The sequence below is a fragment of the Candidatus Bathyarchaeia archaeon genome, assembly GCA_035283685.1.
Taxonomy (GTDB): Archaea; Thermoproteota; Bathyarchaeia; order Bathyarchaeales; family Bathyarchaeaceae; genus DATETJ01.
This window is the reverse complement of the sequence record DATETJ010000009.1, coordinates 342,500-400,170: the sequence shown is the minus strand read 5'-3', so window position 1 is coordinate 400,170 and position 57,671 is coordinate 342,500. Positions and strand designations below refer to the sequence as shown.

Here is a 57,671-nt window from a genome sequence, read left to right as displayed (position 1 = left end):
TGTTCAAAAGTTTGCTGTCTCAGGCTCCCTTGTAACCTTTCTAACCAAGTGGGGCAGTTATGGTTCTGGCGACGGCTTTTTCTCAGCGCCTCGCGGCATCGCTGTTGATGGTTCAGGAGATGTGTACGTGGCAGATTATTTCAATCACCGTGTCCAGAAGTTCACTGGTTCTGGCTCTTTCATAACCAAGTGGGGTGGTTTGGGCTCTGGCGACGGCCAATTCAGGTACCCTGCAGGTGTTGCAGTTGATGGTTCAGGAAACGTGTACGTGGCAGACACTTCCAACCATCGTGTTCAGAAATTTGGACAAGGATACACCTTGACTATTACCACGACTACAGGTGGAACCACCAACCCGTCGCCGGGAAGTCACACGTATATTGTTGGAGCCACGGTAAGTGTGACAGCTACGCCAAACGTTGGCTACTACTTTGATCACTGGGAACTGCCTCCAGGCGCCAATATTGGGTCGTTCAATCCCATCAGCCTCACAATGACCAAGGACTACAGTCTGCACGCAGTGTTCGCTTCTGCACCTCCAAGTGTACCGGAGTTTCCAAGCGCCAACCTCTCCCTATTTGCTTCCACACTCGCCTTCATGGTCGTCTTCTATTTCACACTCAAGAAGAAAAAGAAAATACACTCAAAGCAATTGTAACATGCTCTACACATCAAAAGCAAGAAAAGAAGGGGTGTTGCGGGAGACATCGCCAGCTCCCGGTGGTCCAAGTCCCCCCGGCACCATTGAAGGTTTCTACCTATTAGTATGAGTGTGTGAAAATTTCTTGAGGCTGGGCTGAGCCTGTTCTGTTTGTGTTTTGAGTTCAGTTTTGTTTGTGACAGTTGTTTCCGGCTCTGTTTTCGTGAGTTTGGGGCGCTTCAATGTTGGTGAAAGCCACTTTCAATGTTGTCAAGCTCGATTTCACGATTCCAGAACTTTTTTGACTCAGCCTCAACCGTGTCGACTCTTCTTTCCTTTCAGAGGAACGAAAAATCAAGGTGCGAGAATTCTTCACTAAAGAGTATCAACATCTACTAGCTGACCGTTACAGGGTCAACTGGATCAACGTATCAAGAAATTGACATTGACCCGTCAACGGAATAAGTTCCAATGCTTGTTTGAATTATCGGAGTTACGACACAATTTTGAACAAACCTGCTACTTTGACATCAAAAGATTGCTGTTAGTTGTTCATCTAAATTTCAGGGCATAAAGTATTTTATGCCACGAGCAGGGCAATTAAATATATAAAAATCATAAAAATCCCGAGAATATAAAAATCTGGCTTTAAGGGAGTCTTCAGTTGATCGAGAATATAGATTAGGACGAGAAGGAGGTGGAACTTGAGATGAAAGACGACGCGGAAGACAATGCTGGAGTGATAGCGTTTCCTCCATTAATCGGCTTTGGACCTCTGGTGGTGGGGCTGCTTCTAAATTGGGCTTTTCCTTTAGGCTTCTCGCCTAACGGGTTGCAGCTACGTGTCAGCTTGCCAGTCATTTTTATAGGTGTAAGTCCGTGGATCCTAACCGTCTCGTTATTGCAACTGGTTTTCAGCTTGTCCATCATCGTGTTGGGTATCCTTCTGATGATGTGGGCTGGTCGAACGCTTCGACTCAATGGCACGACTGTGGCTGTCTCTAAGCCCACTCGGGTAATCGTAGACGGAGGACCATATCGATTCTCGCGGAACCCAATTTACCTATCAGGGGCATTAATTTATGTGGGAATTGCTGTTTTCTTCAATGCGCTCTGGGCTATGCTGCTGTTACCTGTGGCGTTTCTGGGTTTACAGTTCGGGGTTATAGCTCGGGAGGAGCGATACCTCGAGAGGAAGTTTGGTGAGGAATACTTGCGGTACAAGAGAAAGGTCCGTCAGTGGCTCTAGGTGTGGCGTTCTGCCAGATTGAAATTCAAGATTATCTTTCCCTTAGGAACGGACCAAGATGAAAACACCATCAGCTCAGCTTACGATAAAATCGCAAAACGAAGAGAAGACTACGAGGCTGCAGACGCTTTCATTGAAGGATAAAAACATCCATCGCTCAACCAACCATGACAGAGTTTTTGCGGGTTCACGTCCGACTCACCCGCACACCTATGGAATCTCCAACAGCATACGTTAGGAATATTGCTTGGAAATGAGAAGACAAAGTTTAAGACAGAAGCTGAGCTTCAGCTCGGTAACAAGAGTGTATCTTAGTAGGTGTTCTTGGATGAGTGACGAATCAGAAAAGTTCATTAGACCAATCAGAAATGCATCAGCGCCTGGAACATTGGCTGCTCTGAGCTTGGCAGCGCTGCGACTTGGAATAGACTACACTATAACCCTTAAACTTGGCCTTACACTCGCCGCGATAATGTTCCTCATTTCAGCGCTTTTCATTTTCTTCTACAGCTTATATCCAACATGGAGGAAACTGTGGACAGGCACCGCAATATCCTTTCTATTGGGCCTTCTCTCTCTGGTCATATCAACTGTGGCCTTGCTAATCGCTATCTAGAAACCAACATGCCTGCTCAGAACCGTTCAAGATGATTACATCAGTGCTCGGCAACAGGAGAACAATGTACTGATTGCGTAATGTGCAACTCCCTCTAGTGGTGTGCGAAAGTTTTTCATACGTGAAAGCATATTCAACAAGGATAAACGATGTCTTCAGACATTGTTGAAGCTGCAGGAACAAGAGCTAAAGAAAAAGAAAAAAGCAACAATTGGCTTGAAGCAGCTAAATTCTATGAACAAGCACTGGCTTCTAGATCGAAAGACATATCGTTTGCCGCGGAAACATGGGAGAACATAGGCTTCTGTTACCTTCGTGCTTCCACCCAGGCTGAAGACACAGAGGAATTCAAGAAAATAAGGCAACAAGCAGTTGAGGCTTATAGAAACGCTGCAAAACTTTTCGAAAAAGAAGACAACTTACAGAATCAAGGCAAAAGCGCCCAGTGTTACGCCAGCGCTGAATACGCGAGTTCTTGGCTGGCGTCTGACTCTTTAGAAAAAAAGAGAATCAACCACCAATGCTGTTTGCTTGGAAGAAAAAGTTTAGAAGCATACGAGAAAGTTGGAGACCAATTCAACTACGGAAAAATGTGTAACGATCTTCTGCAATGTCTGATTGAGAGTTTACATGTTGCATCCGACTGGCGAGAAATGAAAAATATTGTGCAAGAAGGAATCGACTGCGGCGATAAAGCCATTGAGATCTGGTCAAAACTTGAGAACAAAAGTGAACTGCTTCGCGCCTATGCTACAGCCAGTCTTCAAAGCTGGCATGCTTACATTGGAGAGGAAGAAGAAAAAAGAAAGGAACTCGTGGGGAGAAGCTTAAGCTATTCAGAGAAAGCGTTGGAGCTCTCCCGAGAAGTAGATAACACCTATTATGCGGCTATGTCCAACTGGGCTGCCGCCCTCGCCACATTGATATTCACAGACAAAACTGAAAAGGCACGTGAGTACGCCCAAGAAATGCTAAAGCAAGCCGCAATTCTGCGAGATAACTACCTCATCGGTGTTGCATCATACATCCTTGCATTTGTTACCAATTGGATTCTTCTGAAAGAGGAAGACCCTGACAAAAAGAAGGAAGGGTACGAAAAAATCGTCAAACATTCTCAAGAGGCCATACATCGCCTCCGGGCATCATCCCACGATTTCTACATAGCAGAAACCTATTTGTTCTATGCTGAAAGCTACTCCTCACTGGCGCGGGACTTTGAAGTCAGTTCAGGAAAAAAACGCGCCACATCGGAAAACGCAGTTCAAATAGGCCGTAAAGGACTGGAACACGCGATCCGTTCAGGCTCGCCAGATGCAACCGGTTCCACCCTCCATGCTCTGAGCAAGGCGCTTCACTTCTTGTCCAGTCTGAAGACCGAAAGAGAAGAGAAGACAAGACTCTTAGAGGAAGCGCTGAACCACAGAAAAGAATACATAAAGATTGTTGAAAAAGCATTTCCCTTCAACGATTGGATTCGCGGTGTCGGCAAAAATTATGAGGGACTAATCAAAGCGGAACTGTCTAGAGTAGAGACTGATAGAGACAAAAAGACAGACCTTCTGAAAAGCGCCGCCTCTGACATGGAAGAAGGCACGTCTCAATGTAGAAAATGGATATTGTCGCGGCACGTACCAACTCTGATATCTGCTGTTGGAAGATTCGAAGACTGGTTAGGAGGAATACTCAATGAGCTTTACATACTTACCGAAGACAAAGAAATGTTAGCACGAGCAATAGAAGTATACGGTGATGCAGCTAAGAAATTCAAAGAAATCAACTTGTCAAGTCGAGTTGCCGAGTGCTACTGGAAAACTGCGAGGAACCACGATCGACTCGGCAGTTATCACAAAGCTGCAGAGATTTTTGAAAATGCATTCGCAGAGTATAAGACCGCATCCCAAAAAATCCTTCTTTTCGCCGATTTCTACTTAGACTATGCCACTTACATGAAGGCATGGCATGAAATCGAGCAAGGCAAACTTGCCCACAAAAACGAAGAATACTCGGTTGCAGCGAAACATTATGAAAATACGGCAAATCTCCTCAAATCATCAAAATTATGGGGCTATCTGGCGCCAAACTTCCTTGCACTGTCGTTTTTGGAACAGGCGGAAGACTTGAGTAGAAAAGAAAAAAGCATCGAGTCAACAGATGCTTTCAAGAGAGCTGCAGAACTCTTCAATGAAGCCCAAGAAGCCTTTGAAAACGAGATCACCAAAATCACCGTCTCCGATGAAAGGGAAAATGCAATTGAACTTGAAAAAGCCTGTCTGCGCAGAAAAGACTACTGCCTAGCTAGAGCTGACGTGGAACAAGCACGAATGGACGATCTCAAAGGAGATTACGCCAAAAGCGCTGAAAAGTACGATTCGGCGGCTACAACATTCGAGAAAATTCTGAAAACCCTCAAGGATGAAACAGTGGAACGAAAGGAGATCGAATCGATCATTCACATGTGTCGAGCATGGCAAAAAATGAAAATAGCTGATGGAAGGGATTTGCCAGAATTCTATCATGAAGCCTCTGAACTATTTATGAAAGCAAGAGAACACAGTGCAAATGACCGGACAAGTCTGCTTGCGTTAGGTAACAACGCTCTCTGCAAGGCGTTGGAATTTGGCACCAGATTCGAGGAGAGCCGAGTCAAGGAGAGCCTTTCCAAAGCAAAACAGTTTCTTGGAAGCGCATCCAAATACTATCTGAAAGCTGGTTTTGAAAACGCTTCTCTATGGACTAGCGCCACTGAGACTGTGTTTGATGCATATAGTTACATTAGTGATGCTGAGGCGGAGACGGACCCAAGGAAGAAGATGAATGCGTATCTCGTTGCAGAGAAATGCCTTGAGCAGTCAGCTGGGCTATATGAAAAAGCTGGATACATTGGAAAAAGAGACGAGGTATTGAGAGCCTTAAAGAAAATAAAAGAAAAGCGTGAATTTGCGCTATCCTTAGGGGAATTATTGGCCGCACCTGCTGACGCATCAAGCACCACCATGATTTCAACTCCACGTTTTTCCGTAGAAGAGCCCGTTGGCTTTTCAAAATTTGATGGCGCATTTGTTCAGGCAAATGTGGTAGCCAGTTCCAAAGAGATCCTATTCGGCGAAAGTTTCCCAATAGAGGTTCACATCGCAAACCTTGGAAAAGACGCAGCTTTTTTGGTTAAGATAGAAAACATCATTCCCGAAGGATGCGATCTCATTGACAAACCCCAAAAAGGCGTGATCGAAGACGGATTTCTTAATCTTAAGGGAAAAAAGCTGGGCCCCCTTGAAGCAGAGGACATGAAGCTGAGAATAAAGCCTAGAAAGAAAGGAGAGTTCATTTTCACGCCAAAGATTCGGTACATGAACGAGGCTGGAGAATACAGACATTGCGAGCTTGAACAGGTGACAATCAGAGTGAAGCAACTTGGGATTCGTGGTTGGCTGCAGGGCCCAAGCTAGGAAGCTTTCCCTCCTTCTAGAGAGAAACCGAAAAAAAGTGAAAGTTGAAAGGAATTCCCTAAGAACTGTCTAAGTTAACTTTCTTTGTTACCCCAATAATGGAGAAGTACACTGTGGCGCTAAAGGTGTATTCGAAATCGTTGCACATCTGAACCTGTTCCCATGTCAGAGAAGAGCTTATCTGAAAATCGATGTGCACAGTTGCAAAGACTTCCCCGGTATCTGGCATGATTCCCTCAATCGCGACGTGTTTTCCGTCAGGAGTTGGATTTATGCTGAATAGGTTGGTTATGTCGCTTGACCATTCTGGGACCCATTCGCCAAGACTAAGTTGGCGTGCAGCGTAGACGTGTATATCGACTACTGGTGAACTGCCTATGTCTGTATGGTGCAGTATGAAGTTAGGTGAATCGAACTGTGCATTCTCTTGATCGGCGGGTAGTCCAACCTCTATTCTGACATTTTTGCCTCCTTCTCCAAACTTAACCACATTGTAGTAGAAGGAACCCGGATTGGTTGACGACAACTTGTACAGTCCTGAACCGTCGTTAGAAGGCGTGAACACACCATGGACCGATGACAATTCGTGTCTGTAGTCGCTGGTGTCGGTTATTCGAAGCATTTTGTAGTTGTAAAAGTCAAAGGTCCAATCACCGTTCTCCGCAGTAAACTCATAGTAAGTGGGACCGTGCGGCGCCCAACCTTCGTCGGTTTTGTTAACCTCGGAGACTCTTAGGTTGCCCGTGCCCATCACGATGAACTCGTAGTAACCGTTTGCATCGGTTTGAGTTTCAGCAATTTTCGCGTTGTCTCGGTAAAGCTCTATGGTCCAGCCTTCCAGCCCTGAACTGTCCAGATAGTTGTATTTGTGACCATTAACTATGAAGAGAGTTTCTTTGTTCACCATCCCTGCTTGATTGATAAGTTCTGGTCCATTGATGCTTGATTCCCATGTGAATGTATTCAGAATAGAGAATCTCCAATAGATGTAGGTGTATAGGGCGAACGTTGTTTCGTAGCGGAAGACATCATATCCATTCTCGGTTCGATGGTAGACCAGTCGTCCTGTGATCCACGGTAGAACTGGATCAAACGTGCTTGCATTTCCGTCACCGTCACGTGTGTAGTTGACGTAGAATTCCACAGTTGGAGGTGCACCTATCGCTGCAGTCATCCAAAGCTCAAAGTATTTTGGAACCTCATCAAGCTTCACTTTGAAGTTGTCGGTCTTAGACAATGAGTGAATGAAGCCGAAGGTTCCTTGATCTGGTGTGTAAGAATCAACGTTGGTCACCCAGACTTTGTATACGCCTCCTCTGTTAGGCGTATATGTGAATGGCCACAGCTGAACTACAATGCCGTAGCCACGTGTCCGGTCTGGATTGTAGTTATGTGTTCCACCGTCGATGCCGTAGATGTATCCATACCTAACTTCGAACTTTCTCTTGGAAATTGCATCTGTGCTCAGAAGTGTCTTGCCTGCAGGATCAGTAACTTGAAAATAGTAGACGCCGTCTGGAAGCCCCGCAGCTCCCCTCTTGTGTGGTCCGCCAGATAGGTAAACGTTTCTTGGGTTTGTGTAGAGGTTCCCGTTAACGCGTTCTCCAAAGGGATCCGTTGTCCAGATTGCTCCTGTCACTGGTTCTGTTGCTAAGACTGAGGCTGGAGCCAAAAATGTAAAGCTTGACAAAGAAAGCAATAGAACAAGCAGGATTATGCTAAAAGAGCGAGCGTATGGTTTAGCTGAATGACTAGTATTCATGCTTTTTTCTCCTTTCTCCCATACTTTTAGTTAAATTCGCTGCATCCTAGTTTGTGGAGTTCGCAATATAAGTGCTATGAAAGTTTATTCTATAGGGAACATAGCTAACATGAACGAGTCTTTAACTTGTGTCATCTTATTGCCATGGTAGACGTGACCTGAGCAAACGTGAGGCTTGGCTGCATGAGGGCATTGTGCTTTGCTTATCTTGTTCTTCTTCCTCTTTCGGCAACCAAGTTTCCATTCTTGAAGACTCTATCTGCCAGATTTATGCCATAGTGATAAGGAAAGTATCCATGGTTTGGCGCATCGAAAATCACGATGTCCGCCTGCTTGCCAATTTCAAGGCTTCCTATTCTATGAGCTCTCTCAATAGCATGAGCTGCATTAAATGTTGAAGCTACGAGAGCTTCCGCCGACGTCATCTTCATTTGAAGAACTGCGATCGTCATCATCATCTGCATGGATTCGCACATGTCTGCAGCGCTCAAGTCGGTTGCTAATGCAATAGGCAATCCGCTGCCGATGATTTCCCGGGCTTTCGCATAAGTACCGAGATAGCAGAACGGCGTGGTTGGCAAGAACGTCCCAATTGTGCCTCTCTTTATCAAGGCTTGAATCTCTTCCTTTGGCGTGAAGATCAGGTGATCAGCCGAGACCACGCCTAACTCCGCGCCTAACTTCGCTCCTCCACTGTGGGCAAGCCAATCAGCGTGTATCCTCAACTTCATCCCATATTTTTTTCCTGTTTCAAGAATCCTACGAGACTGTGCCACATTGAAGTATCCTTTTTCACAAAACACGTCACAGTATTCAGCCAGCTTTCGCTTGGCAACCTCTGGAATCCATTTCTCAACGATTTCATCTGTAAGCTCATCCACTCTGTTCTCGTATTCGAAGGGAATTCCTTGAGCCATAAAAGTCGGAACTAACTCAATCGGATGCGACTGGTTCAGCGTCTTTATTATTTCAAGTTGCCTGATTTCACCCTGAAACGTCATTTCATAACCGCTTTTCGCCTCAATCGTTGTCGTGCCATGGATAAGCATGGTATCAAGTATCTTCGTGGTTCGTTCAAGAAGTTCTCCCGTTGATGTCTCACCGGTTTTCTTGAGAGTTGTAGGCATGCCTCCGCCTTTGGCTTTAATCTCTAAGTATGGAACGCCCTTCACTGCCATCAACTCGAGTTCTTCTTCCCTTGAACCAGCAAAAACCAAGTGAACATGAGAATCGATAAGCCCGGGAGTCACTAGCTTACCCGTTGCATCTGTGACTTCAAAACCTTTGTCTAGGCGCCTTAGCACTTCCTTTGTGCGTCCAACTGCCACTATTTTTACGCCCTTGACTGCAACGGCTCCATCTTGGATGATTCCAAGATCCTGCATTTCCTCTTTGATTCTAGGTCTGTTGTTCGACCCCTTTAAAGTGACAAGCTCATTAGCATTGGTGATGGCGAAGTCAGCTTCTATACCCATAATTTACCACTTTTCCCTGCAAACTAAACGTCCAGGTATTTTCTTCGTTCCCACTCGTGCACAGTGACGTTAAAGTCTCTCCACTCAGCGGTTTTGAGTTCCATGAATTTCTTGCAGAATGGGCGGCCTAGACACTGCTGGAGGTATTCGTCTTTAGACATTTCGTTAAGAGCTTCTCCTAAGTTTTCTGGAAGAGTCTCTATGCCTCTTTTCCGTCTTGTGTCTGCGCTCATTTCATATATGTCCTCATCCACTGGCTCTGGCGGCTCAATTTTTCTCTTTACACCGTCCAACCCAGCGGCAAGTAAGCCTGCGTATGCGAGGTAGAAGTTGCATGATCCGTCTGTTGGCCTGTACTCCAGCCTAGTCCTCAAGTCTTTTCCAGGAGGAACCCTGACAAGCACAGACCGATTATATCTAGCCCACGATATGTAAACCGGGGCTTCCCAGCCAGGCACCAGTCTTTTATAAGAGTTGACTGTGGGGTTGGTTAGAGCGGCTAGGGCTTTTGCATGTTTCAGAATGCCTGCAATGAAGTGCAAGCCTGTTTTGCTCAGAAGATGACTTCCCTTTGAGTCATAGAATACGTTTCGAGTTTTCGCGTCGTCTATGAGGCTGATGTGAGTGTGTAGTCCACATCCGTACTGACCGTGAAATGGCTTTGGCATGAAGGAAGCAATTAAGCCTCGCTTGGCGGCTGTTAGTTTAACGATCGACTTCACCAAATAAATGGTGTCTGCCATCTTCAGCGCGTTGGAGTACTCGAGATTCAGCTCGGATTTTCCAGGCGGCACTTCGTGGTGGTGCTTTTCGACTAGAATACCCATGTTTCTGCAGTTCTCTACGATTTCAAGTCTTGTGTCAACTCCGAGGTCTGCAGGAGGAGTTGCCAAGTAACCACCCTCATCAATCAGGTGCAAGCAGCCATCGTCATCTCTCCTCAGCAAGAAATATTCAATTTCGCTGGACGCATAATAGTTCACAGAGGCCCCAAGCAGTTTTCTGGCGTCGTTTATCACTTTCTGGAGGACAGACCTTGGATCAAGCTGAAACGGTGTTTCCGAATCTGGCTCATATATGTCACAGACTACTCTTGCGACTTTTTGCGGGAAAATGCCCTGAGGAAGTATCGTAAACGTGTCTAGGACAGGCTTTAACTTTAGATCGCTTCTGCTTATGTCCACCATTCCTACAGATGAGCCGTCCATGTGAATGCCTTCCGTGGATATCTTTTGGAAAAGCTTGGAGGGCACCCACAGAGAATGCAGAACTCCATTAATGTCTGTAAACTGCAGTGCAATCTCCTTCACGTTTTCTTGCTGAATCTTCTTCATGGCTTCCGACATGTTTTCGGTCCTCTCATGGCAAATCGTTCTATTCTATTATATGATTTTCGAAGTTCTTGCCCTATCTCAAACGGTTCTCTTGGCTACCACCTGTTCCATCCAACGAGTTGAATAGCTTGCGACATCAAACTTATATGATGAAAGAATCAGAACTCCCAAAGTAACGGAGATCCCCAAATAGTGTTCAAGGTTCACGGTGTTCCAATCGAAGACACTTTCTGTGAAACTTTCAACGTACGCATTGCAAGGATACTGATAACTTCAGTGAACAGAAAATGGGCTTTAGAATCAGCAATGGAGACTAAAGGACTCGGCAGGTCAGCTGCGATTCCCCCGTGCGAAGCCTCTCTAGAGGCAGAAGCTAAGCCTCAGTTGACGCCTGACTCAAGACCGGGTTTCATCATACAGCTTCTTGACCGAAAAATGGAATCATTGCGAGAATGGCTTATAATCCGAATAAGAAAAGGAGTGATGCCATACCCTAAGACCAACGTGTTTGACGCCTTACCAAGAAAAATGGCGGACGATTTTGTGGACATTAAGGGTACAATGATACAGACTTTCGGAGACGGATACGAAAAGGAAACTGAAGCCTTTGGGAGACGTGTCTACAAGATACCTAGAATGGACGGCGAGTTCTACGTTGAAAGAACGTTCGGAATTGCGAAAGGCGTAGCCGGCGGCATGTTCCTAATTCTGGCGAAATCAGATGAATCAGCACTCGAAGCCGCTGAACTGGCACTTGAAGGCATAAAGACTGTCCCATACGTGGTTGGAAAGTTCGCTGCTTCCGGAACTAAAGTGGGAGGCAAAAGGTACAAGGACGCCATAGCTACAACTAATGATGCCTACTGCCCCTCACTTGTTGGGCATCGAGGAAACAAGATTCCCATAGGCGTGAAATGTGTCTATGAAGTCATTGTCAGCGGGCTTAGGCTGGAAGACGTGGAGCGCGCAATGAAGATCGGAATTGAGAATGCAGTAAGCGTGAACGGAGTGTCAAAGATTACTGCAACAAACTACGGCGGAACTCTCGGAAAGGGAAAGATCTCTCTGCACAGTCTATTCAACGCTGGGCTAGCTAAGTCGAAAGACTAAGTTCAACCACTCTTCACGCTGCGACTTCACGGGCAACTCGATACAAGTCGTGAACTGCTTTAGCAGCGCCCTTTAACCCTTTTCTTTCTGCAAGAGTAAGTGCTTGCTCAATTGTAGGTCCGATGCTCATTCCAAGTTTCGAAGGAACGCTAATATACACTGGCTCAGGTATATCCACAGTTTTGTAAGGCGCTGCTACCGAAATCAAACTGTGAGTGTTCAAAGCCATTGCTCGCACTATCTCTCGAAAGGCTGTGGCAGGACCGAACGTGGTGCCGCCGAGCACCGCCAATATGTCTTCAGTGTTGTCATGGACAAGAGCAATGATACGATTCTTCCTGATTTTCAGTTTTCTTCTTTTCAAGTGTTCGTCAAAAGGTTCCCCGTTTATTTTGACGGTTGACCACAAGTAGACATCGTTATGACCGTGCTCTCCCCCTACATATCCTTCAACGTAGCGTATGGGCACCTTGACCTGTTTAGCCACTTCAGCTCTCAATCTAAGACTATCAAGGTGGCACCCACTGCCAATGACGTAGTTTGCTTCACTTGCTTCCTTGAATAAAGTAGCCATTGCGTCCACGGGATTTGTCACAATAAGGTATCTCGCACTTGGGTTTCGAGCCGCCACAGTTTCAGCTAGATTTTTGATAGTTTTCGCGTTTGCCTCCACTAGGCCTCTTCTACCCGCTCTCGGCGCCGCGGGTTTGCCTGCAGTGACAATTATGATATCCGCGTTAGAGATATCTTCAACTTTTTCAAACGCGTTGACATCTAATGATGCATGCATACCTGCGCTTGCATGGCGCATTTCTTCTGCAACGGCCCAAGCGAGTCTTGGAGCAACATCAACCAATGTTAACTCGTTTATGTATTGCTCGTGTGCCAAAGCAAAGGCCGTCGCCTGACCAACTCGGCCGATACCTATCAGGGCAATATGCAACACAATTCCCTCATACAGGCAGCGATACGCTAAGCCTTCTTTATCACGGTTACGATTCCTTTATTCGCATCCACCTTAACAAAATCGCCCGTGTCAATGACCCCAAACGGATCTTTCTCGAGTCTGTCTACTAGGGGCACGTTCGCGATAAACGCGCTAACAATCAGCACTGTCTCGATGTCTCTCACAATCATTGCCTTGGGCGCGACATTGTTTGACGCCAGCTTGAAGAGACCATCAATCTGAACTACTGAGCTGGCTTTCCCCGAAGAGAAAACAAGCACCTTCCTGGCAATGTTCTTTCCTTCAAGCTCATGTCCTCTTTCTCGCACCTTGCCAGTCTTTGGATCAGTGAGATAGAAGCACACAGGCTCCTTGGATACTAACGCTTCGCCCTCTCCGTAGCCACCCATTATCTTATGGCATTTAAGAACGATTTCTGGTTTCTTCAATGCCATTCACCTTCAACTGCAGCTTTGACGCAATCTGGCAGCCTTGCAACTATTACATCTTTGAATCTTCTGTAGTAGGCGCATTTGGGCGAGTCGGTCATGCCAACCTTGTCTTTGAACCCGTTCCAGCAAACCATATCTATGCATGTGTCTGCTACGACGTATCCCGCGGCTTTCTCTATTGCATCAACATACCCCATTCTTTCAGCTAGAAACAAAGCGGTTGCCGATGTGCAAATCCAAAACGATACGCCGCGATGGATCCTCTTTCCCTGAAGCAAACGTGCAACATCCACTACCTGCTTAAGCGTGTAATGCGGGCACCCAAGCTGGACGATGTCGACCTTGCCGCTTGCCGTCTGAAGATCCTCTTGAGTTTCCTTGAGTTCACGCCCAGTCACAGTGATTTCCTGTTTTGGGGTATTGCCTCCAAAGGCTTCCTTGAGGGTTGGAGCCTCAACTGTTATTCCGGGTATGTGAAACATGGGTATGGCGCCTGACGTGTTCAGCATGGCGCATAGGTTTATCATTTCCTCAGTTGAAGGACGGCGCGATATACCCGTGAATACAGGGATTCCATAGCCGATCTGCTTGCCAACATACTGACCCAGAAGCGAGTAATCAAACTCGTCACGAAGAGTGGCGTTCACTTTGACTACTGCTGTACCCCTTCGATTCTCCTCGAAGTACAATCCGTACTCAGGAGTTTTGCCAACTACTCCCGCCGCTAACGCGCTTTGAGCCGCCTCCCGATTCGTTCTTGCGCCAATCACCGTGTTTACGAATGGCGTAGCGCTGGATTCGGAAAACGAGACATTTTCACCATACATTGGAATGTTCTCTGTTATGTACGGTGTGCAGCACCAACTCAAAATGGCGCCGATCTGCTTGTAGCCCTTCATCACTCTGCGAGCCACATCAGAATCTTCCTTCGGAATTCTGAACATTTTATCGAAACATTCCATGTCATAGACTGGGTTTGTGCTAGTGGGAACCTTACATGTGGCGCCTCCTTTAGCCAAGAGTTCAACAAAGTAAAGATCACCTTCTTGACCGCTTGATGCGGCGTGCGCTCGACTTACTTCGATCAGTCTTGGAGCATCGTAAGCATCTCCAATTGCCACAAGTAGCTCCATGGCTTTTCGTGTTCCTTCTCCAGACTCACCTTTGAGGATTCGTTCCTCTTCTCTAGTCAAATGCATGTGGATCGTCCTCAGTGTTCAAGAATGTGATAGTCTCATCTTCTCTCTTTTATGGATTACAGTCTCAATTCCCTCTGCAATCTTACGCTCAAAATAGAACACGTCGAGAATCTTGCTGACAGTGATTTAGAAAGGCTGACTTTGTTGGGTCCGTGGTTAAACCTAAGCATATTGCGGCAACGCAACGTCTGACATGTAGATTCGAAGTTCTTCTGGAGCAAACGATTAGCTTCGAATCATTATTTGGAGTTAGCAAGAGATAGATAGTTTGTTCACCTTGAGGAACTCTTAAGGTGTTTAGAGTTGTCGATGTTAGAAAACAGGGAACTCATTGTTGACCAAAGACTGCTGTCGGTAAGGAACACTTATGTAGTTAAGGACAAGTTTGGTCAGCAGTTAGGCTTCATAAAACAGGAGTTTGTTAGTTTTGGACCAAAATTCTGGCTCGAAGACAACGCTGGCTTTCGTTTAGGTGAAATTGACGGAAAAGTAGTCACTGTGCATCACGAGTACGAGATAAAAGACAACACTGGGCAAGTTAGAGCGAGGGTCAAGAAGAAAATTCTAAAGCTTTTCGGAAGCGAATGGTGGATGGAAGACCCAGACGGAAACGAATTAGCAAGAATAAACGGCAACATCGTCCATCACACGTATGACGTCGTCGCGCCAGATAAAACAGTGATCGCAAAGGTTCACCTTAACTGGGTAACAATCCGAGACGAATACTGCATAGAAATCGTTAAACAAGACTTCAATCCGCTTCTGGTTATTGGATATGCTATAGCCATGGATCACGTTGAACATCAAAACAGGAGTTCAGTGGGAAGGGGAGCCAAAGTTATAACAAAACTCCTTGGTCATTAAGGAAAGGTAACGGACAGTCCTACAAGAACGAACAGCCTCAGGAAACACTGCCCAAACCTTGCCGTAGAAGACTGCTGCATCGGCGAACCCTTTGTTCATTTTTGCTCTATTTTCGGATAAGGCTTAGGAAAATAATCAGAGCCGCGAGTTCAAAAATCTCTGACACAAGGTGGATGACTATATCAAGGGACGCTGAAGCAATTATCTGGATGAGCATGGCAAGAGAGAAAATGACAAGTCCAAGGTTGAATCTTGACTTTATCTCTCTGTAAGTCCTGATGAAGACGAAAATTACTACTAATGTTATCAAGATGGAAGTGGCGTGCAAAGACAAATGTGCCGTTTCTTCTAAAGACAGTTAAACACCACCTCCTTTAACATCTGTTGTCGTATTGTCGTTTTCTTTTGTGATTTTTTCCCATATTTCTTGCAGGACGTGAAAGTTCGACTCAAGTTTGGATGTGAGAAAATACATCGATCCGTAATCGCCTCCAGTAGACTCCACGAGTTTGTTATCTTTCAAAAGCTTAAGGTGATAACGTATCGTTTTGTAATCCATCTTCAAGTAATCAGCTAATTGGTTTGCATTCATGGGTCTCTCTTTTAGTCTTAGCACAATCTTGGCTCGTGTTTTCCCTCCTTCAGTTCCAGCCACAATCCACCAGAGTGTCGCTCTGAAGGCTCTCGACACATTCATTAACCTCATTCAGACAGTGCATTCTAAATAAGCTCACGTATTTATAAAATCACTCTGCGCCAAAGGGCTTCGCAAAGTAAGTTTACATCACTTCCATGGAAGGAAAATTCCTAAATCCTGTGCAAGGGCAAACAAACTCGACTAAAATGTGAACGTTGTTTCTCTTTTTGTTCGAAAAACTGAGCAGAAACCCTTAATTATGATGAGCTCTAAGGTTAAATATGGGAAGAATCTGGGAGAAAAATGGTAATAAACAAAACCGAACTCCTAGCTTTCGGATTAGTATTCATCGCTCTGGTGCCCGTGCCATTAGGCATATTCTACCTAGATCAAAATGTTTTCGGCGAACAACGCGAGATCCGCATTGCAACTAGACAATGGGAATTCATACCTAACGAGATAATTGTAAAGAAAGATGACATGATTACGCTTTTTGTCACGAGCGAAGACGTTATCCACGGCTTTCAGATGATGGACTATGGGATAAGAGCGGAAATAAAACCAGGTGAACCACAAAGGTTCAGTTTCGTCGCCGACAAAGCAGGAGAGTTCTTCTACAGATGCTTCATACCCTGCGGTGTCGGACACAGCACCATCGCCCACTCAGGCAAATTCAAAGTTGAGGATAAATCACCTCCAGGAAGCCTACGAGTCTACGTGACAAGTGTTGATGGAATCTTCCTAGAAGGGGCATCGGTCACAATCACAGGACCAAAGAAAGCAGAAGGAATCACCAACACAGACGGTCAGTACGTATTCAGTGACCTTACAGCTGGAGACTACTCGGTTAAAGCCGTGGCATCCGGATATGGAACGAACTCAACCACCGCTATGGTGCGCGGCGAGGCAGCAACAACTGTTACAGTTGTTCTCACTGCAGCTGCCGTAAAAGTGTTTAACATCGAGGCTTGGACTCAAGAAAAGGGCGGCTTTAAGGTTGCAGAAAGTGAAGATGGTAAAACTATAATCGTCAACCAAGGCGACATTGTCAGGCTGATCGTGAAATCAATGGACGTGGCCCACAGCTTAGCTTTGCACGATTTCGATGTGGACACCGACTACATAGAAAAAGGAGAAACCATCACACTCGAGTTCACGGCTATTGTGGCTGGGACCTTCACTTACGATTGCATGGTGTACTGTAGTCCCCAACATTCAAACATGAAAGGAACTCTCGTTGTCAACTCAGCTTGAGGTTCTAGAGGTTCGTGCCTTAAAAGGGCGGAGAAATACGAGAACAACACATTCGCTGAGGAATCGAGTCATTTCAAAAGCAACAGCTTTTCAAATCACAGCTGTAACATTGATTGCTCTAGCCCTCATTGGGTTGACTTCCTCTCTTAGCAGAGCTCAGACTCCAACTCGCAGAGAAATAGACATCAAAGCGTTCATGTTTGGCTACGATCCGTCCGAAATCGTCGTTAATCAAGGCGACACAGTCCTTATTCGTTTCTCTTCGTTAGATGTGTCGCATGGATTCTACATCGACGGATACGAAATCAAAACGGAGATCATCCAAAACGATGGAGCCGAGAGCAATGAGACTAGAGAGTTGATGTTTGTAGCCGATAAAGCAGGAGTCTTCAGATTTCGTTGCACACTAACTTGCGGCTATTTCCACCCGTTCATGATAGGAAAACTGAGAGTAGAACCCGCGAATCAGTTCTTGTTTTCATCAATTCTAGCTGTTGCAGCGGCATTCGGCTTATTCGCGATCATGGTTCCACGCTCAAAGGTCTATGGCAATCCAGACCCTTCAAACCCGTACTTATTTAGGTTTGACCTGCTAAAAATAGGAATAGTCAACCGCTTGCTGAAACTTCGTTCTTGGCAGTTCTGGGTGCAATACCCAAACCTTCTATTTTTCATACTAGTGATATTGACGGGAGTTTTCGGTACTCAAGTCGGAAACAAGAACCTCTCGATAATGTTTGTTTGGATTCTCTGGTGGGCTGCCCTAATGTTGTTTCTAGTTCCTGTCCTCGCGAGATTCTGGTGCATGATTTGCCCCCTGCCTTCCTTTGGCGAATGGACTCAAAGAGGAACTATCACTGGCAAAAAGGAGAAGCGATTCGGGCTGAATCTCAAATGGCCCAAGAAACTCGACAACATCTGGATACAAAACCTCGACTTCCTCGCCACATCAATGTTCATTGGAATACTCATCACACGACCTTGGGCTACAGGGTACTTGATGGTTCTGTTGATTGCGACTCCACTCATACTGTCTCTTGTGTTCAAAGACCGCGTGTTTTGTCGATACATCTGTCCAGTCGCTGGATTCATTGGACTCTACAGCATGTTCTCCACTCTGGAACTGAGAGTCCGAGACCGCAAAGTCTGCCTTGAGCACCCGGGAAAAGAATGCATCAAAGGAAGTGACAAAGGCTACGGTTGTCCCTGGCTTGAATTCCCACAAAACATGAACCGAAACGCCTACTGCGGTTTGTGCACTGAATGCTTGAAAACCTGCCCAAAAGACAACACGACCTTATACCTAAGGATGGGCGGCGAAGATCTATACGTTGAACCATGGCATGGCATAAAGAAAAGAGGTTTCGACGAGGCGTGGAAAGCCTTCATCATGGCAACCTTAGCCTTTCTATATGGGCTAACATTCATGGGACCTTACTCGTGGCTAAAAGACATGGCAAACATGGCAAGCCTGCCGCAGTGGGGTTCGTTCGCGGTCCTGGTTTGGGGCTCAACGCTTGTGGCTTTTCCAGCAGTGTACTTTGTCTTCATCGCCCTCTCGAAGCTTGCTTCACGGGTCAAGGAAATGCCTTTGAAAAAATTGTTCATCAACTACTCATACACGCTTGTTCCTATGGGTCTGTTGGCTTGGATAGCCTTTAGCATAGCGATACTCTTCATCAACGGTTCCTACATAATTGCCGTCATTTCCGATCCATTCGGCTGGGGCTGGGATCTTTTCGGAACCAAACACTTTGCATGGCAGCCATTTCTATCAGGTTTAGTGCCGTATCTTCAGGTTTTGATTCTCATCGTAGGCCTCATCTTTGCACTGAGAACTACAATAAAAATCTCAATGAGAACCTTCACCGAGAAAACGCAAGCTGTGAGAGCGTCAATTCCTGTTGGGGTAATGCATGTGGGTTACACGGTGCTTCTTCTATGGCTTTGGGTAGGTTGAGAGGAAAGGCGCTGCACATGCGAAAGAAACTGGAATGGACCATTACGTGATGCTCATGGTTCGCGGTTTAATGGATTCCGTGTTTCCTATTTTATTCATATTCTTTCCCAATTTCTTACCGAAAGTTTATTAGGAGATACCCAAAAAAATGTTCTACTCGATAGAAGATGGAGAGAGACGGAGGTGAAAACAAGTGAGTACTACAGGAAAAGGATTGACCGCTATAGCCATAGCAATCGGGGTCGTAGCTGTCGCCCTAAGCGGGTATTTATTGGCAACCGTGCCATCTCAACTGGCAAAGATGCAGAGTGACTTCGACGCGAAACTAGCATACACGCCTCAGACACGGGCTCTAACCATAAGCATGGGAGAAGGAAAGATAGTGATGGAAAACGAAACAACGGGTGATGATTTCATAGCCGGAGAATTCCATCGATGGGAACCAGATACCATCACTGTTTACAAAGGCGACACAATTCAGTTAACGGTGAAGAACCCACGTAGCAACGCGCATTCTTTCGTGTCAACTGACTTTGCTGTTGACACGGGCAGAATTCCCGGAAGAAACGAGCAACCGAACGACGCACAGCGAACTGTCGTCAAGACCTTTGTTGTCGACGAAGTTGGAGTCTTCCAATTCAAATGCGGCATAGACCACGACCACACGCTAGGAAACTGTGACGTTGACCACAGCAGAATGGTTGGTTATCTGATCGTCTTAGAGCCCTAAGAATTCTCACCTTTTTTGGTGAGCCTACTCCTTTTTGTCTTCTCATATCTCAAAACTCTATGTTCTTTCCCTAGTGAAGACATCCCAATTTTTCAGCCGATGCCGAAGACACAAGAATACTAACGTATGAGGCTTGCCTGAAGCATCACCGTGCACAAGGCGTCATTTTATGAGTTCTGCCTTGATTATTCTTACATCCTGCAAAGGTTTGTCATCACTGTCAGTCGCGACATTTCCTATTGCGTCGACAACATCCATGCCTGCAGTCACTGTTCCAAAAACAGAGTAATTGCTATCCAAATCATCCGAATTGTCTTTCAGGTTAATGTAAAACTGACTTGTAGCAGAATTCGGCTCGCTTGTCTTCGCCATTGCCACTGACCCTCTGACGTTGCTATGTTTGTTCGGAAGCTCATCAAGAATTGCTGCGACGTCGATCCCCTTTGCAGTGGCATCTCCGCCCTGAATTACGAAATCATGAACTACCCTATGAAAAATGGTGTCGTCATAGACTCCACCTTTGACAAGATTCCTGAAATTACCTGTTGTGGTAGGCATATCATCATACAGTTGAATCGTGATGTCTCCCATAGTCGTTTTAAGAAGAATCCTATTAAGATCCGCGTTGGGTCTGCTCCCGAAATAGTAAAACAACACCACAGGAACCACAACGACGACAATTACCGCTAAAGCCATCATCCTGCGTCGAAAGGCTTTTTCCTTCCTCGCCCTAATCCTCTGTTCGCGACTCATCTTCGCCATATCATCAAACCTAACCACTCGGAAGAACCGAGTGCAGAGATGTCTAATAAAAATTGCTCATTTGCCAGATACATGAGTTGCCGTTTGAAAAAGAGAGGGATCAGTGCTTCTGCTCTGCTGATGGTTTTAGATCTTGCGCTTGTTAAGCACTGACCTAAAGGTTTTGCCGCAGTGTTCAAAAAGCCCAATTGTGAGTTCGGTTCTCTTTCCGCTCTTGTCTTTCCTGCCAGCCATCTTCCAAGTTTTCTTTGGTTTGTCAACTTCTTTCTTGCATTTGGGGCATTTAGCCATGATTCTCACGTATCCTAATGTTATCCTTAATCAGTTTAAAACACTTCCTCTAATACGCTTTCCATTGCACACGACATCAGCGAAACACTGGGCGGCTTCTTTGGCAAGAATAGAAAAGGCCTGTAAATACGAAACAGTTTATACTCTTGGGTGTCGTAAGCATAAATTGTGTACGAGGTGTACGGGGATAGATGAAAAAAGGCATGCCCCAGAAGAAACCTGCTTTCGTCGATGACAAAGCACACGAGTTAATGGTTAAGGAAGTCTATTGTGAGAAATTCCTTCAGGAATTTTGGCTCAAGTCTTTAAAATAAGATTCTCTATTTTCCAGACCGCTAAAATAGTCAAGGTCCTCATCCGAAACTTTTTCGTCGGTGAAGAAGTGTATGTTTCTTCTTTTCCTAACAACGTCAATGAACTCCGTTTTCCACGCGCGCTCCTGACTGAAATCGAAATGCTAGGCTATTCTCTCGTTGGATATTTATGACATCCAAAGAATTAGATTTGATCGAGTCTGTGGAAAATCTTATTAACCCTATGTAAAAAATTACACAACAACCTCACTCCCTTCGAAGTGAACCCTTATGCGAAAAAGTCTATGGATTGCCCTAACTGCTGTGTTCGCAGCTCTTCATGCAGTGCTTTACTTCGTGACGCCGCCGGTCTTGTGGCGAAACTGGGCTATCTACTTGGAGCCCATCGAAGGAATACTTCTAGGACCTGCAGCTGGCTTTTTCGCCGCACTACTCGGAGGCCTTGTCGGCAGAACAATCAAACCCACGGATCCAACAATGTTCATATTCGGAATAATCGCTGAGCCCGTCGGAGTGATGGTCTGCGGTTTGCTTGCGAGAGGTGAGTGGAAAGTGGCTTTGCCGATATACGCCACCTCGTTAGCGGCGTACTTTGCCCACCCGTTCGGGCGATGGTTTCCCTTATGGACTATTGCAGACACACTGCTTGCGCTAGCGCTGATCTATCCTGTTGCTCGAATAGGCAAGTGGGTTTCTGAACCTGACATTAAGAAGCTAGCCGTATCACTTGTGCTGATATCTTTCATCGGGGTAGCCGCGGACGCGCTTATTCGCATTTTTCTGCTCATACCTGGTGGTCTGCATGTGCTTTTCACGACGGAGCCAGAGATCGTTTACAGTATTTTTGTAGCTGGCGCATTAGACTCATTCATTGAAGACGCTCTTGTTGTGGCAGTCTCGTTCTTTGTTGGAGTGCCCTTGCTTCTTGCGCTGCAAAAGATACCCGGTTTCAAGTATCCAATGACATAGTGACTCTTGCCAAATGCGTAAGTCTTCTGAGAATAAAGAAAAACGTGGTGGCTTCCGAGCTCAGTGTTTCGCTACTTTGATGCTTCTTCAAACCTCTTGGCGATCGTGTTCCAGTTGACAATGTTCCAGAAAGTTTCCACGAACTTTGCTCTGTCATTCTTGAAGTCAATGTAGTAGGCGTGCTCGAACACGTCGAGAACCATCACTATTCTAAATCCCGGGTAGATGTTTGTGTTGTGTTTCTCAATCTGCATTATCAACGGCCTGCCGGTTAGTCTGCAAAGTGTGAGTGCGCCCCATCCTGAGCCTTCAACGCTCATCGAGGCTTGGGTAAACTCTTTCTTAAACCGGTCAAAGCTTCCGAACTCTTTGTCGATTGCACTGGCTAGGGCTCCGCTAGGTTTTCCGCCGCCTTTCCCAACAGGCGCCAAGTTCTCCCAGAAAAGCGAATGTAACCTGTGTCCCCCGATGTTCCACGACAACTCTTTCAGTGTAGCCTTCATGTCTATGTCTGAGCCTTCCTTTCGTGCCTTGTCCAATCTCTCTAGAAGGCTGTTTGCGCCGTTAACGTATGCTTGGTGATGCTTCTGATGATGAATAGTCAGTTGCTGCTCTGTCATGTGTGGCTCCAAATCTTTGTATCCGTATTGCAGTTTTGGCAAAGAGTAAAATTTGCTTGATTCCATTTTTATCATTCCTTTCAGAATTTTTACTCAGGCGCTCTCTTTTAACCTTTCTGAAAATCTCTCTTCAAAACCAATGTTTTATTTCTAGCATCCGCAATTAACATGCATTTCAGAACCACACGTATCTGAGGTTGGCCTGCCTTGAAAAAGATAGGAGTTGTCACAAGCGGAGGGGATGCGCCAGGGATAAACGCAGCAATCCGCGCAGTCGTTCGTACGGCTTACTCAATGAGCTTGGAAGTCGTGGGGTTTCAAAGAGGTTGGGAAGGCGTGATGACAAATGACTCAAAGCCGTTGACACCGCGTTCAGTAGGCGGAATCTTACATCTCGGCGGCACAATTCTGCACACTCACAGATGCCCCGAGTTTGAAACAAAGAAGGGAACCAAGAAAGCAGCTAGAACACTTACCAGAGCAGACGTTGAAGGCCTTGTGGTCATAGGAGGCGACGGCTCCTTCAGAGGCGCCTGCGCGTTGAGCAAAGAAACCGACACGCTTATAGTAGGAGTGCCCGCCACTATCGACAATGATGTTTACGGCACAGACGAAACCATAGGCTTCGACACAGCCGTAAACACAGCAGTCACAGAAATAGACAAGGTCCGTGACACAGCAATTTCTCATGAGCGAACTTTCATCGTTGAAGTCATGGGAAGAGACCGAGGCTTCCTCGCCCTTACAGCAGGCCTCACATCAGGCGCTGAAGTTATCATCGTGCCCGAAATCAAAACCAAAACACAGACAGTAGTCCAAACCTTGCGAGAAAACTGGCAAAAAGGGAAACGATCAAGCATTATTGTGAAGGCTGAAGGCGCCGGAGACGCCCGACTGCTTGCTAAAGAAATCGAGACTCGCCTGGGTTCAGAGGTCCGGATTAGCGTTCTGGGCTATGCTCAAAGAGGCGGAAGCCCAACGGCGAGGAGCAGACTATTAGCCAGTCTATTCGGAAACCAAGCCGTCGACATCATTTTGAAGGGACAAGGCAACAAGATAGTTGGGCTTCAAAATGGACAAATAGGCACTCTGAACATGGAAAAGTCATGCAACAGCACAAGACCGCTTGATTTGAACCTTCTGTTGCTGGCCAATGTGTTGGCAACGTGAAAGAAAAGCGTATAAACCTGGGTTCTTTTTATGACTGTGGAGCGTGAAAAACGTGTCAGACGAAGACATCCCTGAATGGTTCCGCCGACGCGTGCGACGTCCTTTCTCACGAGACTGGCTGTTTGGGGACGTAGATGACATATTTCGCGACATGGAAGAGATGATGCAACGGGAATTCAAGGAATTCACAACAAAACTGCCCAAAGATCTTGTTCGTGAGCGTCGCCTACCAGATGGTTCAACCGTGAAAGAATGGGGGCCATTCGTTTATGGCTACTCGATGACGATTGGTCCGGATGGAAAACCGCAGATTAGAGAGTTTGGAAATGTGAAGCCCTCGAAGCCTGAAACGCTTTTTGGACCAAAGCGACCAACAGTTGACATTAAAGAAGAGCGGGAACCGCTTGTCGACGTGATAAGCACAGACAGCGAGGTTAAGGTCGTGGCTGAAGTGCCAGGCGTAGAGAAAAAGGACATCAAGCTCTATGCAACTGAGAAAGCCCTGACGATTTCTGTGGACACACCAGATCGCAAATACTACAAAGAGGTTGAACTTCAAGCAAGTATCGATCCGAAAACTGCGAAGTCAGTGTACAAGAACGGTGTCCTAGAAGTCACGTTGACTAAGGCTAAAGAAGAGAAGAAGCCGAAGGGTGAGCTCGTAAGAATAGAGTGACTCGAATCCTCACCTTCATTTTTCTCTTTTTTCTGCTAGCAATGAAGCGCAAGGTTAAAACTTGGCGAGCAACTAGTCTGGATTATATTCGTGATTGACAGAGGAGAATCAGTTGAGATCAAACTTAGGCGAAAATCGAGTGAGACGTTTCCAGTCGTTGATGGAACAGAAAGGCATCGGCGCCTCGATGATCAGGAATCTCTATAGTTTCACATATTTTGCGGGGACCAGTTGGTGGCAGCCCGCCGTGCTAATCCCCGCTAAAGACGAACCTATCATCTTTGCCTTCGAAGACGAAGTGGAAGAGCTCCAAGAAAAAACGTGGATAAACAACGTGCTAGGCTACAGGAAAGTGGAGGAACTAATGCGCGCCGTCACGGAAAACACTCGAAAACTCAGCGGCTCAGGAGCTTTAGGCTTTGACATTGACATCGACGCTTCTGCACTGCTCTATGAGCAGTTCAAAATCATGCATCCTGACAAGAAGATAGTGGACGTTCACGGATTAATCATGCAGCTCAGGATGGTCAAGGATCCGACGGAAATAGAGAATATTCGAAGAGCGTCACGATGCGCTGAAAGCGCAGTGCAAGCCGCAGTAGAATCAGTGCGCGTCGGAGTAACCGAAACAGCAGTTGCTGGCGAAGCACAGCGAGCCGCTCGAAACAAAGGCGCGGATTCGGTTTTGGTCTACGTTAACGCTGGTAGCCCGCGAGTTCATGCTCATCCGAGGGACAAAGCGGTTAAGGCGGGTGACACGGTCAAAGTTGACATTATGCCTTCGTACAATGGGTACTACTCGGATCTGGCCCATACAGTTTTTGTGCGTCCAGTTACTGAGGAGAAGAAGAGGGCGTACGGCGCCGTGGTAGAAGCTGGGGAGGCATATACCAAGGCGCTTAGATCGGACATGCCCCTAGACGAATTGGAGAAGATCGTACAGAACGTTTACAACAAGCACGGAGTGCAGAAATACTATATTTACGGATTCGCACATGGCGTTGGTCTGAGATTTGAAGAAGACCCGATTACGACAATAGTGGTAGCAGAAAGGAAACAGAAAACATTAGAGAACATGGTGCTCAACGTGGGACACGCACCGCTGTCGGGCAAAGAGATCGGCGCAGTGAAAATCGAAGACACAGTCCTGGTTAAGAAGGAAGGAGCTGAAAAACTCACCAATTTCGAAAGAGACCTGCAAATAGTCTAGATATAGACCGCATTTATCGAATGACGAGTTTTTCGCCCAATTTCCTTAAGCGAACTTCTAGTACTCCGTTTTTCAGCGTTGAAATTGATGATTTGGCGTCAACTCTGGCTGGCAGGTCGATTTCTCTGCTATATCTTCGTCCCAACAAATCCACAGAAATCATCAATTTGCTTTCTGTAGCATGAAGATCAATTGAATTCCTGTCCGCCCCGAGCAGTTCAACCACAACTACAACGTAGTCTTCATCAACGAACACATCAACTAAAGGCTCATTCAATTCATTGATTCGTGAACTGAACGGTTGAGATAGTGGCTGGCCTGCAAGTTGACTGGAGTAGCGTCTGCGCGTTCTTTCCTCCTCCATAGGATTTCTGAAAGCGCGGTGAATCATCTCATCGAAGTCCTTCTCGATCTTGTCGACCTCGTTGAAGGAGTCGTTGAACCATTGGTCATGACGTCTCTTGCGTCGCCACCAGCGGTCGCTCAAACTGTCTTCTCCCTCTTGCCTACCATTATTCGATGTCGTGAACAAAAACGTATCGCATTTCCGGTCCTATTCAAGCACTGCTAGCAGGCGATATGCTGCTTTGGATAAGCTTATTAACTGTGTTCGTTCTGTATGTGAGGCGTACAAGAACTCGGGGTTTCGTTGAGAAATCTTGTTCTTGTTGAATCAATAAATAGGAGTGAAAAGCCAGATGGCGTATGGACGTGAGCCCAGAGAAATGCACAAGGCAACCTGCGCGGATTGCGGCAAAGAATGCGAAGTGCCATTCAAGCCCGATACGAGCAGACCAGTTTACTGCCGAGATTGCTGGGCTAAGAGACGACAATCAAGACCAAGAAGATATTAGAAAAAGTCTAGGCTTAACTAATAACTTCTGAAGCGTTCCCATTTATTCCAAGTTTTTTGTCTTTGTGTTCCTTTTCTAAGCTGACGTTGAAGCATCGAAAGTGAGAAATGCGTTCTCTGCGTTAGAAATGACTGGATCGGCTGACGTGGATGATTAGCACTGAGGAAATAATGAGACTTGCTTTGAAGATGTCAGGTTTCAAAACTGTACCTCCAGACAGTGCCATTTATGTGAAAGGAAAAGGCATAAAGAAGCTGTTTTTCGGCATAGATGCTGGTGTCTCAGAGCTCTTGCTGGCTAGGCAAATGAGGTGTGACGCTGTGGTTTCGCATCATCCGCAGGGTGGCTCAGCTATACTCAATTTTCATAGGATGTTTGAGAGGCATGTTGAGCAGTTGGTTGAAGCTGGCGTGCCCAAGGGGGAAGCGGAGCAGGCTGTGCGTAAGAAGTGTGATTCCCTTGAAGTCGAAAACCACACGCGCAATTATGACCATACGGTTTCAGTAGCTCGATTGATGAAAATGCCCTACATGAATATACATGCGCCCTTGGATGAAATCGGCAGACAAAGAATGACCGGGCAGATCAAGCTGGTAACTGATAGGAAGCCCAATGCCACGGTTGGCGACATTGTTGCAGCATTACGGAGACTTCCAGAATTCAAGAAGGCTCAGACGGACATCAAAATTCGTTTAGGCAATGCTTTCAACAGGGCTGGCAAGATCGTTGTTTCACATGCAGCTGGGACGAACGGCGGCTATAAAGTTGCTAGAACCTATTTTAGGCATGGGGTTGGAACACTCGTTTACATACATGTCAGCTCGGCTGATCTTGAGCGTCTCAGGGCAGATAATGTTGGCAACCTCATTGTTAGCGGGCATATTTCCAGCGATTCAGTTGGAATCAATCCTTTCCTAGCTGAACTTAAAAAAAGAGGAGTGGCGATCACTAGAGTTGGGGTAGTGGCTTAGGCTTGACGAATTTTCAGAAGAAGAAGGCGAAATCCCATTAAGGCCTTCTTCTACCTTGACGATGCTCTAAAACGTGGCGTCAAATGTCTCTGTCGCCTTTTTCTGTTGCTGGCCCGTGACTACTGGGTTGGCTTTGGTCACGCTGACGTCGGAGCAAAAGCTGTTGAGGTCCATTTTTCCTCTTGAGCCAATACTAGGTTTTCTTTTTGATAAGCAGCCAGTTGTTTTCTTTGAAGTTGACTAACGCATAGTTGCCGCTCAGTTTTGAGCCGTGTAGAGTAAATTCGATTATCTTTTCGGTTCGACTCTGCAGCGTGTATGTGCCTTTGTCCCAGATCTCAACTGTGCCCGCACCGTATTCGCCTTCTGGAATTGTGCCTTTGAAATCAATGTAGCTTAGTTCATGGTCTTCCACCTGCACCGCAAGTCTTCTGATACCTGACTGAGTTGGCGGCTCCTTGGGCGCAGCCCAACTCTTCAGTACATTGTCCATTTCTAGGCGGAAGTCATAGTGGAGATGAGTGGCTTGATGCTTCTGTATGACAAATCTAGCCGACGCAGCGGACATTCGTGCCCTCCGTACGAGTGAATTGAACCCTAGGCACAATAAATAACTACCTTTACCGGTTTGAGCTAGGCGAGCCTATTGCAAGCTCACGTGTTATTAGGTTCCCGATACCTCAGTTAATAGTGACTTCTTGACTGCTCTCCTAACGTGTGATTACTCTTCTTCTCTGAAAGACTCGGCCCAAATGCACCGATATGCATATAAGGTTACATCGGCTCGATGTATACGCTCAAACATAACGAGGATGTTACAACATGAGAAAAATGCTTCTAGTCTGGGTAACTGTGCTTGTTGTCGCGGTTATCGCTTCAGTTGCAGCAACCAACTATTACCTGCGAGGATCAGCCAGAGAGCGAGTCATAGTATCAACAACAACAAGCCTCTACGACACAGAACTGCTCGACGCGGTGGAAGCAGAATTCGAAGCTAAATATCCTATCGACCTCAACTTCATATCTGTTGGCACAGGCATAGCCATTCAACATGCACAACGAGGCGACGCAGACCTCATACTGGTCCATTCACCACCTGATGAAAAGAATTTCCTGACCGGTGGAATAGGAGTCAACAGAAAGATCGCAGCCTACAACTTCTTCGCCATAGTAGGGCCTGTGAGTGATCCAGTTCAAATTGAGAGTTTGCAGCCGCTTCAAGCACTGTCAAAGATCGCTGAGAATGGAAGAAATGGCATGGCAAAATGGGTTTCAAGAGGAGACAATTCGGGCACACATTCAAAAGAGAAGAGCCTGTGGGCAAGCGCAGGATTCACCTATGCCGATGTATCTAAAGAAAGCTGGTACATCAACGCCGGCTCAGGCATGGGAGAAACCCTGAAAAAAGCAGACTACTTCGACGCCTACACTCTGGCTGACACAGGAACATACCTGAAGTACTACAATGATGGTCTGATAACGCTTGAAGTCCTGATCAAAGAGGAAAAAGACCTGCTAAACGTGTACAGCGCCATAGCGGTCAACCAAACATTGCACCCGTCAGTCAACTTCAACGGCGCAATGACATTCATCAAATGGCTCATCTCAGAAGAAGGACAACAGATCATTGAGGATTTCGGGAAGGAAACCTACAGCCAAAGCTTATTCTCTGCAGCCGTGAAAGTCCTGAAGGAAAACACGGATCCAACCATTGCTCAATGGATCAAAGGTTACGCCTACTTCAACGGCACCGAATGCCCAAGCCAATATCGAATCGGTTACGCAGAGTTATACCCCTGAGAGAAACCTCGTGAGCAATGAGATAATCGACGGCATAATCAAGGCTTTTGAACTCATTTTCTCAGGGGACCCTACAGTAATCGATATCACTTCGCGAACCATCCTGATATCATTCGGCGCCACAGCACTTTGCATGCTATGGAGCTTGCCAACCGCTATAGTCCTAAGTCAAAAGCGATTTCGCGGCAAAATCTTCATTAAAGGCATGTTTAATGCCCTACTCGGCATCCCTACGACGGCACTCGGCCTCATCTTGTTCTTGCTTCTTTCAAAATCTGGGCCATTGGGCTTTCTTCACATTTTGTACACTCCAACAGCCATAATCTTCGGCCAAGCAGTACTCATTACACCAATAGCTGTCAGCCTAGTAACAAACGCCATTGAAGCCATCGACCCAGAAATAAGGAACTTGGCTAAAACGCTCGGCGCATCTGAACTTGAAGCTTCACTTACTGTTTTAGGAGAATCCACAAGTGGAGTTGGCTTGGCAGTTATTGCAAGCTTCAACCGAGCTATCGCAGAGCTAGGAGTGGCTCTCATGGTCGGCGGTAACATAAGCGGCTACACTAGGGTCCTCACAACCACAATAGCATTAGATACCAACAAAGGCGAGATCGTACTGAGCATAGCGCTTACAATCATACTGCTGCTCATAGTTACAGGACTAAGTCTCGTTGTAAACCTAGCTCAGAGAGGGAAGACATGACCTGCATAGTCGAGCTTGTTGACGTAACCAAAGAATACGGAGCTATCAACGCGCTAGACAAAGCAAACCTAAAGGTTGAGACAGGAGAAGTCCTCGCACTCATTGGACCCAACGGCTCTGGTAAAACTACTTTGTTGCGCATAGTTTCTGGGATAGAAACACCGACGCAAGGCGAAATGTACTTTCAAGAAGAGAAGATAAACTCACGCAACAATGACAAACTAACGAAAAACATCACGATGGTGTTCCAGAAGACGGTCATGTTCACAGGGACGGTCTATGACAACATCGCATATGGACTCAAGCTCAAAGGGCACACAAAGAACAATGTAGCAACAAAAGTGAAAGAAGTGCTGCAAACGGTCAAGCTTGAAGGTTTTGAAAAGCGGTCGGCTAGGAAGTTGTCAGGAGGCGAACAGCAAAGAGTTGCAATAGCGAGGGCATTGGCGCTCGACACAAAAGTCCTTCTGCTCGATGAGCCAACAGCAAATATAGACCCAAAAAACGCCTCATTGATCGAAGACATTCTGCAGGCAGTAAGCAAACATAGGAAAACAATAATCGTCGCGACCCAAAACATGGCGCAGGCAGGGAACTTAGCCAGCAGAGTCGCTGTGCTTAATCGCGGCAGAATCGAAAGAGTTGGGAGATCTCAAGAAGTCTTCCGCTCGCCATCAAAATTCCTAGCAGGTTTCGCAAGGCTTGAAAACGTTTTCTCTGGTGTTTCCAAGACAACTGAAGAAGGCACTACAGTCGTTGACATCGGAAGCGGAGTGAGCATTGTCTCAACGTTGGAAAAATCTGGCGCGGTTACGATTTTCATAAGACCTGAAGACATAATACTCTCCGCTGAACCGTTAATTTCAAGCGCGAGAAACGTGTTCAAAGGCAGAATATCTGAAATCTCCGACCTGGGCTCAATAGTTAAGTTGAAAGTCAGCATTGGAAAAGACTTCGTAGTTCAGGTCACAAGGAAATCTTTCAATGAAATGGCTCTCAACTTGGGCTCAAGCGTCTATTTGGCTTTCAAAGCGTCTTCTGTTCAGGCTGTTTAGAGGTTTTCTCGCTCTCGTCTCTGGGTTTTTCGAGTTCATACAGGATTACCAAGCTTTCGCCGAGTGAGATGTTCAATTTGAGCGCCAAGTCCTCAGCGCTCATATTGGGTTGCTCCGCGAGAATAGCGTCGCGCACGTATGCCTTGTGATGCGGATACATGGGTAAAGTGTGGACCGCGTCAACCAAAATAGACCATAAAGCACTGTTGACGTGATTTCGCCAGCTCATACATTCCTCTCCTGCGAAACTCCCTTGTGTATATGTGTTGTGCATGTATGCGATAATGTTTATTAGTTTACGTAGGCTCGATACTAATTGGTAATACCTTAGGCATATCTGGTAATATTGAGGTTTTCTAGACCATGGGTCTCCTGCATCAGTCAGGCAAACTTCATTGCCCCTACACTATGTGCAACAAAACGTTTGAGAAGCCCATAGTCTTGACGGACACAACTAAACTTCTAAGAGAAACCTACTATGCCTGCCCCCACTGTCGATCAAAGATAGAAATAGCCACAGATGACCCAACCCGTCCCAAACTAATCCAAGTGGAAACCGTTTTCAACATCGGTCAAAGAGCGCCCACACACTGCAAACATGGCTTCGGATATTTAGGAGACCTCCCTGACAACGCAGACATTCCAGACGATTGTGCCGTGTGCCCCAAAGTAATGCAATGCTTCGTCAAAAGACGTAACCGCTAGAAGCCAGCCAGTCAGGAAAAGCCAACTTAAATCTTATCTACACCCACGCATTCTTAACAAGCAGTAACATCAAAATCGGGGCTGTCGGCTAGCATGGTCTAGGCTAGGAGACAAGCAAATGCTCCAATTGGGCTCTCTTGACCCCGGTCCAAATCCGGGCAGCCCCACCAACAAAACCACTGTTAACACAACGCATCAAGAATTCATAAGGGCACAAAAGAACCATTGAACTGCAGCCTGAAAACTCCACGCATTTTAGCAAGTGATACCGAAATCGCCAAAGCCCTTAACGGAGAAACATGAAAGCCAAAAAAGGGCTGTACAAACAAAAGCAACTTCATTCTAAGACTGGTTTCGAAGTAGAACCTAAGGAACAGCCTGATCCAAGACTTGACGCCCCAGTCAGAACCCATTGAAGATTTCAGCGAATTTTCTATAAAATCTCTACAGAACACTTGTCACATTCAAAATAAAAAAACGCAGCTGCAGCAAGAATGATTACCTCCTTTTTGTCTCTAACCCTTAAATATGCTGAGATATCCTAGACACATACTCCTCGAATAGAAAAACCTCGATTTCCGGTGCTTTCGTTGGTTCAAGTAGAAAAGAAGCCGAGTTTAGTACATCGAAGTCGCATTGACATAATAGCGAATATTCTGCGCGTCGCAGAAAACGAGTCGAGACGAACGCACATCATGTACAGATGCAACCTCAGCTTCAAGCAGCTTCACACCTATCTCGATTTTCTTACTGAGAGAAAACTGATCAAGCGCACCAAAGTTATAGGGGATGAAAATCCCTCCGGCAAATACCTGACAACAAACAAAGGAAAAGCTTTCATCCAAGCCTACAGCAGCATACGCGCCTTGCTGTCAACCACAGAACTAGAAGCTGATGAATGAAATAGGGCGGGCTAGGATAGAAAACAGGTTCGTGACAGAGTATCTTTCTTGCCGACTCTTTCCTCGCTCTCAACTTCTCGAATTTTTCCTAAGAAACGTTGAAGCTGCATTGACAGCCTAACTCTCTTGTTCTTTCGGTCGAATTCCAAAAAGTCATAAGTTGCCAGAAAACCTGAAACCAGTTCAACTTTAGACTCGCTCGATCTGGCCTTTTGTGCAACTTCTTTTACCTGATGCCATTCGCCGTTCCGTATAGCATCTAGGATCTCATCGATGATGAGCAAAGTGGGTTCTCCGCACAGTCCGTCCTTCTATAGTCGTGGAAGGAATAAATGGCTTGTGAGCAATCGTTTCATAGCAACTCTCTAGAAAAAATAGAAGGAAGTTATAGAACTTCTCAACAGAAGCTCTCTCCATCACAACTTAAATAGCTTAACGACATTTTAGTTACCTCGCTTCACGTCGGCTAAGAACCGACTCGACTTGCGTGGTCGAAAGTAAGAAGGGGAAAAGACTCCAAATTGCCCAAAAACCAAACCAAGGACAGAGACGAAATACTGCTGGTAGAGTTTAAGGCGCCCAGAGAGCTGGTTGAGGCCTTCGATTTCGAATTGAAGAGGAAGTACTCCAGCCGAAGCGAAGCCATCCGTTCGTTGATGAGAACATTCTTGGAGGCATCGGCCAAAGAGAGTTGACGAGCTGTTCGTAAGCTGATTCTCATCTGCTCCGATCAAGGAGGGATTTGGTGAATGGAGATTAGCGATAGAAAGCAACTAGTGGACGAACTTAAAGAACAATGGAAAACCCTGTGGCGTAATCGTTTTGACGATAGAGTACGGGCAGAAGGAATAGCTGACAAAGACTATTCCATGTTGCTCATCGAACGAGGCACAGTGATTATTGCCACAAGGAAGTTCAAGCTTTTGGATTTACAGGATATACTGGAGCAACACAGAAATGCCGTCGGCAGCGAATGGATTCCACCAAATCCATCGGTTGGCGGATGGGGAAAGTTCGTACGAACAGTTCTGGATCCCAAAAACCCAAAACAAAGAAGAAGACAGGCGCCGTCGAAGACTGAACATGCTTACCAGAGGCAGTTGAAAAAAGGCGGAAGAGGCTGGCTTCACATCAAAGCGTGAAGAATAGATTCTCTGGACCCATTTGAGCGTTTCGCGTTTTCTAGGTGGTACAAAGTTGGGAAAATACCGCGGCAGGCTACAGATTATTGCAGATATCCTTGGAATAATAGGCAACGGATCCAAGAAAACTCGCATCATGTACCGCGCAAATTTAAGTTACAAGCTCCTTTGCAGGTATCTAGCTGAGGTTCTGAATGCTGGATTAGTGAAATGTAAAGAAAAAGATTCATACGTACTGACTCCCAAAGGTGACGAGTTTCTCAGCAAATATGAAGATTATTCGAAACGATGTAAGGGCTTAGCGGAGCACCTTCATAGTGTCAACAGCCAAAAAGCCACCCTAGAGGGCATGTGTCTGAAACCAACATTTCGAGGTAATTCGTCTGGGAAGAAGAGAACTAAACAATGACCTGATTTGAGGGATAGTTCTTACGAGACTTGGAAGCCTTATCATCATTTTGCTCTTGCTGAATTTGGCGCTCAACCTCCTGATGACAGCAGCCAAGTCACAAGTCCAAGCTGAACAGGATTCGGCCCTTTCAACTATCAAGAACGCTGAACATGTAATCATCTCAGCATATCAGTCTGTGGTTGATGCAGAAGCAAAAGGCGGAAACATCGATGAGTTGACTAGTAAGTTAAATGAAGCAGGTTCTTTTCTAACAGGCGCCCGAGCTGCATATGCTAAAGGTAATTTCACAGAAGCGTCCAGTTTGGCTAATCAAGCTAGATACATTGGAGAACAAGTAGACGCCGAGGGATCTGAGCTGAAGGCCTTCGCTTCGAGCCAGAACCTTTCTCGACAACTGCTTGTGAGCGCAGGGTCGATTCTCGCAATAGTCATAATTATCTTTGGAAGCATCTTGATCTGGCTTTTCCTGAAAAAGCGTCATTTTGAAGGCCACCCATAGATTGGGTTCATTATGACAAACACGAACAATTTTCGAAATCTTTTTGTTGCTGGAGTTCTAGTGTTGATTCTCGTTGCAGCGATTCCCACCTTAACCTTATTTGTAAAGATACCTAGTAGCTCTGAACAGTTCTCCGAACTCTGGCTTCTGGGACCAGATCATAAGGCGGAGAATTACCCTTTTAACGTGGGAGTAAACGAAACGTACACCGTTTACGTGAGAGTGAGTAACCGACTCGGGGAATCCGCCTATTACAGAATTCTCGCAAAGTTCCGTAATCAGACTCAATCGGTTCCGGTCGCCGCGAATTCCACGCCGAGCACGCTGCCCGCGTTATACGAGTACAATGTTTTTGTAGCAAGTGATGATAGTTGGGAAGGTGAACTGAGCTTCAGAATAGAGAGTGTTGTGGGGCAGAACAACACCGTTGTAGTCAGGCAAATGAGTTTCAACTATGTTGCGTTAGCATTTGATCCCCCAAGCCAAGCCATATGGGATTCCCAAAGAGATGGCTTCTACTACCAGCTATTTCTTGAACTCTGGAGGTATGATCTGACGTCGCAAGCTTTCGAGTACGATAACAGATTTGTGGCACTCTGGCTCAACTTCACGAAAACGGTTTAAGCATCACATATCTGGGAGTAATTCAAGTTGGTGGAGCGATCTTCGAATTACGTCATCAGAACCTATAGAAGCGGTGATGAAAATGTTCTGCCCGCCTTATTTAACGGTGTTTTCTCGGCGCATGCGGGTTTTGTGCCAAGAACAAGCGAATATTGGACTTGGTGCTGTCTCAATAGACCAACAGTTGAAAAAAACGGTATCTGCATACTGGAAAAGGCAGGCGAAATAGTAGGGTATGCCGTGGTTGCAGTTGAGTCAAAGAACGGAAAGATTCGAGCTGATGTCTTGGAACTCTGCTACACGCGCGAAGAAGGAGAGACTGCAGCAAGGATTCTTGTTTCGTGGATAGCGGAATACGCTAGATCCAGAAAAGTGGATCAGATCTCGTTAGACGCGCCAAAAGAGGACGAAATTCTACGAAAGATCGTTTTGGAAAATGGATTTGGCGAATTTCCCCACGTGCAATCTCTCATGACGATCTTGGACTATTGTCAGCTTGTACATGAAATAGTCAAACTCAGGAAATCCAGACTTGATGGTCTAGACGAGATATTTCAGATCTCAATCTCAGGTTCTCAGACTTCCCGGAGCTACTCATTTTGGGTTCAAACCGACGAAAACGACATCACAGTAAGCGCTGGAACTTCTCAAGCTTCCTCAGTTAGGATAAGGACAGATACGAAAACGTTTACAGCCTGCCTATTCGGATTGATGAATCCACTAAGTGCAGTGCTCAGAACGAGAATAGAAACGCAACCCTTCTGGAAGTTTCGCAAGGTGGCAAAGTTATTCTCAGCTCTCAGGCTAAGCGACCCATGGTTCGTCCCAAAAGGTGATTTCGGATGAAGGCCCAGCTTACAACTAGAAACTTCATGGACGCCGACGAAAAACCAATGATCGATTTAATGAAGGAAACCTTCGGTTTCAGCGCAGAATTCTGGAAATGGAAACATAGGCTGTATCCCAATTTTAACCCAGCATCAATCACTATAGCAGAGATAGACGGAAGAATAGTGGGAACCTCCTCATGGATTCCTCGTGAACTCAAGATCTCTAGCAACATAACAGCGAGATCAGCTCTGGGAGGAGACACCGCGGTTGATCCAAGCTTCCGAGGACGAGGAGTTGGATCCGCAGTGATGGAGTTCTTCTATCAGGAAGCACTGAGAAACGGAATAGTTGTAGTCTCTGGATTTGCCACGCCCGAAGTTGCAAGGAAGTTTTATGCGCCACTTGGATCCATACTAATGAACGATTCAACAACAACGTATGTGAAACTGATGAACTGTGGTCAACTAACAGAAAAAATATTATCAGCAAAGGATAGAAATGCAGCAGTTGAAACGGATTTTCATGAACCAGAAATGGTGATTCATTTCAACCTTAGTGGAGCTCCTCCATTCCTGATTAGTTTGAAGAACAGCAAAATTCACCTGGAAGAAATTACAGAAACCACTTTGGCAAATCCCAAGATTACAGTGAGGGGCGATCTGAGTATCATAATTCCCGTTCTTCAAGGTGAAAAGGGAATGTGGGACGTGGTGAAATTGATTCTAAGAAGGAAAATCAAGACCAAAGGAGTTATTCGACATGCAATTACTCTGCTGCGCATGAGAAAGCAGTTCAGAACACTTCTTCGCCCAATGGCTAAATGAGCCTGGAAACCGCAGTCCCTCTGGTTTTGAGGCCTTAAGTTGAGCAGAAACGCACCTAGGAAAGTTCTCTTAACATTCGACGTCGAAGGAATACCTCCGCAAGAAGACCATCTTGACAACGTTTCTCTTACGTGTCTGCGTTCAGTGCTGGATCTGTTAAGAGAATTCCGGTTTCAAGCCATTCTCTTCGTACCAGCCTCCGTGGCAGAGCAACTGTACAGGCATCCAGAAATCATTGAACTCATGAGTAGTAATCGAATTGGTTATCATGGCGCCGTTCACTCCATACGACCGATGATTCTTGAATATACTGATGTGCCTGACTACCAAACGGCTCTCGAACTGTCGATCAAGAGGGAAACGTCGCACATTAACCCTGAGACCGGGAAAACCGTTGACCCCGGCGGAATACTCTCACTGAAGAGAGTCTTCCCAGAAAACAACATCGTGTGTTTCAGAGCGCCTTTCTTGGCTTGGTCGCCTCCTCACTTGGACGCTCTGAAACAATTCGGTGTCAGATTTGACTTTTCATCCTACATCTCAGACAACCCAGTGAACTTCAAAGGAATAACATTCTATCCTGGTCCTATACCAATCGACGGAATCTTGGCAACTCTTGTAAACAGGATGGAACAAAAGTCGTTTCCCGTCTCGATAGAGAGCTTGTTGCTTCGAAAAAAAGTATCAGTTCTGCTTATGCACCCATCGTCGTTAGTTTTCAACAAGAGCTACTCGGCTACCGGAAAAAAAGCTGAAATGTGGTCAGATATCAAAGTCAAGTTTGCCCTCAGCCTGCTACGCTTTCTGTTTGAGAGAATCAGTTTGATGCAGAAAAGCAACCTCATTGAGGTTACATCTCACTTAAGTGACAACTGGAAAACCCTATGTTCAGAAAGCGTTGATCTCAATAGATTGTATTGGCTAAGCGTGAAGAACCCTATGAAAATATTCCAGTATAGACCACGACACACGTTCAAGCATTTCACATGTTTCTTCGATTAGTGCTCTGTGCAATCTTGAACGCAATCTGTTCACCATGGAGGTTATCAATCCTCGTTGTTTACACTGATAGTCGTTTGGGCTACACTTCTGTTTCTCACGTTCGGCATTCCGGGCATTTCATATATCTCAATGAGGAAAGCTGCCAAGAAACCGTGGCGGATAAAGATTAACGAGAAATATTCACCGAGCGTGTCCATAATCGTCCCAACCTATAACGAATCGCAGGTCATTAACCATAAGATGGAAAATTTGGCAAAACTAGAGTACCCCAAGGAGTTAACCCACATAATCGTTGTTGACAGCAACTCAACTGATGGCACAATCGAGAAGGTGAGCGTCTTTGCCAAGCAACACCCAAATATGAAAATCGAGACCCTCGAACAAAGCGAAAGAATGGGAAAGACTGTAGCGTTAAACTATGCGTTGAAATACTGTAAAGAAGATGTCATAATTGTCTCAGATGCCGATTGCTTTTGGCCATCGGATATTCTAAACAAGGCGTTGCCCTTTCTGGCCAACTCTTCAGTCGTGGCGATTTCAGGACCGAAGCTTCTTCTGAACGCGGATCAATCATGGGTGACGAGGACTGAGGATAGCTACCTCAGATCTATGAACCTGAAGAAACTCGGCGAATCGAAAACAGGTTCAACTCTCTTTTTTGAAGGTGGATTTAGCGCTTACAAAAAGGAAGCATTGAACTCGTTTGATCCATACAACACTGGCTCAGACGATTGTGGAACAGTGATTCGGATTGCTGAAGATGGCTCAAGAGCCATATTGGTTCCAGACGCTGAATTCTTCACAGCCTTTCCAGTCACTTGGAAAGGAAAAATGGATATCAAGATTAGACGAACAATCCAGCTTGTACGCGTATTCGCCACTTATTTCCTGCTTCTTCTACGAAACCGTGTCAAAAGCGCGAGGGCAGTTGCGTTAGAGAGCGTATTCATGTATATCATCAATCCGTTCATTTTTCTGCTCTTCGTGATAGCCACACTATACATGCTGTTCAACTATCCCTACGTTGCGGTTGTTTTCCTTGTCTTTCTTATTCCAAGAGTCGGAGTCTTGGTTCTTGAGACAGTGCAGAGTTATCTCTTGCTACTTGTCGGCATTCTTTCACTTATTCTTAACAAGCGCGTTGTATTCTGGAGCAAGCCCGAGGACAGAGCTCAACTTACCGAAGAAATGCTACGAGAAAGAGCATTAATCTGATAACTGTTGGCTGGTGGGGACATATGTTGAAGGTTGCCATGATTGGCCTCGGAAAGATGGGCAAACTGCACATGATGAATTGCTTGCACATGGACAATGTCAAAGTTGAGGCTGCAGCCGACGCTTCTAAGGGTGCGTTAAGCAAAGCCAAAGCACTTGGCGTCAGAAACCTCTATTCTGACTACCGGGAAATGCTTACCAAGGAACGCGAGTTAGACGCAGCTATCATAACCTTACCGCACTTTCTTCATTTCGAAAGTGTTCAGGCAGCTTTAGAAGCTGGGCTAAATGTTTTCGAAGAAAAACCAATGGCTAACACGGTTGATGAATGCCGCAAAATCGTGAACCTTGTTCAGCAGAGCGGCAGGAAGTTTACAATAGGTCACTCGATGAGATTCATTGAAGCAATCGAGAAAATGAAGGAAACCGTTGAAAAAGGCCACATCGGAGACTTGGAAGTCCTTACTTTGGAGGAGGTGTACAACGGGCCTTTCTCGCATCCTTTGGTTCCCGTGCCTGTTTCAGAGTGGTGGTTTGATCCAAAGAAGTCGGGAGGTGGAGTGCTAATTGACTTGGGCTATCACCTCATTGACTTATTCCGGTTTTTTGCCGGTGACTGCAAACTGCTTTATTCATGTCTCGATCACAAGTTCAACCTACCAGTGGAAGACAGCGCCATAGCCATATTGAATTCGGTGAATTCTTCGGTCAAGGGAATAATCAATGTTGGTTGGTATCAGAAGCTGATTTTTCCAAAATGGAATCTACGAGCAATATTACATGGAAATGCAGGATACATATCAAGTGAGGATCTTGTTCCCCGCAATTTCTATGTTCATGCCATGAAGGAAGGAGCGAAGAATGTTGTGCGGAGAATTGCTGGAAAGAAGATACGACCCCTTGCTTACACTTACTTCTATGAATCTTATTACAAGGAGTTGAGGCACTTTTTTAGTTGCATTGAAGAGGATCTGAAGCCTGCTGTCACAGCCACGGATGGGCTGAGAATTATTGAGATCATCGAGGAAGCCTACAAAAGGGAAAGAATGACATTGACTTGCAGCAACGATTCAACGGCTGAAATGGGGAAAACAACAAAGGAGAGCTAGAGAGAAACGAGCAGCACTGTAAGTCTAGTTCGCGCAACTGTTTCAGACACAGGAATTCAAAACTCCATTTCAGAAGCACTCAACCTCATCAATTTCAGCCCACACAAACCGCCGAAATCAGTGATCATCAAGGTGAACCTCTGCTACTATTGGCAACCAGCAACAGGCTACACTACAGACCCGCGCGTGGTGTCGGGAATAATCGACTACGTCCGAGATACATTTGGTAGGGACGTACCCATACAAGTCGCTGAGGCTGACGCCACCGCGATGCGCACAAATCATGCCTTTCTAATGCTAAACTACCAGAAGTTGGCCCAAGAAAAAAAAGTAGAGCTTCTTAACCTGTCTACTGATTCTTTAGAAAGCAAGAAGGTGCGGGTCAACGGTCACGACTTGATGTTTGAGGTTCCTGTCTCGCTTCTGAATACCAGTCTATTCATCAACGTACCTAAGCTGAAGACAATGCGTGCAACATATATCACATGTGCGATGAAAAACATCTTCGGATGCATTGGGACACCAAAGAAAATCAAGTATCACCCAGTACTCAACGAGGCCATAGTCGGCACAAACAAGATCCTCAAGCCCCACGTCTCGATAGTCGATGGAACCACAGCGCTTGGAAGTCATCCCATCAAACTAAACCTGATAATGGCCGGAAGCAATCCATTCTCGTTAGACTGGATCGCGTCGAAAATAATGGGCTACAATCCTTATGACCTTGGTTTTCTGAAACTTGCAATCAAAGAAAAACTTGGCGACCCCAACGACATTACGGTGGTCGGGGAAGAACTGCATTCGTTTAAGAAGGAGTTTCCACACCAAAGTCGAATGTCTTTAAAGCTGTGGACTTTGCAGTTAAAACTGCTGAGAATTTACCAAAGAATCAGCGGAGACGTGATCCCCCCCATCTTAGAACAAGACGTGTGAAATGCCAGCCAAGAATGCTTCAGCAGAACTTGAAAGCAGGGTCCCATTAGGCTTGACTCATCTCGCGCAAGAAAAATATCTTCACGATCCAAAGAGGTCAGCTATGAGTATTATCGACAGGCAAATCCAAAAGAAACTGGCAATGAAGAGGGGAGTTAAGAAAAAGGTCAAGCAAACGGTGGAGAGACTCTTCAGGATGGTTTCGCACAGAGTCTTCACAGGGTCTGACTCCAAAGTAGCGCGATACACAGGCTCATCACGCCTAGGCGCAGATGAATCCGGTCGTGACATGGCAGACGGCGTCTCTAGATACGTAAAATTACTCAGGAGCCGAGGCTTGCTTCTGAACGTGGTTATTGTGTTGGGTTCAAGAGCAAAAGGATCGTGGAAGCCATCAAGTGACGTGGATGTCACAATTATTGCCAGCAACTTGCCAGAACAATCTGAGGGCTTTTCTCTTAAGAAACTCCTTGGAGTGGGTTCGGCTTCGATGCTTTCTGATAGACCTTTGGCGCTGGGGATTGAGCCGAGCGGATGTTGCTCGAAACAGGAGTTCTTGAAGAGATTGGAGGCACTTGACATTCAAGCGCTAGATGCTCTGTATTACGGCATAGTGCTCTACGATGACGGTTTCTGGAAAGAAGCCAAAACAAAACTACGCGAGGTGGAGCAGCGATACAAGTTAGATAAGGCTGAGATGCGAATGAAGCTGCTGCCCATCTAAGAAATGGGGGGCTTGGACGTGAACCAGCCTAGTTCTTTGGCTCTTATATCTGCAGGATATCCTCCGTACATGTGGGGTGGAGTCGATGTTCAGACCTACGACCTTGCGCATTATCTCTCAGCAATGGGAATAAAGGTGACCGTGTTCTGCGGAGGCGCTACAAAACCGACAGTTATCCGAGAAGCGGACAACCTGACGCTGTACCGCCTTCCGATTTTGAATGTTCCGCCTCGCGTGTTGTGGTTTCAACTTCAAAACGCGCGCAGAATAATCAGGAAGTTATCCGAATTCGATGTTGTACACAGTCAACATTCGTCAGGTTCCATCTATGGCTTAGTTAAAGACAAGGTTGGTAAGCCTTGGGTTGTATCGTTTCATGATCATCACTTCAGACGCCTAGTCACCTATTTGAGTTTAAAGCCATGGAAGTTCAGCCTTGAGGATTCATTCTACTACACTATCGGATATCCCGTCTTTGACTTTCTTACACGGCTTGAGAAGTTGGCAGACCACTACATTGCTTGTGGAGGAGCAGGGCTAGCTGACTTCCTAAGCTTTAGTAAGATAAGCCCCGGAAAAGTCACTTTGATAAGAAACGGCGTAGACCTAGATAGAATCCACTCAATAGCGAGTGAGGAATCGGACGAAAACAACAACTCGCATTCCAGTGACAGCGAGTTCACGATATTCAATTGTGGCCGTCTATACGCCACGAAAGGCGTGGAGTACCTCATACGAGCGATGCCCCTTGTTTTGGCCACCAATGAAAAAGTCAAGCTTAAGATTTTCGGCAAAGGACCCATGGAGGAAACCTTGCGTACAATGATCAAGTCCATGCGGCTTGAAAAGAACGTAACGCTTGAAGGACACGTGCCTTACCGGAGGCTCATAAAGGAGATGAACCGAAGCACTTTGGCGGTCTTTCCGACCATGGTGGAAGTTGGCGCCAGCCTTGCTATAATGGAGACCATGGCCTGTCACAAAGCCGTAGTAGCCTTTGACTACCCTTTTACAAGGGAAGTGATAGAACACAAGAGAACCGGGTATCTAGTGCCAAGTAAGAACGTGCCAAAACTTGCCAATGCAATAAGCCTACTTTTGGAAGATGGCAACCTGAGGAAGGAAATCGGAGAAAACGCATTTAGTAACATACATCGCAACCATGACTACAGAACTGTCGTGCAGAAGTACGTGGAAGTTTACTCAAGGCTCATCACTGAAGGATGCACCAAATCTTGAAGCTGGGCAATGGAGCACTTGTCTGTCTAACGGGCATCGACGGTTCAGGCAAGACCACACACGCGAGATCACTGGTGGCATTTCTGGGCGAAAAGGGTTACAATTGCACGTATGTTTGGGCAGCGTCACGACCAGTGTTTTCACTAGCCTTCTTTGGTCTCACAAAGGTGCTCGGATACTGGAAGAAGACCAAAAAGGGCATGTACACTGATCCGCTGGAGTTTGCGCCTTCGACAGTGAAAGGCACACTGGCGGTTTTTTGGCGGCTCTTCTTGCTAGTAGATTTTCAGGTCAGGGTTCTAGCAACCGTCAGAGTGCGCCTTCTCCGAGGCTTGGTGGTCGTGTGCGATCGATACGTGTATGACATGATTATGGAACTCAGGGCGAGCCAGCTCTATACGTCAACCTTTGAAGAGTTGGCGACAAAAATGGTTCCTAAGCCTGCAGTGACTTTCCTATTAGACGTCAACGTGGCCACGGCTAGATCAAGGCGTGGATTCAACACCGAACAACTTTCGATGAGGAGAAGGGCATTCTTAGAGCTAGCTAGAAAGTTCAATTTTGTGATCATCGACTCAAATCGAGATTTTGTCCACAACTGCAGTCAAATCCGAACCCAAACATTGTCTCACCTTCCACGCAGCTGAGATGACCAGCGTTGGAGTAATTGACGTTGAAAGTGTTTTTCGTTTGCGAGGGCCTTACCCTTGACTCAGCACGTGCACAGCCTTGGAGACACGTTGTCGAGGTAGCCAAGAGACTTCAAAAGTCCGGAAACGAGGTCCAGATCATCTCAGACGGCAAGCATGCATTGCAGAATGACGAAGACATAGCAGGTTTGCATATAAGGAGAGTTGGACGCTCGCATTTCTTTCTTGACACTCATGAGATAACTAGGACTGTGGATGAAGAACATGCCGAAGTAACCAACTGGCATGGAAGCGACACTTGGAGCTCGTTTTATCTCTCGCGTCTAAACAATATATCAAGCGCAACCGTGTGGACACTGCACTCAGGTCCTCTCTCAATGCGCGATTTACGCGGCCTAGAGTTAAGAGAAAAGCTACAACTATTCAAGTACTGGAACAATGTCTCAAGCTCTGTCTTTCCTCGTTGCCTAATCAGGAAATGGGTGCGCGCTTCAAAAGTTCGACGGGTAATCACACTGAGTGAACGTTTAGCGCTGTATCTGGAAGAGATTGGGATACATGCTGAAGTTGAGACAATTCGTTCAGGAGTGGACACTCAGCGATTTCGTCCGCTAAATTCGGAGGACGCCCGTGCGAAGCTAGGTTTGTCCAAGGAAGACTTGATAATACTATACTATGGTCCCTTGTCCACGTTCCGCGGTGTTGACACGTTGACAATGGCGATGCCTGAAATCAAGAGAAAAGTGCCATCGGCTAAACTTCTTCTACTTGGTCGTGAAAAAGACGCAAAAGCGGAGCGCCGACTAACCTTTGACAGTTTTAGTGAACTACGAGTAGGTATTTTCGACGAAGACACCTTGATTCAATACTTGGCTTCGGCAGATCTCGTCGTCCTTCCATTCAAATTCTGGCCGCAAGTGGAATGCCCACTGACCATATTGGAATCTATGGCCATGGGCAAGCCTGTAGTCTCAACATGCACAGGAGCAATTCCTGAGATAATTACATCGGGGCAGGATGGCATGTTGGTGCCGTCCGGGAATCCTAACATCCTCGCAGAAAAGATCATCGAGTTGTTGGAAGACGAAGAGACCCGCAAGCGTATTGGTCTTAATGCACGCGAACATGTGGAACGCTATTACGATTGGAATAGGATTGTTGCGCAGACACTTGACGTCTTCGTGAATGCGCTCGAAAGCGGATAAGGCGATGGTTTTTGCTCGTTTCGATAGCTCTTTGCGTCAAAAACTCTGGTGCAACGATTAGAAAAGCGGTCAGAAGTGTCGCAAATCAAGACATGCCACACGAACTTTTGGAAGCTATCGCGGTGGACGACGGGTGCAGTGATAACACGATACTTATTATGATCGAAGAACTCAAAAAAACCAAAGTTCCACTAAGGATTCTTCAAACGGGTGGAGCTGGGCTTGGAAAAGCGAGACAGATGGCCATGGACAACGCTAAAGGCAAATACATCATTTGGGTTGATGGCGATATGGAGCTATCCAAAGACTATGTGCGAACGCAAGTTGAGTTCATGGAAAGAAACCCAAAGGTGGCCAAAGCTAGAGGCAAATGGATGTTGCTTGAAAATGGGGGACTTGCGGCGCAACTTGAGAACATGAGAGCCTCAGAGCATAAACCAACGCAAACCACCGCCAAATCAGACGTTTCGAAGCTAGTTGGCATCGGCGGCTCAATCTGTAGGCTTAACGCCTTGCGCCAAGTAGGAGGTTTCGACACAAACATAACGGGCGCAGGTGAGGATATCGATCTTGCTGCCAAACTGATGAAGGCAGGGTGGGCACTAGACGCAAGCGGAGGCGAATTTTTTCACAAAACAAAAGAAACTTGGCGTGACTTGTGGCGTCAATACCTCTGGTATGGCTATGGGAGTCACTTCGTCAATCACAAGTACAACGGGTTCTTTCCTACCTGGGTAAAGACTCCACCAGCTGCTCTGTACCAAGGGCTTACACACGCAAACATCGCCTATAAAGCCACACATCGAAAAATCAGTTTCCTCCTGCCTTTTCAATATTGTTTCAAGAACATGGCTTGGTTACTTGGTTTTGTCTCCGCTCATCTTGACAGATACCAGCCTTAACGGATACAGGACTACCCCCGGGGACAAAGCGAATGCGCATTCTCTTTCTAACATCAGCCTTTGAGGCCGTTGCAGGCTATTGGCGAGCCTTCAATCTTGGAATGCCCTTAGCATCTCGGGGACACGACATTACTCTTGTATGTCAGAGCAAGAGTCCTTCGTTACATGCCTCCCGTAGAGTTGTGGCTGGTGTCAAAATTCTCTCACTTCCTTCGCTGATATCAGTCAGCAGTAACTCTCTCTTAGAGACCGCAGCTAGGGCATCTACTCTTATCACTCAGACGTGTCTAAACCTGTGGACAACGTCTCTGGATTTTGACGTAATACATGTCTATGATGCAGCTTTTCCTCAAAACGCGATTCCTGCTATGTTCTGCCGAGTGAAACGTCGATCCAAAAGACCTGCACTCTTCGTAGACTGGGACGATTGGATGGGACGAGGCGGCTCGTTGAACTTGTTTCACGGGGAAGGAGCAAACAACATGGTTATACCATTACTCACATTCTTGGAAGAGAAGACTCCGCTTTACGCTGACATGATTACAGTAACAACGGAGGTCCTACGGCAAAGGGCACTTCAGGTTGGAGTGAACAAAAAGGACATAGTCATGCTGCCAAACGGAGCGAACACTGATGCAATTGGACCTAAGGACATGAGGAAAGCAAGAGAGGAGCTGGGGTTGCCAGCGGACGTAATGATTTACATCTGCAACAAATCCACGTTTTTCGTTCCGCTTCGGCCTGGCGACCCAATCCTAGACCTTCTCTTAGCCCACAAGTCTGCATTAAAAGAACATCCAAGTGCCATTCTATTTCTCTTGGGAAAGGGAAGCGAAAAATGCATTCCGTGGATCAAGTCGCTTGGAATTGAAAAGAACGTACGCTGCGTGGGATGGCAACCGCTTTCCATGCTTTCATTGTACTTCGGTGCATCAAACTTCTTGGTGTTACCGATTAGGGATACGATCTTCGACCGGGCACGGTTCCCATTACGCCTCGCGGACTACATGGCTGCCGGTCGACCGATAGTCGCAACCGCACTGCCAGAAATCGAAAGAGTTACCCGAGGATTCAGCTGGCTAGCCAAACCGAACGACTCTGCTGACCTCGCGGATAAACTTGTGCAGGCAATGCGCCAACCGATGGATCTGTGGAGGAAGATGGGACAGATGGCTAGAGAGAAGGCTGTCAAGCATCTGTCATGGACAGTGCTTTCTGAGCAGCTAGAGAAGACATATTTGAAATACAACTCATTATCATGAGCCCACAAATGCCGCTGGGCAAGAGGATTGATTAGCTTGTCAAAAGCTGGACATTCATTGTCATTCACAGGGTTTATTCTACTTTTCCAAGCACTCGTAGACCTTGTTGTGCTTCTGAACGTTCCATATGCTAGGCAAGTTGTCGGGGCCGTGTATCTCACACTTATCCCAGGACTGGTCATTCTCAAGGCGCTCAGCTGGGATGAAGGCGATCTTTCCGAAGTCATACTCTATTCCGTTGGCCTAAGCTTAGTTATGCTCATGCTCATAGGTCTGCTTTTGAACGAACTCACCCCCATGGTGGGCATAACACATCCTCTTTCCTTACCACCCATTCTCTTGGCAACCAACATCATCGTACTCCTGCCATGTTTGCTAGGTTCTCTAAAGAATGGTAGATCCTTGGCTCTAAGTGGCGATCCGTTGTATCACTTAGCGCCTTTTTTTGTCCTACCATTTCTAAGCGTCCTCGGGGTCTACGCAGTTAACAACCTTAACAGCAACCTCGTCTTGCTCCTGACTCTGATTCTTATTGTCGCTATGGTCAGCCTAGGAGTAATCTCAAAGAAAGTGCTTCCAAACAGGCTCTATCCGGCTGCATTGTTAGCTATATCCATTGCTCTGCTGTTCCACTCGTCTCTGATTACTAACTATATTATAGGATGGGACATTCACAGCGAATACAATGTCTTCGAACTGACCAATGATGCTTCACACTGGAACTCAGCTTTGGTGTCCTTTGACGACCGTATTGCAAAAGGAAACGGCATGCTTAGTGTCACAGTTCTCCCCACCATGTACTCCAAGGTAACCAGTTTGGATGGTAGTTGGATTTTCAAGGTTGTGTTCCCCGGAATCCTAGCTTTCGTGCCTCTTGCCCTCTACAAACTGTATTCCGCCAGAATGAGAAAAGAAGTCGCGTTCTTGTCGGTCTTCTTCCTCATCTCCAATCTTGCCTTTTTTTCAATAGACGGGTTTCCTGCCAAACAGATGGTCGCAGAGCTCTTCTACGTCTTGCTGTTCATTGTCCTTTTGGAAAACCGCTTGAGTACGTTTAAGCGAAGCTTTCTTTTCATCCTTTTCGGTATCGGTCTGGTGGTTTCACATTATTCGCTGTCATACATCTTTCTGTTCTTGATTCTGGCAGTGTGGCTACTGCCTATCGTTGGGCGATTCTTCTACCCTGACCTCAAGCGAAGCTCGAAAATTGATTTAGGCACGGTTCTCGTGATATTCACGCTTGCTTTTGCATGGTACATATTCTCTTCTGCAGCGGTTCCATTTGAAGCAGTTACTGAGGTGGGCGAGCAGATATCACACAACTTCTTTCTTGACTTCTTCAACCCGTTAGCCAGAACGACGACTGTTTTGAGAGGCTTACCAGGGGCAGGCGAAGCATCATCTCTTGGCCATTTGGTCGGCAGGATCTTCTTCTACATCACTGAGTTCTTCATTGTGGTGGGCGTCGCAAGGATGTTGTTCAAGAAGGAAACAAAGAGCCTCGGCAACGAGTACGCGATGCTTTCATACATGAACTTGCTCATACTCATCATGGGAATTGCGCTTCCCAACTTTGCGAGATATTTCCGCATGGAACGATTTCTTCAAATCTCGCTTCTATTTCTAGCTCCATTCTGCGTCATGGGGGGCGAGGCAACCGTCACCTACATTTTGAAAAAGAGAGTTCAAGGCAAGGCGCTGAGCCTTATCGCACTTGTACTCGTTCCGTTCTTTCTGTTTGAGACTGGCTTTCTGTACGAGGTCGCCGGCGACAGTAGCTACTCGCTGTCTCTTAGCGGTTACAGAATGGACAAGATTATGCTGTACAGCTATATCACCGATAGCAAGGAGGTTGCCGCCGCGCAATGGGTTTCTGAGCAGCTGAACGTTTCAGATTCAATGGTGTATGGCGACTACATTTCGACCTACCATGTCTTAACGAGCTATGGTGGGATTCCTGGAGACTACTCCGTTGTGTTGTCTAACGTTACCGAATTCTCCTCTAACGGATATGTTTTTCTGCGAAGGATCAATTTGATTGAGGGCAAAATGGTGGCTCTAGGGCTTCTGTGGAACGCATCTGAAATCTCAAAGCAAATAGAATCCCAGAACGTCGTATACTCAAACGGCGACTGCGAAATCCTTGGCATAATCCCGGAAAACCCATGAACACTGAGACAGACGAGATTCTACACGTTACGGAAAGCCTAACGAGGAAAAACCTTTGAAACTGGCGATGATCGAAGAAGACCTGTCGGTCAGAAGTGGCTCAAGACGATTCATCTATGAAGCCACAAAAATACTGGAAGCTCAAGGGCACAACGTCAGAGTCTTTGCCCTGAAAATGGACACGAAAATTTGCTTTCCACAAATGCTTCAGACGCCCGTGGAGGTCGTGCCAACTGAGGATTTCTCATTTGCACGTTCTGTGAACCTTGCGCTTGGGAAAAACGTCGACTATTATCTGGCCCGGACACTTGCGGTAATGGAGATAAGTCGCAGAACAGCAGAGTGGAGCCCCGATGTCGTCGTTTTCCATTACACAGGCGAGCTTTGGTTGCCTCCCTACTTCTATCACCTCAAGAAACCTGTGGGAGTAGTTTGTCTTCATGTACTTCCTCGAGGAGTCGCACCGTTCCATGTCAACACGCTACGCGAAAAGATAGACCAAAAAGTCATTGAACTTTCTCCCATAGGAATCTGGAGCAATCGCAGTCTTAAGAAGCTAGGAATGATCTTGGCCCATAGTCGTTTCGTATACGATCAAGCCATAAGAATGAAGAGCAGTAAGGCAGGACCGGAATTTGGCATAGTTCCTCTAGGCGTGAACCATTCAGAGTTCTACCCAACGTTTGAGGAAGAACCCTTCGTCTTATGCGTTGCAAGGATTCATCCTCAGAAAAAGCTTGAGCTCGCTGTGCAGGCAATGAAAGACGCGAATCCCAATTTTTCCTTGGTCTTTGCAGGCGATGTGGAGCCTCGTTTCGCGTGGTACAAAGAGAACTTGGTGAGTCTTGCAGAAAAACTGCACCTGGGGAACCGATTCCGAATAGAACCGGCACCGACCCCGGAAAGACTGGTTAGTTTACTTCAAAAGTGCGCTGTCTTCGTCTTCCCAAGCACTAAAGATACGTTTGGCTTGTCGGTTCTTGAGGCTATGGCATGCGGCAAGCCCATCATCGCCAGTCGAGCCGGCGGAGTGCCTGAGGTGGTAGGAGACTGCGGTTTCCTAGTTGACCCCGTTGCAGAACACTGGCGGAAGGCCTTGCAAAAGCTGTTGTCAGATCGTAACCTCAGAGAGCAAATGGGAAAAAAGGCTTGCAAGAGGTCTAAGCTGTATTCATGGGATGCAACTGTAAGTTCCTTGATGCAAGCAATAAAGAGTTGCCTTTCGGATTGAAAGTTGCGTCGAGCCTCACGGTGTTCTGATGGATGCGATTATGCTTATGATGACGTCTTGCGCCAGCGCGTTTCTCCAGGATGTTCGGCTGTCGTTAGGATTGTATGCTTTGTCTTCCGTGTATCTTTCAAAGTCTTGACCTGCACACCACGTTTGGTTTGCCAGTGCAAGCAGGTGACCAGCCCACGCTTCGCGTTGAGCTGTGTGATCCAAGGTTCCTGAGGGAGGCCACGTGACTCCAGCATAGTGTCGCGACTCGTATCCTGAGTTCATAAGAATCTTTGTTCCGTTCATGACTTCAGACAATGTGGCGAAGTCTTGGATCAAGTTCCTGCCTTGCTGTGATGGAGTGCCCGTTTTTGCATAGGTCAAATCGTTGAACCAACCGTCTCTGAAAAGATATCGCCCTGATTCATTCCAAGGCGTCCCATCTGGAGGAGCATCTTGTCTTCTCACAACCGTTACCCATTCGCTTATTGATATGAAATCGAACACACTGAGGTACGATGCCCCGGATAGCCCTTGGTACTGAGTCCCAAGATTTGCGCTGGGATTGATCTGTTTTACAGCGTTGTAGCCCAGTCCATAATCATCGTACCAGCCTTGATGTTGTAAGGTCAAGATGACCCCACCCTTGCCAGCGTCTTGGAAGATTCTTCTGATCCCTGGCTTTGTCGGGTCATCATCTAAATACGGTGTGGATCCTGTTCCTCCATTGATCATCCTTATCCAAGTGTCATTGTGCAACCATGTAAAATCTGCCTCTGGATACACCATCTCAAGTGCAACCCCGAATATGTCACCATTCACGAAATTCGGTGACTGTGCCACGAAGTCGGCAACGGGTCTCAGAACATTCTCATAGTAGTTTCTTAGGAAAGTCTCGCCTCCGCCAGCAGCCATCCATTCCGGATAGTCTGCTTCTCTTCTACCCCTGAAAAACGGTGGCGGCTTTGCGGGATCTGAGATGTCTCTGTTCCACGCGCCTGAAACGATGAACTCCATGTTAAGCCCCGCGCTGTGGATGCGCTGAGCCGCGGACAGCCCCGCCTGCAGGTTGTTGTCACGGTTAAAATACCATCTTTGCCATTGGTTGTTGTTCATGACCGGAGTCTGTCCAGAGTCGGCTGAGCCTAAGTAGGGGTTCACCCAGTCGGCTGCGGTTGAGCCGGCACCCAGATTGATGTCGTACCAGATACGCATTTGGATATGCGTTACCTCGCTATTCGGCGGTGGCGTGTGCTGTGCGTCAATCAGATCCTGTAAAGCGTTTTGCCATCTTTGAGCGTCCCCAGAGCTATCAAAATTGGGGCTCAGCAAGTCTGCCATGAAGTCTGCAATCCAAAGGCTCAGACTATCAACGTTAACTGTCTGAATAGGACCTATTGAGCCCGAGCTTCTTATCACTGCGGGAGGAAACGCCGCGGATACTTCGTATGCCACCAGAAATGACATGAGACAAATGGCCAAAAGGGTTGTTTTGTTCAAGATAGCCACTTGAGTACTCTCTATCGTAAATCTTAATAAACGTTGTTGCATTTCTGCTCTACACGTGTACAAATACGCATCTAAAACTTTTAATGATTTTGTAGTTCTCCGACGAGTTATATAGATCTTTTCTCAGATTCTTCTATAGAAAAACCTCACATAGATTCAAATGGAACGATGACATAGAAAAACAACAAGCTGAAGAGTAATGGTGTTTCTAATGAACATCAAGAAACCTAACGCCCATGCGGCTCTCATTCTAATCTGCATAAGTATTGCTGCAGCTCTCCTTCCCGCGACAACAAAGGCTGCGGAGTCAGATCCAAATAGCCAAATCCCTCTCAAGTGGGCCGTAATCATAATGGGCGGGTACAACTATTACCGGGATCTCACCTACAACTCCATTCAAAGAATTGAAAGAATCATGCAAGGCAGAGGCGTCCCCTACGATCTGTTTCAAGACGACATGATTTCGGGACCATCGGATACCAATCCTCCAGGCCGTTACTCCCTTCAGTTCGCCAACGGTTTACCAAAGTATCAAGCAATTGTCCTGCTCTTGGACTATGAGCCAACCGATTCGACAGCTGCAAATCAACAGCACATATACTGGGCGGTTGGTAACGGTACGAACGCGATTATCTTCAATCGCGCTGCAAACGCAGTTCCGGCATTACTTAATCTTGCTTCCTCGGATGTTGGTTTTGAATGGAGAGGGCTCACCGTTTCAGCTCGCGTTATAAGAACCTTTTTTGATGGGGTCAAGGAATATCGAGAGGGCACAAGCTTAACGTTTGGTTTGTCGCTCTACACGCACGCCGTAATTCGAAAGCACACCGGAATGACCTTATGGTTTAACAAAACGTGGAGTGGCGGCTGGTCTGTTGGAATGGCTAACATGACATATGGCAGTGGAAAAGTCTGGTACCTCGGCTATGGATTGAACGAGTTTGCTATGGAGTACGCTCCTGCAAGGTACCCGGCAACTTGGACTGAATACAGAATGGACTTTTGGGGGCATGCCTTCAACTTTGCTTTTAACAACATCGAAGAGATTCCGGTGAAGATAATGCCTTTCAAACGTTGGAAAGGCGCATGGATCATCCGAATAGATACTGACACTTATCGATGGAGAAGTGATCAGTTGCCTCCGGAGTCAGTTCTTCAATCGGGATGGGTCTTTGACTATCAATACAGCGTTTTGGGTTATGGACGAACTTCAAGCGTAGCTGACTTGACTTTGACAAGCGGAGCTCCCTCTGGATACACTGGAATGCCAAGTTCAAGAGTCATGTACACCGATGTAACCGGCGTCCTGCAGACAAACCTACGAAATTCCAGAACCTACCGTGCGATAATTTACAATAGCACGCTGGGAGGGAACTATGATCGTATCAAACTTGATTTCAATCAAAACAATAATTTCGGCGACGATGTCAGCTACAAAATGTGGGAAAACATGACCTACCAAACTGTTCAAGGAAAGCTCTATTGGTGCGCAATCTCACCTGACTTCTCGCAACCTCAAAGAATCAACATAGGCTGGTGGCAGACGCCGATGCTTATCGAAAACGAGGGAACAAACCTGCCAAGGTGGAGACAGTATGCAGCTGACTACGGTTTGAGTTATAGCTTTCACGGATGGCAGCATGTCAGACTGGCAGACGGCAGCTCGTATGCAATGTGGAATGGAGCTAGTTTTGTGTTGAACACCACGTACATTCGTGAAAGGTATGAAGCCAATAGATACTGGATGAAGGACAAGTTCGGCGGAACTGGTTACGGCTTCGAAGAAGATCAAGTTATCATTTCGCATCCATATGACAATCATCCCCCCGAGGCGGACGCAGTGATAGACAGTCTGCCATGGGTTCTGTTCCAATATGATGGGAAAATGTACTATGTGGGATTTGGCAAGAAATCCGAAACTTCCAAATACACTCTGTCAAGCGCGAATGAGGAATTTATCTATCCGTATGATAGATTTGCGCCGCTTGAAGACATGGTTAAGACTGTATACCCGGTAGTAAGCACCTTTACGCATCGCTTGAACTATAACACTTCATTTTCATTCCCGGAGTATACAGACTCGATCAAGCCAGCAAACCCTCGTGAAGCCTTCGTGTTCTGGCAAAGTTCCAGAAATATGCTTCAAACCACATCAAACGCCTATTACAGTGCAGGGAAAATAACCCTTGAATTTGATGCGCCCAGCGACTTGGAAGACTACGTCTGGAAGTTTCCAACTCAAGTCAACGGAAGAAGCTTTAGCAACTTCGTTGACAATCGCTCCATCGGGCAACTTAAACATACAGATGACAAATACATCTACATTGAATTCAACAAAGGCCAAGGCGGACAAAAACTCGAAGTAGTTTATGGGCCGCCAGTACCGACAGTTACCGTGGATGTGTCTGCGGTTTCACCGTCGAGCAGCGGAACCACGACCCCCACAATTGGAACATATACTGTGGCGGAGAATTCGTTGTACTCAATAACAGCCACGCCAAACACAGGTTTCGTTTTTGACCACTGGGAACTGGACGGAGTGAACGCAGGTTCAATCAACCCCTACTCATTCAACGTAAGCACATCTTCACACAGCATTGGAGCATTCTTCGCTCCTGTGCCCACGGTTACAGTAACGGTGGGTGTTTCACCTCCCAGCGGTGGAACCGCAAGTCCAGCTGTTGGACAACATCAAGTGCCTGAAAACTCACTGTTTACCGTTTCTTCAACGCCCTCAACATTCTATGCCTTTGACCACTGGGAACTAGATGGGAGCAATGTCGGCTCTGCTAACCCATATTCGTTCAATGTTGCGACGACAGACCACGCCATCAGCGCCTTTTTCACTTCAATACCGACTGCCACGGTTACAATCTCAGATGTCTCTCCAATTAACAGCGGAACAACAAGCCCCGCAGCGGGAGTATACACTGTGGTTCAGAATACTGTTTTCTCAATAGGCGCCACACAACTCTCAGGTTACACTTTTGACCATTGGGAACTGGACGGAGCAAGTGTTAGCACGCAACCTTCATATTCATTTAATGTTGGCACATCAGACCACACGGTAGCCGCATTCTTCACACGAATAACCACAGCTCAGATTGACAGTGGCGATTCTCTCTCAGGATGGTGGGCAACAGCTGCAACCTTGAGTGTTGACAACGCAGATTTTCAAGAGGGCGCAGGCGCCATAGTTGTGACTGCGTCCAGTCCGCCGCCATGGCACAGCTATGCCACAATGCAAAGAGCAATGAACTTTTCCGCATACTCGTCGCTTCAAATGTGGATAAAAGTTTCCGATGCATCAAAGCCGCTCAGACTTATGGTTGCAACCAGCTGGAGCAACTACAACATTTACACGATTACAGGATTAACCTCAAACTCATGGACACTTGCTTCGATTGATCTTTCCGCGCCAACTTCAAGGACTGGCACTGTAAATTTCAACTCTATCAGCTTCATCCGTTTTGACTGGGAACTCAGAGCGAGTGCGGGCTATTTCAAGATAGACGACATCAGAGGGGTGTACCGGTAGGTTAGCGTCGCGGCTTCAATCAACATGAGCACTTTTTTCCACACGCGAGATTGAGCCCCGGGCGTCAGCTAATTCTTGGGAAGTTGGTTATGCAAGCAAAGGACATCCATACTACTAAGGGAACCTCCGGTTCAATCCTCTACGGTGAAAGCGAGGATCAAATGCTGGACAAGAAGATCTATTATCAAAACCTATGGAGACGGCAAAGGATACTCGAGCCTTCGCGTGGGAGACTTCTTACATTCAAAGAATATGTGAGGCTGATTTCTTCTTTTTCCAAACCATCCTCTCTTATCCTAGACGCTGGATGCGGCTCGGGAGTCATTGCAGGAACGCTTGCGTCCAGTGGCTACAATAATCTTGTGGGCATAGACTTGGTCAACAGGTTCAAACGCGAAAAGGGCATTTCATTTGTGGTTGCTGATAATACCTGTCTTCCGTTTCGACCAGAATCCTTTGACACGATCTTTGCAAGAAAATTTGTGAGTGTTCAGGACATGACAAGAGGACTGGGCGAGTTTCACAAATCGCTGAAAGACGACGGAAAGCTTCTCGTTGAAGTGCCAAATGTTAAGAGGCTCAAGTCCAGAATCTATGAGTCACTAGGACTTACCCCAAAATACCCTCACAAGTATTTCCCACATATGCACATGATGCTCTTCACAACTATTCTGCAAAAATGCAACTACATCGTGATGAAAGTGAAGGGCGACTACGTCTTCATTCCGTTGGTAGCAAGCCTAGTCTCAGCTTTGAAACTTGACAGATTGGAGAGAGAGCTAGGGCGCCTAGTGCCAAGCCTGTGTTTGCACCTCTTTGCCATTTGCAGAAAGCGCATATAGCCGATTGAATCATCACATCGAGTGAAGCCAAGTTTGGCGAGTGGTTGGCTATGACTGAAAACAAACTTCCTAACATCATTCTAATAGTGATGGATACTGTGCGAGCTGATCACCTTTCCTGCTATGGTTACGACAGAAAAACCAGTCCAAATATTGACAGAATTGCTGCACAAGGGGTCTTGTACGAGAATGCCTTCTCCGCAGCTCCCTGGACGCCTCCATCGCACGCGTCAATCTTTACAGGCAAATACCCTTCGCGTCACAAAACTCTAGGAAAGGAAATTCGTCTGAAAAGCGAAAACACCACGATCGCAGAATCATTGGCGATTAAGTACGATACGCTCGGAGTGACATGCTGTCAAATACTCGGGTTGGGAAGCGGCTTTGAGAAAGGATTCACACATTACGCTGAGGTTGTAGAATCATCGCTTGTTCGCCTTATCAAGCGAAGACGAATTTCAGAACTCAAGGATTTCATTTGGCGTATGGTTCGCGGACCAGACAAAGGAACCTCCCAAGCAACTGAGATGATAAAAGCCTTTACTAAGCAAAGCCACAGAGATAGACCCTTTTTCGTGTTTGTCAATTATTTCACAGCGCACACACCGTACGATCCGCCAAGTCCATTCAAAGGGCGGTTCTGTAACGAGTTCGATGAGTCTTCGCTTTACCTGCAAGAGTTGCTCGCCAACTCCCTGCTGGGACTTACCACTGAAAAAATTTCCAAAAGGACCACTGACATGCGAAAACTTCAGTGGATTGCAAGCGGTGGTGGAGGCTTCTCTTTTTCTGTAAAGGAAGCCTCTGTGTCTCGTGAAGAATGGGAGATAATCAGAGCGTGGTATGACGGCGAAATAGCCTATCTGGACTCCCATATTGGAAATCTAGTTCAGAGCCTCAAAGAAAACGGTATTTTGGATGACACACTGCTATTATTAACGTCAGATCATGGAGAAAACTTTGGCGACCATGGTTTAGCGGTCCACCCACTGTGCCTTTACGACAGCCTTCTTCGTGTCCCATTGATAATGAAATACCCCGACATAGCTCCTACCAATCAGAAAATCCAAGGTCTGGTATCACTCGTGGACCTATACCCAACAATGACACAGGCAGCCCAAGTCAAAGACACACAGGTCATA

General features: G+C 46.4%; 58 protein-coding genes and 1 tRNA gene (2 of these 59 running past the window's edge). 44 read left to right on the top strand and 15 right to left on the bottom strand.

The features are described 5' to 3' along the window. From VJ249_08755 to VJ249_08735, 5 genes are all read left to right on the top strand, one after another. Positions 1-658: the 3' portion of a 6-bladed beta-propeller gene (locus VJ249_08755; protein HKZ94652.1), read on the top strand. The gene continues 641 nt to the left of window position 1, outside the view; 658 of the gene's 1,299 nt are visible here — the last part of the coding sequence; the start codon falls outside the window, past its left edge; its stop codon occupies positions 656-658. 691 nt (positions 659-1,349) lie between these two features. Continuing rightward, complete coding sequence (locus tag VJ249_08750; GenBank protein HKZ94651.1) at positions 1,350-1,889, top strand: isoprenylcysteine carboxylmethyltransferase family protein; 540 nt, start codon at positions 1,350-1,352, stop codon at positions 1,887-1,889. A gap of 18 nt (positions 1,890-1,907) precedes the next feature. Next, on the top strand, positions 1,908-2,033 hold the full coding sequence (locus VJ249_08745; protein HKZ94650.1) for a hypothetical protein: 126 nt from the start codon (positions 1,908-1,910) through the stop codon (positions 2,031-2,033). Positions 2,034-2,217: 184 nt separating this feature from the next. Beyond that, a complete protein-coding gene (locus tag VJ249_08740; protein HKZ94649.1) occupies positions 2,218-2,505 on the top strand; it encodes a hypothetical protein in 288 nt (95 codons plus the stop codon). A gap of 149 nt (positions 2,506-2,654) precedes the next feature. Then, a complete protein-coding gene (locus VJ249_08735; protein HKZ94648.1) occupies positions 2,655-5,951 on the top strand; it encodes a hypothetical protein in 3,297 nt (1,098 codons plus the stop codon). 58 nt (positions 5,952-6,009) lie between these two features. On the opposite strand, the gene VJ249_08730 is transcribed toward VJ249_08735, so the two are convergent. The 3 genes from VJ249_08730 to VJ249_08720 all read right to left on the bottom strand — a co-directional run bounded on the left by VJ249_08730 (position 6,010) and on the right by VJ249_08720 (position 10,534). Further along, positions 6,010-7,713 carry a hypothetical protein gene (locus VJ249_08730; GenBank protein HKZ94647.1) on the bottom strand — a complete coding sequence of 568 codons (1,704 nt, stop codon included), beginning with the start codon at positions 7,711-7,713 and terminating at the stop codon, positions 6,010-6,012. Positions 7,714-7,916: 203 nt separating this feature from the next. Then, positions 7,917-9,188, bottom strand: coding sequence for an imidazolonepropionase (gene hutI, locus VJ249_08725; GenBank protein HKZ94646.1), 1,272 nt, complete (start codon positions 9,186-9,188; stop codon positions 7,917-7,919). 23 nt (positions 9,189-9,211) lie between these two features. Then, positions 9,212-10,534 (bottom strand): glutamine synthetase beta-grasp domain-containing protein, encoded by a 1,323-nt coding sequence (locus tag VJ249_08720; protein HKZ94645.1) that lies wholly within the window; start codon positions 10,532-10,534, stop codon positions 9,212-9,214. A 180-nt stretch (positions 10,535-10,714) separates the two neighbouring features. Between VJ249_08720 and VJ249_08715 the strand changes: the two genes are divergently transcribed. After that, the gene (locus VJ249_08715) at positions 10,715-11,632 is read left to right on the top strand and encodes a formylmethanofuran--tetrahydromethanopterin N-formyltransferase (protein ID HKZ94644.1); all 918 of its coding nucleotides are present in this window, start codon (positions 10,715-10,717) and stop codon (positions 11,630-11,632) included. A 13-nt stretch (positions 11,633-11,645) separates the two neighbouring features. Here VJ249_08715 and VJ249_08710 read toward each other — a convergent pair whose 3' ends face one another. From VJ249_08710 to VJ249_08700, 3 genes are read right to left on the bottom strand one after another with little or no spacing between them, the layout of a single operon-like run. Then, entirely contained in the window at positions 11,646-12,578 is a 933-nt protein-coding gene (locus VJ249_08710; GenBank protein ID HKZ94643.1) for a malate dehydrogenase, read from the bottom strand. 26 nt (positions 12,579-12,604) lie between these two features. Next, the gene (locus VJ249_08705; GenBank protein HKZ94642.1) at positions 12,605-13,027 is read right to left on the bottom strand and encodes a DUF126 domain-containing protein; all 423 of its coding nucleotides are present in this window, start codon (positions 13,025-13,027) and stop codon (positions 12,605-12,607) included. After that, a complete protein-coding gene (locus VJ249_08700) occupies positions 13,024-14,229 on the bottom strand; it encodes an aconitase X catalytic domain-containing protein (GenBank protein HKZ94641.1) in 1,206 nt (401 codons plus the stop codon). Before VJ249_08700 ends, VJ249_08705 begins: the two co-directional genes overlap by 4 nt. Before the next feature lie 309 nt (positions 14,230-14,538). Here VJ249_08700 and VJ249_08695 point away from each other — a divergent pair, with 309 nt between their 5' ends. Continuing rightward, entirely contained in the window at positions 14,539-15,093 is a 555-nt protein-coding gene (locus VJ249_08695) for an LURP-one-related family protein (protein ID HKZ94640.1), read from the top strand. Positions 15,094-15,451: 358 nt separating this feature from the next. On the opposite strand, the gene VJ249_08690 is transcribed toward VJ249_08695, so the two are convergent. After that, a complete protein-coding gene (locus VJ249_08690) occupies positions 15,452-15,784 on the bottom strand; it encodes a winged helix-turn-helix domain-containing protein (GenBank protein ID HKZ94639.1) in 333 nt (110 codons plus the stop codon). 249 nt (positions 15,785-16,033) lie between these two features. Between VJ249_08690 and VJ249_08685 the strand changes: the two genes are divergently transcribed. The 3 genes from VJ249_08685 (at position 16,034) to VJ249_08675 (ending at position 19,674) form a co-directional block, all read left to right on the top strand. Next, positions 16,034-16,984 (top strand): carboxypeptidase regulatory-like domain-containing protein, encoded by a 951-nt coding sequence (locus tag VJ249_08685; GenBank protein HKZ94638.1) that lies wholly within the window; start codon positions 16,034-16,036, stop codon positions 16,982-16,984. After that, positions 16,968-18,944, top strand: coding sequence for a 4Fe-4S binding protein (locus tag VJ249_08680; protein ID HKZ94637.1), 1,977 nt, complete (start codon positions 16,968-16,970; stop codon positions 18,942-18,944). Before VJ249_08685 ends, VJ249_08680 begins: the two co-directional genes overlap by 17 nt. Positions 18,945-19,137: 193 nt before the next feature. Beyond that, positions 19,138-19,674, top strand: coding sequence for a cupredoxin domain-containing protein (locus tag VJ249_08675; protein HKZ94636.1), 537 nt, complete (start codon positions 19,138-19,140; stop codon positions 19,672-19,674). 162 nt (positions 19,675-19,836) lie between these two features. Here the strand turns inward: VJ249_08675 and VJ249_08670 are convergent, their stop codons facing one another. After that, positions 19,837-20,436, bottom strand: coding sequence for a peptidylprolyl isomerase (locus VJ249_08670; protein ID HKZ94635.1), 600 nt, complete (start codon positions 20,434-20,436; stop codon positions 19,837-19,839). A gap of 126 nt (positions 20,437-20,562) precedes the next feature. Further along, the gene (locus VJ249_08665; protein ID HKZ94634.1) at positions 20,563-20,727 is read right to left on the bottom strand and encodes a chorismate-binding protein; all 165 of its coding nucleotides are present in this window, start codon (positions 20,725-20,727) and stop codon (positions 20,563-20,565) included. Positions 20,728-21,311: 584 nt separating this feature from the next. On the opposite strand from VJ249_08665, the gene VJ249_08660 reads away from it, so the two are divergent. Then, positions 21,312-22,010 (top strand): hypothetical protein, encoded by a 699-nt coding sequence (locus tag VJ249_08660; protein HKZ94633.1) that lies wholly within the window; start codon positions 21,312-21,314, stop codon positions 22,008-22,010. A 71-nt stretch (positions 22,011-22,081) separates the two neighbouring features. Here the strand turns inward: VJ249_08660 and VJ249_08655 are convergent, their stop codons facing one another. Further along, positions 22,082-22,696: a superoxide dismutase gene (locus VJ249_08655; protein HKZ94632.1), complete on the bottom strand. Its 615-nt coding sequence runs from the start codon at positions 22,694-22,696 to the stop codon at positions 22,082-22,084. Between the two features lie 141 nt (positions 22,697-22,837). Here VJ249_08655 and pfkA point away from each other — a divergent pair, with 141 nt between their 5' ends. From pfkA to VJ249_08640, 3 genes are all read left to right on the top strand, one after another. Next, on the top strand, positions 22,838-23,800 hold the full coding sequence (gene pfkA, locus VJ249_08650; GenBank protein HKZ94631.1) for a 6-phosphofructokinase: 963 nt from the start codon (positions 22,838-22,840) through the stop codon (positions 23,798-23,800). 52 nt (positions 23,801-23,852) lie between these two features. Further along, positions 23,853-24,476, top strand: a complete 624-nt coding sequence (gene hsp20 / locus VJ249_08645; protein ID HKZ94630.1) for an archaeal heat shock protein Hsp20 — start codon at positions 23,853-23,855, stop codon at positions 24,474-24,476. Between the two features lie 112 nt (positions 24,477-24,588). Next, on the top strand, positions 24,589-25,686 hold the full coding sequence (locus VJ249_08640; protein ID HKZ94629.1) for a Xaa-Pro peptidase family protein: 1,098 nt from the start codon (positions 24,589-24,591) through the stop codon (positions 25,684-25,686). Between the two features lie 13 nt (positions 25,687-25,699). Here VJ249_08640 and VJ249_08635 read toward each other — a convergent pair whose 3' ends face one another. Then, on the bottom strand, positions 25,700-26,173 hold the full coding sequence (locus tag VJ249_08635; GenBank protein ID HKZ94628.1) for an Hsp20/alpha crystallin family protein: 474 nt from the start codon (positions 26,171-26,173) through the stop codon (positions 25,700-25,702). Between the two features lie 224 nt (positions 26,174-26,397). On the opposite strand from VJ249_08635, the gene VJ249_08630 reads away from it, so the two are divergent. Together VJ249_08630 and VJ249_08625 are read left to right on the top strand one after the other, a co-directional pair. Then, positions 26,398-26,571, top strand: a complete 174-nt coding sequence (locus tag VJ249_08630; protein ID HKZ94627.1) for a hypothetical protein — start codon at positions 26,398-26,400, stop codon at positions 26,569-26,571. 118 nt (positions 26,572-26,689) lie between these two features. Further along, a complete protein-coding gene (locus tag VJ249_08625) occupies positions 26,690-27,511 on the top strand; it encodes a hypothetical protein (protein HKZ94626.1) in 822 nt (273 codons plus the stop codon). 193 nt (positions 27,512-27,704) lie between these two features. On the opposite strand, the gene VJ249_08620 is transcribed toward VJ249_08625, so the two are convergent. Then, positions 27,705-28,079: a DNA polymerase ligase N-terminal domain-containing protein gene (locus VJ249_08620; GenBank protein HKZ94625.1), complete on the bottom strand. Its 375-nt coding sequence runs from the start codon at positions 28,077-28,079 to the stop codon at positions 27,705-27,707. A 254-nt stretch (positions 28,080-28,333) separates the two neighbouring features. On the opposite strand from VJ249_08620, the gene VJ249_08615 reads away from it, so the two are divergent. From VJ249_08615 to VJ249_08605, 3 genes are read left to right on the top strand one after another with little or no spacing between them, the layout of a single operon-like run. After that, on the top strand, positions 28,334-29,311 hold the full coding sequence (locus tag VJ249_08615; GenBank protein ID HKZ94624.1) for a substrate-binding domain-containing protein: 978 nt from the start codon (positions 28,334-28,336) through the stop codon (positions 29,309-29,311). 10 nt (positions 29,312-29,321) lie between these two features. Continuing rightward, positions 29,322-30,017: an ABC transporter permease gene (locus VJ249_08610; GenBank protein HKZ94623.1), complete on the top strand. Its 696-nt coding sequence runs from the start codon at positions 29,322-29,324 to the stop codon at positions 30,015-30,017. Next, positions 30,014-31,072 (top strand): ABC transporter ATP-binding protein, encoded by a 1,059-nt coding sequence (locus tag VJ249_08605; protein ID HKZ94622.1) that lies wholly within the window; start codon positions 30,014-30,016, stop codon positions 31,070-31,072. The genes VJ249_08610 and VJ249_08605 overlap by 4 nt, the downstream gene beginning before the upstream one ends. On the opposite strand, the gene VJ249_08600 is transcribed toward VJ249_08605, so the two are convergent. Further along, positions 31,044-31,301 (bottom strand): hypothetical protein, encoded by a 258-nt coding sequence (locus VJ249_08600; protein HKZ94621.1) that lies wholly within the window; start codon positions 31,299-31,301, stop codon positions 31,044-31,046. The two genes, VJ249_08605 and VJ249_08600, sit on opposite strands and share 29 nt — an antisense overlap. Before the next feature lie 134 nt (positions 31,302-31,435). On the opposite strand from VJ249_08600, the gene VJ249_08595 reads away from it, so the two are divergent. The 3 genes from VJ249_08595 to VJ249_08585 all read left to right on the top strand — a co-directional run bounded on the left by VJ249_08595 (position 31,436) and on the right by VJ249_08585 (position 32,679). Next, positions 31,436-31,777: a hypothetical protein gene (locus VJ249_08595; GenBank protein HKZ94620.1), complete on the top strand. Its 342-nt coding sequence runs from the start codon at positions 31,436-31,438 to the stop codon at positions 31,775-31,777. A gap of 77 nt (positions 31,778-31,854) precedes the next feature. Next, a tRNA-Ala gene (locus VJ249_08590) sits at positions 31,855-31,947 on the top strand. Between the two features lie 420 nt (positions 31,948-32,367). Then, on the top strand, positions 32,368-32,679 hold the full coding sequence (locus VJ249_08585) for a winged helix-turn-helix domain-containing protein (GenBank protein ID HKZ94619.1): 312 nt from the start codon (positions 32,368-32,370) through the stop codon (positions 32,677-32,679). A gap of 11 nt (positions 32,680-32,690) precedes the next feature. On the opposite strand, the gene VJ249_08580 is transcribed toward VJ249_08585, so the two are convergent. After that, complete coding sequence (locus tag VJ249_08580) at positions 32,691-32,963, bottom strand: hypothetical protein (GenBank protein ID HKZ94618.1); 273 nt, start codon at positions 32,961-32,963, stop codon at positions 32,691-32,693. Between the two features lie 237 nt (positions 32,964-33,200). Between VJ249_08580 and VJ249_08575 the strand changes: the two genes are divergently transcribed. The 19 genes from VJ249_08575 to VJ249_08485 all read left to right on the top strand — a co-directional run bounded on the left by VJ249_08575 (position 33,201) and on the right by VJ249_08485 (position 50,652). Then, complete coding sequence (locus VJ249_08575; GenBank protein ID HKZ94617.1) at positions 33,201-33,374, top strand: hypothetical protein; 174 nt, start codon at positions 33,201-33,203, stop codon at positions 33,372-33,374. 54 nt (positions 33,375-33,428) lie between these two features. Then, positions 33,429-33,821 (top strand): hypothetical protein, encoded by a 393-nt coding sequence (locus VJ249_08570; protein HKZ94616.1) that lies wholly within the window; start codon positions 33,429-33,431, stop codon positions 33,819-33,821. Between the two features lie 55 nt (positions 33,822-33,876). Then, positions 33,877-34,230: a winged helix-turn-helix domain-containing protein gene (locus VJ249_08565; protein HKZ94615.1), complete on the top strand. Its 354-nt coding sequence runs from the start codon at positions 33,877-33,879 to the stop codon at positions 34,228-34,230. Positions 34,231-34,312: 82 nt separating this feature from the next. Beyond that, complete coding sequence (locus VJ249_08560; protein ID HKZ94614.1) at positions 34,313-34,732, top strand: hypothetical protein; 420 nt, start codon at positions 34,313-34,315, stop codon at positions 34,730-34,732. Between the two features lie 12 nt (positions 34,733-34,744). Then, a complete protein-coding gene (locus tag VJ249_08555; protein ID HKZ94613.1) occupies positions 34,745-35,356 on the top strand; it encodes a DUF1616 domain-containing protein in 612 nt (203 codons plus the stop codon). 27 nt (positions 35,357-35,383) lie between these two features. Continuing rightward, on the top strand, positions 35,384-36,202 hold the full coding sequence (locus VJ249_08550) for a hypothetical protein (protein HKZ94612.1): 819 nt from the start codon (positions 35,384-35,386) through the stop codon (positions 36,200-36,202). Continuing rightward, a complete protein-coding gene (locus VJ249_08545; GenBank protein HKZ94611.1) occupies positions 36,199-37,011 on the top strand; it encodes a GNAT family N-acetyltransferase in 813 nt (270 codons plus the stop codon). The genes VJ249_08550 and VJ249_08545 overlap by 4 nt, the downstream gene beginning before the upstream one ends. Before the next feature lie 39 nt (positions 37,012-37,050). Next, on the top strand, positions 37,051-38,013 hold the full coding sequence (locus VJ249_08540) for a hypothetical protein (GenBank protein HKZ94610.1): 963 nt from the start codon (positions 37,051-37,053) through the stop codon (positions 38,011-38,013). 54 nt (positions 38,014-38,067) lie between these two features. Beyond that, on the top strand, positions 38,068-39,228 hold the full coding sequence (locus VJ249_08535) for a glycosyltransferase (protein ID HKZ94609.1): 1,161 nt from the start codon (positions 38,068-38,070) through the stop codon (positions 39,226-39,228). 23 nt (positions 39,229-39,251) lie between these two features. After that, complete coding sequence (locus VJ249_08530) at positions 39,252-40,337, top strand: Gfo/Idh/MocA family oxidoreductase (GenBank protein ID HKZ94608.1); 1,086 nt, start codon at positions 39,252-39,254, stop codon at positions 40,335-40,337. 120 nt (positions 40,338-40,457) lie between these two features. Continuing rightward, on the top strand, positions 40,458-41,270 hold the full coding sequence (locus tag VJ249_08525) for a DUF362 domain-containing protein (GenBank protein HKZ94607.1): 813 nt from the start codon (positions 40,458-40,460) through the stop codon (positions 41,268-41,270). A gap of 1 nt (position 41,271) precedes the next feature. Beyond that, positions 41,272-41,994 (top strand): nucleotidyltransferase domain-containing protein, encoded by a 723-nt coding sequence (locus VJ249_08520; GenBank protein ID HKZ94606.1) that lies wholly within the window; start codon positions 41,272-41,274, stop codon positions 41,992-41,994. A gap of 18 nt (positions 41,995-42,012) precedes the next feature. Continuing rightward, positions 42,013-43,233 (top strand): glycosyltransferase family 4 protein, encoded by a 1,221-nt coding sequence (locus VJ249_08515; GenBank protein HKZ94605.1) that lies wholly within the window; start codon positions 42,013-42,015, stop codon positions 43,231-43,233. Beyond that, on the top strand, positions 43,230-43,880 hold the full coding sequence (locus VJ249_08510; protein ID HKZ94604.1) for a hypothetical protein: 651 nt from the start codon (positions 43,230-43,232) through the stop codon (positions 43,878-43,880). Before VJ249_08515 ends, VJ249_08510 begins: the two co-directional genes overlap by 4 nt. Positions 43,881-43,912: 32 nt before the next feature. Continuing rightward, positions 43,913-45,088, top strand: coding sequence for a glycosyltransferase family 4 protein (locus VJ249_08505; protein ID HKZ94603.1), 1,176 nt, complete (start codon positions 43,913-43,915; stop codon positions 45,086-45,088). 11 nt (positions 45,089-45,099) lie between these two features. Beyond that, positions 45,100-45,990, top strand: a complete 891-nt coding sequence (locus tag VJ249_08500) for a glycosyltransferase (GenBank protein ID HKZ94602.1) — start codon at positions 45,100-45,102, stop codon at positions 45,988-45,990. 32 nt (positions 45,991-46,022) lie between these two features. After that, the gene (locus VJ249_08495) at positions 46,023-47,252 is read left to right on the top strand and encodes a glycosyltransferase family 4 protein (protein HKZ94601.1); all 1,230 of its coding nucleotides are present in this window, start codon (positions 46,023-46,025) and stop codon (positions 47,250-47,252) included. A gap of 36 nt (positions 47,253-47,288) precedes the next feature. Next, positions 47,289-49,421 (top strand): DUF2206 domain-containing protein, encoded by a 2,133-nt coding sequence (locus tag VJ249_08490; GenBank protein ID HKZ94600.1) that lies wholly within the window; start codon positions 47,289-47,291, stop codon positions 49,419-49,421. 55 nt (positions 49,422-49,476) lie between these two features. Beyond that, a complete protein-coding gene (locus tag VJ249_08485; protein HKZ94599.1) occupies positions 49,477-50,652 on the top strand; it encodes a glycosyltransferase family 4 protein in 1,176 nt (391 codons plus the stop codon). A 15-nt stretch (positions 50,653-50,667) separates the two neighbouring features. On the opposite strand, the gene VJ249_08480 is transcribed toward VJ249_08485, so the two are convergent. Beyond that, complete coding sequence (locus tag VJ249_08480; protein ID HKZ94598.1) at positions 50,668-52,140, bottom strand: hypothetical protein; 1,473 nt, start codon at positions 52,138-52,140, stop codon at positions 50,668-50,670. A gap of 220 nt (positions 52,141-52,360) precedes the next feature. Here VJ249_08480 and VJ249_08475 point away from each other — a divergent pair, with 220 nt between their 5' ends. The 3 genes from VJ249_08475 to VJ249_08465 form a co-directional block, all read left to right on the top strand. Further along, complete coding sequence (locus VJ249_08475; GenBank protein ID HKZ94597.1) at positions 52,361-55,687, top strand: hypothetical protein; 3,327 nt, start codon at positions 52,361-52,363, stop codon at positions 55,685-55,687. 89 nt (positions 55,688-55,776) lie between these two features. Further along, positions 55,777-56,529 carry a class I SAM-dependent methyltransferase gene (locus VJ249_08470; protein ID HKZ94596.1) on the top strand — a complete coding sequence of 251 codons (753 nt, stop codon included), beginning with the start codon at positions 55,777-55,779 and terminating at the stop codon, positions 56,527-56,529. 50 nt (positions 56,530-56,579) lie between these two features. Next, on the top strand, positions 56,580-57,671 hold the 5' portion of the coding sequence (locus tag VJ249_08465) for a sulfatase (GenBank protein HKZ94595.1). The gene runs 396 nt beyond the window's last position; 1,092 of the gene's 1,488 nt are visible here — the first part of the coding sequence; its start codon is at positions 56,580-56,582; the stop codon falls past the right edge of the window.

Coding starts and splice junctions, on each gene's coding strand:
- VJ249_08750 (HKZ94651.1), top strand. CDS start 1,350: ATGAAAGACGACGCGGAAGACAATGCTGGAGTGATAGCGTTTCCTCCA.
- VJ249_08740 (HKZ94649.1), top strand. CDS start 2,218: ATGAGTGACGAATCAGAAAAGTTCATTAGACCAATCAGAAATGCATCA.
- VJ249_08735 (HKZ94648.1), top strand. CDS start 2,655: ATGTCTTCAGACATTGTTGAAGCTGCAGGAACAAGAGCTAAAGAAAAA.
- VJ249_08730 (HKZ94647.1), bottom strand. CDS start 7,713: ATGAATACTAGTCATTCAGCTAAACCATACGCTCGCTCTTTTAGCATA.
- hutI (HKZ94646.1), bottom strand. CDS start 9,188: ATGGGTATAGAAGCTGACTTCGCCATCACCAATGCTAATGAGCTTGTC.
- VJ249_08720 (HKZ94645.1), bottom strand. CDS start 10,534: ATGTCGGAAGCCATGAAGAAGATTCAGCAAGAAAACGTGAAGGAGATT.
- VJ249_08700 (HKZ94641.1), bottom strand. CDS start 14,229: ATGCATTTGACTAGAGAAGAGGAACGAATCCTCAAAGGTGAGTCTGGA.
- VJ249_08695 (HKZ94640.1), top strand. CDS start 14,539: ATGTTAGAAAACAGGGAACTCATTGTTGACCAAAGACTGCTGTCGGTA.
- VJ249_08685 (HKZ94638.1), top strand. CDS start 16,034: ATGGTAATAAACAAAACCGAACTCCTAGCTTTCGGATTAGTATTCATC.
- VJ249_08670 (HKZ94635.1), bottom strand. CDS start 20,436: ATGGCGAAGATGAGTCGCGAACAGAGGATTAGGGCGAGGAAGGAAAAA.
- VJ249_08665 (HKZ94634.1), bottom strand. CDS start 20,727: ATGGCTAAATGCCCCAAATGCAAGAAAGAAGTTGACAAACCAAAGAAA.
- VJ249_08660 (HKZ94633.1), top strand. CDS start 21,312: ATGCGAAAAAGTCTATGGATTGCCCTAACTGCTGTGTTCGCAGCTCTT.
- VJ249_08655 (HKZ94632.1), bottom strand. CDS start 22,696: ATGGAATCAAGCAAATTTTACTCTTTGCCAAAACTGCAATACGGATAC.
- VJ249_08625 (HKZ94626.1), top strand. CDS start 26,690: ATGATTAGCACTGAGGAAATAATGAGACTTGCTTTGAAGATGTCAGGT.
- VJ249_08620 (HKZ94625.1), bottom strand. CDS start 28,079: ATGTCCGCTGCGTCGGCTAGATTTGTCATACAGAAGCATCAAGCCACT.
- VJ249_08615 (HKZ94624.1), top strand. CDS start 28,334: ATGAGAAAAATGCTTCTAGTCTGGGTAACTGTGCTTGTTGTCGCGGTT.
- VJ249_08605 (HKZ94622.1), top strand. CDS start 30,014: ATGACCTGCATAGTCGAGCTTGTTGACGTAACCAAAGAATACGGAGCT.
- VJ249_08600 (HKZ94621.1), bottom strand. CDS start 31,301: ATGAGCTGGCGAAATCACGTCAACAGTGCTTTATGGTCTATTTTGGTT.
- VJ249_08595 (HKZ94620.1), top strand. CDS start 31,436: ATGGGTCTCCTGCATCAGTCAGGCAAACTTCATTGCCCCTACACTATG.
- VJ249_08570 (HKZ94616.1), top strand. CDS start 33,429: ATGGAGATTAGCGATAGAAAGCAACTAGTGGACGAACTTAAAGAACAA.
- VJ249_08560 (HKZ94614.1), top strand. CDS start 34,313: ATGACAGCAGCCAAGTCACAAGTCCAAGCTGAACAGGATTCGGCCCTT.
- VJ249_08555 (HKZ94613.1), top strand. CDS start 34,745: ATGACAAACACGAACAATTTTCGAAATCTTTTTGTTGCTGGAGTTCTA.
- VJ249_08545 (HKZ94611.1), top strand. CDS start 36,199: ATGAAGGCCCAGCTTACAACTAGAAACTTCATGGACGCCGACGAAAAA.
- VJ249_08530 (HKZ94608.1), top strand. CDS start 39,252: ATGTTGAAGGTTGCCATGATTGGCCTCGGAAAGATGGGCAAACTGCAC.
- VJ249_08520 (HKZ94606.1), top strand. CDS start 41,272: ATGCCAGCCAAGAATGCTTCAGCAGAACTTGAAAGCAGGGTCCCATTA.
- VJ249_08495 (HKZ94601.1), top strand. CDS start 46,023: ATGCGCATTCTCTTTCTAACATCAGCCTTTGAGGCCGTTGCAGGCTAT.
- VJ249_08475 (HKZ94597.1), top strand. CDS start 52,361: ATGAACATCAAGAAACCTAACGCCCATGCGGCTCTCATTCTAATCTGC.
- VJ249_08470 (HKZ94596.1), top strand. CDS start 55,777: ATGCAAGCAAAGGACATCCATACTACTAAGGGAACCTCCGGTTCAATC.